At 65.3% G+C, this 56743-nt stretch carries 50 protein-coding genes and 1 tRNA gene; 35 read left to right on the top strand and 16 right to left on the bottom strand.

What is annotated here, in order from left to right:
* Positions 1-132: 132 nt before the first annotated feature.
* From ACSQ22_RS22515 to ACSQ22_RS22440, 16 genes are all read left to right on the top strand, one after another.
* A complete protein-coding gene (locus ACSQ22_RS22515; protein ID WP_436131598.1) occupies positions 133-342 on the top strand; it encodes a twin-arginine translocation signal domain-containing protein in 210 nt (69 codons plus the stop codon).
* A gap of 13 nt (positions 343-355) precedes the next feature.
* The gene (locus ACSQ22_RS22510; RefSeq protein WP_121421028.1) at positions 356-3316 is read left to right on the top strand and encodes a formate dehydrogenase subunit alpha; all 2961 of its coding nucleotides are present in this window, start codon (positions 356-358) and stop codon (positions 3314-3316) included.
* A gap of 23 nt (positions 3317-3339) precedes the next feature.
* Entirely contained in the window at positions 3340-3957 is a 618-nt protein-coding gene (gene fdh3B, locus ACSQ22_RS22505; RefSeq protein WP_108616030.1) for a formate dehydrogenase FDH3 subunit beta, read from the top strand.
* Entirely contained in the window at positions 3957-4199 is a 243-nt protein-coding gene (locus ACSQ22_RS22500; RefSeq protein WP_055402825.1) for a hypothetical protein, read from the top strand. Before fdh3B ends, ACSQ22_RS22500 begins: the two co-directional genes overlap by 1 nt.
* Positions 4200-4207: 8 nt before the next feature.
* Complete coding sequence (locus ACSQ22_RS22495) at positions 4208-5425, top strand: formate dehydrogenase subunit gamma (RefSeq protein WP_436131597.1); 1218 nt, start codon at positions 4208-4210, stop codon at positions 5423-5425.
* Between the two features lie 11 nt (positions 5426-5436).
* Positions 5437-5823, top strand: a complete 387-nt coding sequence (locus tag ACSQ22_RS22490; RefSeq protein ID WP_121422843.1) for a hypothetical protein — start codon at positions 5437-5439, stop codon at positions 5821-5823.
* Between the two features lie 143 nt (positions 5824-5966).
* Positions 5967-6956 (top strand): formate dehydrogenase accessory sulfurtransferase FdhD, encoded by a 990-nt coding sequence (locus ACSQ22_RS22485; protein WP_436131596.1) that lies wholly within the window; start codon positions 5967-5969, stop codon positions 6954-6956.
* Between the two features lie 108 nt (positions 6957-7064).
* The gene (locus tag ACSQ22_RS22480) at positions 7065-8696 is read left to right on the top strand and encodes a C13 family peptidase (protein WP_436131595.1); all 1632 of its coding nucleotides are present in this window, start codon (positions 7065-7067) and stop codon (positions 8694-8696) included.
* A gap of 40 nt (positions 8697-8736) precedes the next feature.
* Positions 8737-11256 (top strand): ABC transporter permease, encoded by a 2520-nt coding sequence (locus ACSQ22_RS22475; protein ID WP_436131594.1) that lies wholly within the window; start codon positions 8737-8739, stop codon positions 11254-11256.
* 94 nt (positions 11257-11350) lie between these two features.
* Entirely contained in the window at positions 11351-11782 is a 432-nt protein-coding gene (locus tag ACSQ22_RS22470; RefSeq protein ID WP_055402812.1) for a group II truncated hemoglobin, read from the top strand.
* A 72-nt stretch (positions 11783-11854) separates the two neighbouring features.
* On the top strand, positions 11855-12337 hold the full coding sequence (locus tag ACSQ22_RS22465; RefSeq protein ID WP_436131593.1) for a RidA family protein: 483 nt from the start codon (positions 11855-11857) through the stop codon (positions 12335-12337).
* A gap of 75 nt (positions 12338-12412) precedes the next feature.
* The gene (locus ACSQ22_RS22460; RefSeq protein ID WP_436131592.1) at positions 12413-12820 is read left to right on the top strand and encodes a GFA family protein; all 408 of its coding nucleotides are present in this window, start codon (positions 12413-12415) and stop codon (positions 12818-12820) included.
* 5 nt (positions 12821-12825) lie between these two features.
* Complete coding sequence (locus ACSQ22_RS22455) at positions 12826-13218, top strand: GNAT family N-acetyltransferase (RefSeq protein WP_228898553.1); 393 nt, start codon at positions 12826-12828, stop codon at positions 13216-13218.
* A gap of 14 nt (positions 13219-13232) precedes the next feature.
* Positions 13233-13451, top strand: coding sequence for a DUF7661 family protein (locus tag ACSQ22_RS22450; protein ID WP_121507315.1), 219 nt, complete (start codon positions 13233-13235; stop codon positions 13449-13451).
* Positions 13452-13576: 125 nt separating this feature from the next.
* A complete protein-coding gene (locus tag ACSQ22_RS22445; RefSeq protein WP_436131591.1) occupies positions 13577-15598 on the top strand; it encodes a bifunctional 2',3'-cyclic-nucleotide 2'-phosphodiesterase/3'-nucleotidase in 2022 nt (673 codons plus the stop codon).
* 121 nt (positions 15599-15719) lie between these two features.
* Positions 15720-16247, top strand: coding sequence for a midcut-by-XrtH protein (locus ACSQ22_RS22440; protein ID WP_436131590.1), 528 nt, complete (start codon positions 15720-15722; stop codon positions 16245-16247).
* Between the two features lie 104 nt (positions 16248-16351).
* Here the strand turns inward: ACSQ22_RS22440 and ACSQ22_RS22435 are convergent, their stop codons facing one another.
* Together ACSQ22_RS22435 and radC are read right to left on the bottom strand one after the other, a co-directional pair.
* A complete protein-coding gene (locus ACSQ22_RS22435) occupies positions 16352-17101 on the bottom strand; it encodes a Smr/MutS family protein (RefSeq protein ID WP_121422842.1) in 750 nt (249 codons plus the stop codon).
* Positions 17102-17286: 185 nt separating this feature from the next.
* Entirely contained in the window at positions 17287-18000 is a 714-nt protein-coding gene (gene radC, locus ACSQ22_RS22430) for a RadC family protein (protein WP_121421017.1), read from the bottom strand.
* A 90-nt stretch (positions 18001-18090) separates the two neighbouring features.
* Here radC and ACSQ22_RS22425 point away from each other — a divergent pair, with 90 nt between their 5' ends.
* Complete coding sequence (locus tag ACSQ22_RS22425) at positions 18091-18555, top strand: FKBP-type peptidyl-prolyl cis-trans isomerase (RefSeq protein WP_121507311.1); 465 nt, start codon at positions 18091-18093, stop codon at positions 18553-18555.
* Positions 18555-19550, top strand: a complete 996-nt coding sequence (gene ispH / locus ACSQ22_RS22420) for a 4-hydroxy-3-methylbut-2-enyl diphosphate reductase (protein WP_436131589.1) — start codon at positions 18555-18557, stop codon at positions 19548-19550. The genes ACSQ22_RS22425 and ispH overlap by 1 nt, the downstream gene beginning before the upstream one ends.
* Positions 19551-19683: 133 nt before the next feature.
* Here ispH and ACSQ22_RS22415 read toward each other — a convergent pair whose 3' ends face one another.
* On the bottom strand, positions 19684-20412 hold the full coding sequence (locus ACSQ22_RS22415) for a CBS domain-containing protein (RefSeq protein ID WP_055402248.1): 729 nt from the start codon (positions 20410-20412) through the stop codon (positions 19684-19686).
* A gap of 168 nt (positions 20413-20580) precedes the next feature.
* Between ACSQ22_RS22415 and ACSQ22_RS22410 the strand changes: the two genes are divergently transcribed.
* The 4 genes from ACSQ22_RS22410 (at position 20581) to mnmH (ending at position 25357) form a co-directional block, all read left to right on the top strand.
* Complete coding sequence (locus ACSQ22_RS22410) at positions 20581-21522, top strand: threonine/serine dehydratase (RefSeq protein WP_055402251.1); 942 nt, start codon at positions 20581-20583, stop codon at positions 21520-21522.
* Positions 21523-21554: 32 nt separating this feature from the next.
* Entirely contained in the window at positions 21555-22874 is a 1320-nt protein-coding gene (gene serS, locus ACSQ22_RS22405) for a serine--tRNA ligase (protein WP_436131588.1), read from the top strand.
* Positions 22875-23171: 297 nt separating this feature from the next.
* On the top strand, positions 23172-24242 hold the full coding sequence (selD, locus tag ACSQ22_RS22400) for a selenide, water dikinase SelD (RefSeq protein WP_436131587.1): 1071 nt from the start codon (positions 23172-23174) through the stop codon (positions 24240-24242).
* 2 nt (positions 24243-24244) lie between these two features.
* Complete coding sequence (mnmH, locus tag ACSQ22_RS22395) at positions 24245-25357, top strand: tRNA 2-selenouridine(34) synthase MnmH (RefSeq protein ID WP_436131586.1); 1113 nt, start codon at positions 24245-24247, stop codon at positions 25355-25357.
* Between the two features lie 293 nt (positions 25358-25650).
* Here the strand turns inward: mnmH and ACSQ22_RS22390 are convergent, their stop codons facing one another.
* On the bottom strand, positions 25651-26577 hold the full coding sequence (locus tag ACSQ22_RS22390; RefSeq protein ID WP_436131585.1) for a LysR family transcriptional regulator: 927 nt from the start codon (positions 26575-26577) through the stop codon (positions 25651-25653).
* A gap of 111 nt (positions 26578-26688) precedes the next feature.
* Here ACSQ22_RS22390 and ACSQ22_RS22385 point away from each other — a divergent pair, with 111 nt between their 5' ends.
* Positions 26689-27894: an alpha-hydroxy acid oxidase gene (locus tag ACSQ22_RS22385; protein ID WP_436131584.1), complete on the top strand. Its 1206-nt coding sequence runs from the start codon at positions 26689-26691 to the stop codon at positions 27892-27894.
* A gap of 107 nt (positions 27895-28001) precedes the next feature.
* Here ACSQ22_RS22385 and ACSQ22_RS22380 read toward each other — a convergent pair.
* Positions 28002-28091: transfer RNA gene (locus ACSQ22_RS22380), tRNA-Ser, on the bottom strand.
* Between the two features lie 232 nt (positions 28092-28323).
* Here ACSQ22_RS22380 and ACSQ22_RS22375 point away from each other — a divergent pair.
* The 7 genes from ACSQ22_RS22375 to ACSQ22_RS22345 all read left to right on the top strand — a co-directional run bounded on the left by ACSQ22_RS22375 (position 28324) and on the right by ACSQ22_RS22345 (position 37968).
* Positions 28324-28944, top strand: coding sequence for a hypothetical protein (locus ACSQ22_RS22375; RefSeq protein WP_436131583.1), 621 nt, complete (start codon positions 28324-28326; stop codon positions 28942-28944).
* Between the two features lie 110 nt (positions 28945-29054).
* On the top strand, positions 29055-29672 hold the full coding sequence (locus ACSQ22_RS22370; protein WP_121421007.1) for a hypothetical protein: 618 nt from the start codon (positions 29055-29057) through the stop codon (positions 29670-29672).
* Between the two features lie 91 nt (positions 29673-29763).
* Positions 29764-32706 (top strand): hypothetical protein, encoded by a 2943-nt coding sequence (locus ACSQ22_RS22365; protein WP_436131642.1) that lies wholly within the window; start codon positions 29764-29766, stop codon positions 32704-32706.
* Entirely contained in the window at positions 32703-33350 is a 648-nt protein-coding gene (locus tag ACSQ22_RS22360) for a tail fiber protein (RefSeq protein ID WP_436131582.1), read from the top strand. The genes ACSQ22_RS22365 and ACSQ22_RS22360 overlap by 4 nt, the downstream gene beginning before the upstream one ends.
* A gap of 42 nt (positions 33351-33392) precedes the next feature.
* Positions 33393-34808 carry a hypothetical protein gene (locus ACSQ22_RS22355; protein ID WP_436131581.1) on the top strand — a complete coding sequence of 472 codons (1416 nt, stop codon included), beginning with the start codon at positions 33393-33395 and terminating at the stop codon, positions 34806-34808.
* Positions 34795-35652 carry an FkbM family methyltransferase gene (locus ACSQ22_RS22350; RefSeq protein WP_436131580.1) on the top strand — a complete coding sequence of 286 codons (858 nt, stop codon included), beginning with the start codon at positions 34795-34797 and terminating at the stop codon, positions 35650-35652. Before ACSQ22_RS22355 ends, ACSQ22_RS22350 begins: the two co-directional genes overlap by 14 nt.
* Positions 35653-37968 (top strand): glycosyltransferase family 2 protein, encoded by a 2316-nt coding sequence (locus ACSQ22_RS22345; protein WP_436131579.1) that lies wholly within the window; start codon positions 35653-35655, stop codon positions 37966-37968. It begins immediately after the preceding gene.
* A 12-nt stretch (positions 37969-37980) separates the two neighbouring features.
* Here the strand turns inward: ACSQ22_RS22345 and ACSQ22_RS22340 are convergent, their stop codons facing one another.
* On the bottom strand, positions 37981-39492 hold the full coding sequence (locus ACSQ22_RS22340; protein WP_436131578.1) for a protein kinase domain-containing protein: 1512 nt from the start codon (positions 39490-39492) through the stop codon (positions 37981-37983).
* A 17-nt stretch (positions 39493-39509) separates the two neighbouring features.
* The gene (locus ACSQ22_RS22335; RefSeq protein ID WP_436131577.1) at positions 39510-40505 is read right to left on the bottom strand and encodes an FHA domain-containing protein; all 996 of its coding nucleotides are present in this window, start codon (positions 40503-40505) and stop codon (positions 39510-39512) included.
* A gap of 521 nt (positions 40506-41026) precedes the next feature.
* On the opposite strand from ACSQ22_RS22335, the gene ACSQ22_RS22330 reads away from it, so the two are divergent.
* Both ACSQ22_RS22330 and ACSQ22_RS22325 read left to right on the top strand, forming a co-directional pair.
* Positions 41027-41695 (top strand): hypothetical protein, encoded by a 669-nt coding sequence (locus tag ACSQ22_RS22330; protein WP_436131576.1) that lies wholly within the window; start codon positions 41027-41029, stop codon positions 41693-41695.
* A gap of 4 nt (positions 41696-41699) precedes the next feature.
* Positions 41700-42338, top strand: coding sequence for a glycoside hydrolase family 25 protein (locus tag ACSQ22_RS22325; protein ID WP_436131575.1), 639 nt, complete (start codon positions 41700-41702; stop codon positions 42336-42338).
* A 16-nt stretch (positions 42339-42354) separates the two neighbouring features.
* Here the strand turns inward: ACSQ22_RS22325 and ACSQ22_RS22320 are convergent, their stop codons facing one another.
* The 7 genes from ACSQ22_RS22320 to ACSQ22_RS22290 all read right to left on the bottom strand — a co-directional run bounded on the left by ACSQ22_RS22320 (position 42355) and on the right by ACSQ22_RS22290 (position 50983).
* Positions 42355-44706 (bottom strand): CHASE2 domain-containing protein, encoded by a 2352-nt coding sequence (locus tag ACSQ22_RS22320; protein WP_436131574.1) that lies wholly within the window; start codon positions 44704-44706, stop codon positions 42355-42357.
* A gap of 42 nt (positions 44707-44748) precedes the next feature.
* Complete coding sequence (locus tag ACSQ22_RS22315; RefSeq protein ID WP_436131573.1) at positions 44749-46512, bottom strand: FecR family protein; 1764 nt, start codon at positions 46510-46512, stop codon at positions 44749-44751.
* A gap of 80 nt (positions 46513-46592) precedes the next feature.
* Entirely contained in the window at positions 46593-47291 is a 699-nt protein-coding gene (locus ACSQ22_RS22310; protein ID WP_121507291.1) for a response regulator transcription factor, read from the bottom strand.
* Between the two features lie 97 nt (positions 47292-47388).
* Positions 47389-48453, bottom strand: coding sequence for a formylglycine-generating enzyme family protein (locus ACSQ22_RS22305; RefSeq protein ID WP_436131572.1), 1065 nt, complete (start codon positions 48451-48453; stop codon positions 47389-47391).
* 8 nt (positions 48454-48461) lie between these two features.
* A complete protein-coding gene (locus tag ACSQ22_RS22300; protein WP_055393485.1) occupies positions 48462-48725 on the bottom strand; it encodes a hypothetical protein in 264 nt (87 codons plus the stop codon).
* A 249-nt stretch (positions 48726-48974) separates the two neighbouring features.
* Complete coding sequence (locus ACSQ22_RS22295) at positions 48975-50279, bottom strand: tryptophan--tRNA ligase (RefSeq protein ID WP_436131571.1); 1305 nt, start codon at positions 50277-50279, stop codon at positions 48975-48977.
* 35 nt (positions 50280-50314) lie between these two features.
* On the bottom strand, positions 50315-50983 hold the full coding sequence (locus tag ACSQ22_RS22290) for a site-2 protease family protein (RefSeq protein ID WP_055393480.1): 669 nt from the start codon (positions 50981-50983) through the stop codon (positions 50315-50317).
* 279 nt (positions 50984-51262) lie between these two features.
* On the opposite strand from ACSQ22_RS22290, the gene ACSQ22_RS22285 reads away from it, so the two are divergent.
* Complete coding sequence (locus ACSQ22_RS22285) at positions 51263-52420, top strand: methyl-accepting chemotaxis protein (protein WP_121420992.1); 1158 nt, start codon at positions 51263-51265, stop codon at positions 52418-52420.
* Between the two features lie 147 nt (positions 52421-52567).
* Here ACSQ22_RS22285 and ACSQ22_RS22280 read toward each other — a convergent pair whose 3' ends face one another.
* Positions 52568-53203, bottom strand: coding sequence for an L-threonylcarbamoyladenylate synthase (locus ACSQ22_RS22280; protein WP_055393476.1), 636 nt, complete (start codon positions 53201-53203; stop codon positions 52568-52570).
* Between the two features lie 18 nt (positions 53204-53221).
* Entirely contained in the window at positions 53222-54091 is an 870-nt protein-coding gene (locus ACSQ22_RS22275) for a 3',5'-nucleoside bisphosphate phosphatase (RefSeq protein ID WP_055393474.1), read from the bottom strand.
* Positions 54092-54367: 276 nt separating this feature from the next.
* Here ACSQ22_RS22275 and ACSQ22_RS22270 point away from each other — a divergent pair, with 276 nt between their 5' ends.
* Both ACSQ22_RS22270 and ACSQ22_RS22265 read left to right on the top strand, forming a co-directional pair.
* A complete protein-coding gene (locus ACSQ22_RS22270; protein WP_055393472.1) occupies positions 54368-56176 on the top strand; it encodes a methyl-accepting chemotaxis protein in 1809 nt (602 codons plus the stop codon).
* Positions 56177-56340: 164 nt separating this feature from the next.
* On the top strand, positions 56341-56565 hold the full coding sequence (locus ACSQ22_RS22265) for a tautomerase family protein (RefSeq protein WP_176888680.1): 225 nt from the start codon (positions 56341-56343) through the stop codon (positions 56563-56565).
* Positions 56566-56743: the final 178 nt, after the last annotated feature.

The raw sequence follows: 56743 nt of genomic DNA, 5'->3' as shown, positions 1-56743 counted from the left end.
AAAAGCCTGCTCAGGTTGCTACAAAAGATGAGTGTCTTAGTGGGAGGTGTAAAGCTCGATTGCAGGCTTTTACACACTGACATAGACTGTATGAATTCCGTTTCATAGCTGCCAGCCATTCTGGAGACAAGCATGCAGAACCGCCAGCCCAATTCCTCACGCCGGAGCTTCTTCTCCGGCGCCGCCACCGTAGGGGCTGCAGCCGCAGCCGTCGTGGCACTCCCCCATGTAGTTCCCTCAGATGCCGTCGTGCCTGAACCCGCTCGGGTGGCGCCAGAAAAAGGCGGTGGCTATCACCTGTCTGCGCACGTGAAGCAGTACTACAAGACCACCCAACTCTGAAGCGGGGCGTGCCATGTTGCTAACCAAGAAGTCCTCCCACGCTGCGCAGGTCGCATCGTCTCCTTTTGTGCACAGCTTGCGCCGTGGCCTGTCGCAGGCGCTGCCCACGATGGACCGCCGCTCGTTCCTGCGCCGCTCCGGCCTGGGAGTGGGCGTAGGTATTGCGGCGTCGCAGCTCACGCTGGTCAAAAAATCCAATGCTGCCGAGGGTGCCAAGGTGGGCATCGGCGACAGCAAGATCGAAGTACGCCGCACCATCTGCACCCACTGCTCGGTGGGTTGTGCGGTGGATGCGGTCGTCGAAAACGGCGTGTGGGTGCGGCAAGAGCCTGTGTTCGATTCGCCCATCAACCTGGGCGCCCACTGCGCCAAGGGTGCGGCACTGCGTGAACACGGCCACGGCGAATACCGCCTGCGCTACCCCATGAAGCTCGTCAACGGCAAGTACGAGCGCATCAGCTGGGACACGGCCCTGAACGAAATCACGGCCAAGATGAAAGAGCTGCGTGCCGCCAGCGGCCCGGATAGCGTGTACTTCGTCGGCTCGTCCAAGCACAACAACGAGCAGGCCTATCTGCTGCGCAAGTTTGTGAGCTTCTGGGGCACCAACAACTGCGACCACCAGGCGCGCATCTGCCACTCGACCACCGTGGCGGGCGTGGCCAACACATGGGGCTATGGCGCCATGACCAACTCGTACAACGACATGCAAAACAGCAAGGTCGCTCTGTACATCGGCTCCAACGCGGCCGAGGCCCACCCGGTGAGCATGCTGCACATGCTGCACGCCAAGGAAACCGGCTGCAAGATGATTGTGGTGGACCCACGCTTCACCCGCACCGCAGCCAAGGCCGACGAGTACGTGCGCATCCGCTCGGGCACCGACATCCCGTTCCTCTTCGGCCTGCTGTACCACATCTTCAAGAACGGCTGGGAAGACAAAAAGTACATCAACGACCGTGTCTATGGCATGGAGAAGGTGCGCGAGGATGTGCTGGCCAAGTGGACACCCGACAAGGTGGAAGAGGCCTGCGGCGTCAAGGAAGACCAGATGTTCAAGGTCGCCAAGATGCTGCACGACAACAACCCTGGCACCATCGTGTGGTGCATGGGCCAGACCCAGCACACCATCGGCAACGCCATGGTGCGTGCCTCGTGCATTTTGCAACTGGCACTGGGCAATGTGGGAAAAACAGGCGGCGGCACCAACATCTTCCGCGGCCACGACAACGTGCAAGGTGCCACCGATGTCGGTCCCAACCCCGATTCGCTGCCCGGCTACTACGGCCTGGCCGAAGGCTCGTGGAAGCACTTCGCCGCAGTCTGGGGGGTTGACTTCGAGTGGATCAAAAAGCAGTACGCATCGCCCGCGATGATGACCAAGAGCGGCATCACCGTATCGCGCTGGATCGATGGTGTGCTGGAGAAGAATGAGCTGATCGACCAGGACTCCAATCTGCGCGGCGTGTTCTTCTGGGGCCATGCGCCCAATTCGCAGACCCGTGGCCTGGAAATGAAGCGGGCCATGGACAAGCTGGATCTGCTCGTGGTGGTGGACCCGTACCCCTCGGCCACCGCCGCCATGGCCGCCATGCCCGGCAAGGCCGAAGACCTGAACCCCAACCGTGCGGTGTACCTGTTGCCAGCCGCCACGCAGTTTGAAACCAGTGGATCGTGCACGGCCTCCAACCGCTCCATCCAGTGGCGCGAGAAGGTGATCGAGCCGCTGTGGGAGAGCCGTTCGGACCACATGATCATGCACCAGTTCGCTGAGAAGCTGGGCTTTGCAGCCGAGCTGTCCAAGAACTACAAGATGCAAAAGGTCAAGGGCATGGACGAGCCCGTGATCGAAGACATCCTGCGCGAAATCAACAAGTCGGTCTGGACCATTGGCTACACGGGCCAGAGCCCCGAGCGCCTGAAGGCCCACATGCGGAACATGCACCTGTTCGATGTGAAAACCCTGAAATCGAAGGGTGGCAAGGACAAGGAAACCGGCTACGACTTTGGGGGTGACTACTTTGGCTTGCCATGGCCCTGCTACGGCACGCCGGAGCTCAAGCACCCTGGCTCGCCCAACCTGTACGACACCTCCAAACACGTGATGGAAGGCGGCGGCAACTTCCGCGCCAACTTCGGCGTCGAGAAGGATGGCGTCAATCTGCTGGCCGAGGACGGCTCGCATTCTGTGGGCAGCGAGATCACCACGGGCTACCCCGAGTTCGACCATGTGCTGCTGAAAAAGCTGGGCTGGTGGGACGACCTGAGTGACGCCGAGAAGGCCAAGGCCGAAGGCAAGAACTGGAAGACCGACCCTACTGGCGCGATCATTCGCGTGGCCATGAAGCATGGCTGCCATCCGTTTGGCAACGCCAAGGCCCGCGCTGTGGTGTGGAACTTCCCCGATGCCATTCCGCAGCACCGCGAACCGCTGTATGGCACCCGGCCCGACCTCATGGCCAAGTACCCCACCCACGACGACAAGAAGGCCTTCTGGCGCCTGCCCACGCTGTACAAGAGCGTCCAGGAGAAAAATGTGGCGGACAAGGTGCACGAGAAGTTCCCGCTCATCCTCAGCTCTGGCCGTCTGGTCGAGTACGAAGGCGGTGGCGAGGAAACCCGCTCCAACCCCTGGCTGGCCGAGCTGCAGCAGGAGTCGTTTGTCGAGATCAACCCCAAGACTGCCGCAGACCGGGGCATCCGCAACGGCGAGCGTGTGTGGCTCAGCTCTCCCACTGGCGCACGGATCAACGTGCAGGCCCTGGTCACCGAGCGCGTGGCGCCCGATACGGTGTGGATGCCGTTCCACTTCTCGGGCCGCTGGCAGGGCGCGGACATGCTGGCTTATTACCCCAAGGGCGCGGCGCCTGTGGTGCGCGGTGAAGCCGTGAACACCGCAACGACGTATGGCTACGACAGCGTGACCATGATGCAAGAAACCAAGACCACGATCTGCAACGTGGAACGCGCCTGATCGCGCCACGCAAGGAGACACACATGGCACGAATGAAATTCATCTGTGACGCAGAGCGCTGCATCGAATGCAACGGCTGCGTGACCGCCTGCAAAAACGAACACGAGGTGCCCTGGGGCGTGAACCGCCGCCGCGTGGTCACGCTCAATGACGGTGTACCGGGCGAAAAATCCATCTCGGTCGCGTGCATGCACTGCAGCGATGCACCCTGCATGGCTGTTTGCCCCGTCAATTGCTTTTATCGCACCGAAGAAGGTGTGGTGCTGCACGACAAGGATGTGTGCATTGGTTGCGGCTATTGCAGCTACGCCTGCCCCTTTGGCGCGCCGCAGTTCCCTTCGTCCGGCACCTTCGGCGTGCGTGGCAAGATGGACAAGTGCACCTTCTGCGCCGGTGGCCCCGAGGCCCACGGCAGCCAGGCCGAGTTTGAAAAATACGGCCGCAACCGCCTGGCCGAGGGCAAGCTGCCCGCCTGCGCAGAAATGTGCTCCACCAAGGCCCTGCTGGCCGGTGATGGCGATGTGGTGGCAGATATCTTCCGCAACCGTGTGGTGCAGCGTGGCAAGGGCGCCGAAGTGTGGGGCTGGGGCACGGCCTATGGGTCACAACAGGCAGGCCAGCCTGCAGGAGGCAAGTCATGATGATGAAGCGTCTTGTTCATTCGGCCCTGGCCGCCGCTGTGGCGCTGGTGGCGCTGACCGCCTGTGGCGAGAAGCCGCAGACCGGCGCGGGCATCCGTAGCGATGCAGCTCCCTATGCAGGTACGGGCAGCAATTTCATGCAGCCCGGCTGGAAGGCCGGAGACAAAGCCGGTTGGGAAGCGCAGTTGAAGGCGCGTCAGCTGTACGGCCAGAACGAATACACCCGCACCCAGTCCAAGTGAGGCCCGCCATGAAACACATCATGTGGTCCCTGGCTTTGGCGGCGGGATGTGCCTGGGGGCCAGCGGGTGCCCAGGCTCCGGCAGCGCCAGATGCCGCCGCGCCTGCGGTCACGGCACCGGCTGCTCCCGCAGCGACCGGCGGCATTCAAAGCCAAAACATTTTCGAGGTCAAGCCAGACGCCAGCGCAGACCCCAAATACGCCGAGCAGACCAATGGCGAACGCGCCAAGGTACAGCCCGGCAACAACGCGCCCATGTGGCGCCAGGTGGGGCAGGGCGTGACGGGCTACAGCAGCCTGCCTAAAAGCCAGGCGCCCGAGGCGGGCAACCTGATCCAGCCGTTCGTGCAGTACCCAGGCTCGCGTTTCACCAACGCAGGCGAGGCATGGCGCCAGGTGCGCAACCACTGGATCATTCCTTACGGTGCGGCCTTGTTTGCCATCGTGTTGTTGGCGTTGGGCATCTTTTACTTTGTCAAAGGTCCGCTGGGGCATGAACACCCTGACGGCACCGGAGCCCGCCGCATCGAACGCTTCACACCTTTCGAGCGTGCTGCGCACTGGTCCAATGCCTTTGCGTTCATCGCGTTGGCCATCTCTGGCATCGTCATGGCGTTTGGCAAGTTCTTCCTGCTGCCCATCATGGGGGCCACGCTGTTTGGCTGGCTTACGTATGCGCTCAAGAACGTACACAACTTCATGGGACCGCTGTTTGCTGTCTCATTGCTGGTGATCATCCTTACCTTCGTCAAGGACAACATCGCCAACCGGGCCGACTTTGTGTGGCTGTCCAAGGGCGGCGGCATGCTGGGGGGTGACCACCAGGTTCCTTCCCACCGCTTCAACGCCGGCGAGAAGGGCCTGTTCTGGTGGGGTATCACCATCCCCGGCATCTTTGTGGTGGCCACCGGCTTGGTGCTCGACAAGCTCATTCCTGGCTTTGGTGACGTGCGCGGCGACATGCAGATCGCCCACATGATCCACGCCACCCTGGCGATCTGGATGATGGCGCTGATCTGCGGCCACATCTATATGGGCACGGTGGGCATGCGCGGCGCCTACAAGGCCATGAGGACGGGGTACGTGAGCGAGGGGTGGGCCAAGGAGCACCACGAGCTTTGGTACGACGACGTGCAAGCGGGCAAGATTCCCCGCCAGCGCAGCGCCAATCCATCCGCAGCCGATGCTGCAGCTACACCATCTGCGGGCCAGCCCGCGCAGGTATGAGGTTTCGCACCATGATGCAATTTTCTCGATCTTCCCTGCTGGCGTTGTGCGCGGCCAGCGTCTGTACCCTGGCATCGGCCAAGCTGCCTGCGCCTTCACCGGAGGCTGCCGCCAAAGCTGCAGAGGCGGCGGCCAAAGCCGCCTGGGCCGGCAAGGTGGACAACTACAAGTTGTGCCTGTCACAAGACCGTGTGGCGGCCCACTACCGCAAAACCACGCCAACAGCCAAGCCTGCAACGGCAGCAGGCGCTGCGTGCACCGACCCCGGCCCCTTCGCCTACACACCGCCCGCTGCCAAGCCCATTGAAGCGGCGGGTGCCCATTCGCCACCGGGCACGGCCAGCAGCCCACCCAGCACGCTGGCACCTGCCGCAGCTGCGTCAGCGCCCAAGTCCTGACGCCAACCACTGTCCCGCCGTCAAAAAGAGCCGCGCCCACTTGGTGGAGCGCGGCTTTTTTGTGGTGGTCGCCGTACGTGCTTTTCCCCGATTCAGATGCCCCATGCCCCGCCTTGGGGAGAGGTACTGCGTATATTCGCCCCATGTCTCTTTCATCACCTTCCGCCTCCCCGGCTGCGCCCGTGCTGCCGCGCCTGACGCAGGCGCATGCGCCCCTTACCCACAGCGTGGAGGTCGTGAACGAACTGGGCGAGCGCGAGCAGGTACAGATCCCCGCCGAGCGGCCGCTCACCATCTATGTCGACAAGCGTGAACTCGTCACCCTCATGACCCTGGGCGCGCAGCCGGAACTGCTGGTGCTGGGCTATTTGCGCAACCAGCGGCTGGTGGAGTCTGTGTTCGACATCGAATCCATCACCGTCGATTGGGAGGTGCACGCCGCCGCCGTGCGCACGCGCCACGGCATCGCCCGCATTGAAGAGCGCACCGCGAGCAAGGTCGTCACCACCGGCTGCGGCCAAGGCAGTGTGTTTGGCGGGCTCATGGACGAGGTGGACCGCATCACCTTGCCTGAGGCACGCCTGACACAGGGCGAGCTGTACGGCATCGTCAACGCCATCCGCCTCAAGGAAACCACCTACAAGTCCGCAGGCTCCGTGCACGGTTGCGCCTTGTTCCGGGGGGAGGCGCTGCTCACCTTTGTGGAAGATGTGGGGCGCCACAACGCCATCGACACCATTGCAGGGTGGATGTGGATGAATACAGATGGCAAGGGACCGGAAAGTGGCGTTTCCTCCACGCTACCCGGCGGCACGCCTGCAGAAAATGCCGCTTCGGAGAGTCTGCACGCGCCCATGTCCGGTGCAGACAAGGTGTTCTACACCACGGGCCGACTCACCAGCGAAATGGTCATCAAATCCGCGCAGATGGGCGTCCCCATCGTGGTGTCCCGCAGCGGCATGACCCAGATGGGACACGCCGTAGCGCAGCAACTGGGCCTGTGCGCCATCGGGCGCGCCACCAATCGCCGGTTTGTCTGCTACAGCGGTACAGATCGGCTGGTGCTGCAGCCGGAGCTGGCGCAAATACCCGTCGTACCGGTGGCCAGGGGCGGAGCTGGAACTGCCTCCTGAGGAGGCGGGGCCGTGTGACGGGGTGTCACGCGATTTCGGGAAACACCGCAGTCCGAACTACCGGCTGGTGGTTGAAAGAATCCGCTCCCGCAATGGCATGATCGCCCCATGAAAGACCTGAACGCCAAGAGCGCCTGGGCCGATACCCTGCCCAGCCAGTGGGGGCCCGAGTCCGCCAAGATCGAAATTCCCTTGGGGGAGCAGCCGCCCGCGCCGTCCACCGGCCCAACATCCATCATCGCCCCGGCTCCCGCCAAGTTGTCCCTGTGGGACTGGATGCGTGAAGGCCTGCGGGCCGCGTTGTTCCTGTCGCCGCGCACTGCTGCTGCAGCGCCTTCACCCTGGCAGGTGCTGGTGCTATCGCTGCTGGGTGGCGCGTTGCTGGTGGGGGCTGCGCGGTTTCAGGTGGCGGGGCCTGTGCAGTTCAATCTGCGGGGCTGGCTGGCGCCGATGTGGAGCAGCCTGGTGCTGATGTGGCTGGCCTGGTGGGCCATGGCCCCGGCTCAGCGTGCGGCGGCACAAGAGCCCTCGGCGGGTGATTCGGGGCCTTCGGGCGGGCTGGCGGCCTGGTATGTGTTGTCGGCGTGGGCTCCGCTGGCGCCTTTGTTGCTGCTGTATGTCTTGATGGGGGCCGTGGCGCACAAGCCAGACCTGTGGGGCGGGGCGGTGGCTGGCAATGTTTTCTGGGTGGCCTATGGCGTGCTCACGCTGTGGGTGCTGGCCACGCTGGTGGTGGTGAGTGCACGCTTCATCCGCTCGCGGCTGCGCACGGCCATCTTTTCGGTGGCGATGGCAGCCGTGATCGGGGTGGGCATGTGGCAGTTCCAGGACCAGCCCTGGGAGCTGGACGCCTTGGCCGCTGCATCTGCCCAGTCGGGCGAGGAGGGACAGGCACAACCGGAGCCCGCGCACCTTGTGCTCTCGCAAGCAGTCTTTGAGAACCAGCAGGTGCTCTGGGATCGGCAAGTGCAGGCCCTGCCTGCTGGCCGCGATGGCGTGGTGGATGTCTATGGGCTCGTGTTCGCCCCCTACGCCAGCGAAAACGTGTTCCGGCGTGAAAGCACCATGGTCAGCACGCTGCTGCAAGAGCGCTTTGACGCCCAGGGCCGTGTGGTTCACCTGCTCAACCACGCAGAAACCGCAGACACCCATGCCTGGGCCACGCCGCAGAACCTGCAGCGTGCCATCGCTGCGCTGGCCCAGCGCATGGACCGTGACAGCGATGTGCTGGTGATCTACATGACCTCGCACGGTGCGCGCAACCATGAGCTGGCGGCCTCGCACTGGCCGCTGGAGGTGCCCCCCGTCACGCCCGAAATGCTGCGCGCCATGCTGGACGAGGCGGGCATCCGCCACCGCGTGATTGCCGTGTCGGCCTGTTTCTCGGGCGGCTGGATCGAGCCCTTGGCCACCGACAGCAGCCTCATCATGACCGCCGCCGATGCCACGCACACGTCATATGGCTGCGGCACGCGCTCCGAGCTGACCTTCTTTGGCCGGGCGGTCTTCCACGAACAGCTGCGCCAGACACATTCGTTCACCGAAGCCTTTGCCAAGGCCGTCCCCGTGATTGCGCAGCGCGAGGTGGAGGCGGGCAAGCAAGACGGCTTCTCCAACCCGCAGATCCATGTGGGCGCGCAGATTGTGCCGGTGCTGCGTGCGCTGGAGCATCGCCTGCAAACGGCAGAGGCAGAAGGCAGCGCGGAGGCCCAGGTGGCCGCAGCGGGCGCAAAGCCCTGAGCTTCGCCAGAGCGTTCCATTTGCGCTAAGGTTCTGCGCCATGAACCTGTCTTTTTTACGCTTGGGCTGGCGCACCCTGGCCCGTGACCTGCGCGCGGGCGAGTTGCGGCTGCTGATCGTGGCCGTTACGCTGGCGGTGGCAGCCCTCACGTCGGTCGGTTTTTTTGCCGACCGCCTGCAAAGTGGCCTGCAGCGCGATGCCTTGCAGCTGCTCGGCGGCGATGCCGTAGTGGCCAGCGACAACCCCACGCCCCCCGCCTTTGTCGAGCAGGCCAAGGCCCTGGGCCTACAGACCGTGACCACGCTGGGCTTTCCGACCATGGGTCGCGCCAGTGACGCCCAGGGCGGCGCCAGCAAGCTGGTGGCGCTCAAAAGCGTGCCCCCGGGCTACCCGCTGCGTGGCAGCCTCAAGGTGGCAGACGCCCCCGGCGCGCTCGACCAGCCCACCCGCGACATCCCGGCGCGCGGCGAGGTGTGGGTGGATGCCCCGCTGCTCGAATCGTTGAACCTGGCCATGGGCGACATGCTGCTGCTGGGCGATTCGCAGCTGCGCATTGCACGCATCATCGTGATCGAGCCCGACCGCGGCGCCGGTTTCATGAGCTTCGCCCCACGGGTGATGGTGAACGAGGCCGACCTGCCCGCCACCGGCCTGGTGCAGCCCGCAAGCCGCCTGACCTACCGCTTCGCCGTCATCGGGTCGGCCCCTGCGGTCAAGGCGTTCAGCGAATGGGCTGTTGCCGAATCGAAAAAGCCCGACGTGCACGGCGTGCGCGTGGAGTCGCTCGAAAGCGGCCGCCCGGAAATGCGCCAGACGCTGGACCGCGCGCAGAAATTCCTGAGCCTGGTGGCCCTGCTGGCAGCGCTGCTGTCGGCCGTGGCCGTGGCCCTGGCCGCGCGCGGCTTTGCGGCCGAGCACCTGGATGCCTCGGCCATGCTGCGGGTGCTGGGCCAGAGCCAGCGCACCATCGCGGGCGCCTACACGGCCGAATTTGCGTTGGTGGGCCTGTTTGCCAGCTCATTGGGCGTGGCGCTGGGCTATCTGGTGCACTACGCCTTTGTGCTGCTGCTGGCGGGCCTGGTCGAGTCGGCCCTGCCGCCGCCCAGCCTGTGGCCTGTGGCGTTTGGGCTGGGCATGGGGCTCACGCTGCTGTTTGCCTTTGGTCTGCCCCCTGTGCTGCAACTGGCCCAGGTACCGCCGCTGCGGGTGATCCGGCGCGACGTGGGCGGGCTCAAGCCTGCCTCGCTGGCGGTGCTGGGCATTGGGGTGGCAGGCTTTGCCGCCTTGCTGCTCACGGTCAGCAGCGACATCACGCTGGGCCTGATTGCCGTGGGTGGCTTTGCCGGGGCGGTGGCCCTCTTTGCCGGGCTGTCGTGGGTGGCGGTGAAGCTGCTGCGTAAAAGTGTGAACGAGGCCACCGCGCCCCGCTGGCTGGTACTGGCCACACGGCAGATTTCTGCGCGACCGGCCTATGCTGTGGTGCAGGTGAGCAGCCTGGCCGTGGGGCTGCTGGCGCTGGTGCTGCTGGTGCTGCTGCGCACCGACCTGGTGGACAGCTGGCGCAAGGCCACCCCGCCCGATGCGCCCAACCGTTTTGTGATCAACGTGATGCCCGACCAGGCCGACGCCTTCCAGCAGACGCTCAAGGACGGTGGCGTGGCCAAGTACGACTGGTACCCCATGATCCGGGGCCGCCTGTTGGCTGTGAACGGCAAACCCGTGGGCCCGGCCGACTACACCGACGACCGTGCCAAGCGCCTGGTGGACCGTGAGTTCAACCTGTCGAACGCCGTGGAGGCACCGCCCCACAACCAGGTGGTGGCCGGTGCCTGGACGCCGGGCGAAGAGGGCGCGATCAGCGTCGAAGAAGGCATTGCCGAAACCCTGGGCCTGAAGATGGGCGACCGCCTGCTGTTCGACATGGGCGGCGTGCAGAACGAGGCACGCATCACCAGCCTGCGCAAGGTGGACTGGGGCTCGATGCGGGCCAACTTCTTCGTGATGTACCCCGTGGCCACAGTCAAGGACGTGCCCGTGACCTACCTGGCGGCGTACCGTGCGCCCGAGACCAACGGCTTTGACAACGGTCTGGTGCGCCAGTTTCCCAACATCACCAACGTGGACATGGGCGCCACCATTGCCCAGGTGCAGCGCGTGCTGGAGCAGGTGATCCGCGCGGTCGAATTCCTGTTCGCCTTCACCCTGGCTGCTGGGCTGGTGGTGCTGTTCGCCGCCGTCACGGCCACGCGCGAAGAGCGTGCTCGCGAATACGCCATCATGCGCGCCGTGGGCGCCCGCGCCAGCCTGCTGCGGCAGGTGCAGCGCGCCGAGCTGATGGGCGTGGGCCTGCTCGCGGGCTTTCTGGCCAGCGCCGTGGCGGTGGGCGTGGGCTGGGCGTTGGCGCGCTTTGTGTTCGACTTCACCTGGACGGCTGCCCCCTGGGTGCCCCTGGCGGGCGCCGTGGCGGGGGCCGTGCTGGCGCTGGCTGCGGGCTGGTGGGGCCTGCGTGAGGTGTTGCTGCGCCCGGTGGTCGATACGCTGCGGCGCTCGGCAGAGTGAGCAGGTGCATGGCCTTGGCCTGTGTTGTAGTTGATTTGCTATATTTTCGATAGCTTTTTGCGCTTTATGGATAAGCGCTAGGGCCTGTTTTGATATGAATTCTGATACCCCCCAAGCTGGTAGCGAAGGCACCGAAGCCGTGGCTGCCGTCATCCCCTTCGAATGGATCGGTGGCGAAAGCCGGGTGCGCGCTCTGGTCGAGCGCTTTTACGACCTGATGGACCTGGAGCCAGGCTATGCGGAGCTGCGGGCCGCCCACGGCAGCGACCTGGGTCAGGCGCGGCAAAAGCTGTTCATGTTCCTCTGCGGCTGGCTTGGCGGCCCCTCGTACTACACCGACCAGTTCGGCCACCCCCGGCTGCGCGCGCGCCACATGCCGTTTTCTATCGGTATCAAGGAGCGCGACCAGTGGGTGGCTTGCATGGACCAGGCCATGGGCGAGACCGGCGTGCCCGCAGACCTGCGCGCGCGCTTGAAGGAGAGCTTCATGGGCACGGCCGACTGGATGCGCAACAAGGGCGTTTGACAACCGCTGGGGTTTGGTGGGCGTGCATCCGCTGTGCTGTGCGCTGTTTTTTGAGAAAAGGAGCTGTTTTTTATGTCCCGCGATGCCCGTTTTCAGGAACAGGCCCAGGCCCTGGGCTACAGCTTCGATGGCGAGATCAAGATCGGCGGCAACTACGTGCCGCTGGTCCGCGATGGGCACCACATCTACCTGAGCGGCCAGATCCCGCGCGTGGGCGACACCGTGGTGGTCACAGGTGCGGCCGGCGCAGATGCGACGCTGGCCCAGGCGCAGACGGCGGCCAAGGTGTGCGTGATGCGCGCGCTGGCCCTGCTGCAGCGCGCGCTGGGCTCGCTCGATGCGCTGCAGGCTATCCTGCGCATCACCGTGTATGTGCAGTCGGCGCCCACATTCACGCAGCAAAGTGAGGTGGCGGACGGCGCTTCCGAAGTCTTGTTCACCGTGCTGGGCGACGCCGGGGCACATACGCGCACGTCGGTGGGCGTGCTGCAACTGCCCAAGAACGCGACGGTCGAGGTGGACCTGATCGCCACCGTGGCACCCGCGGCTCTCTGACCACCCAGCACCAGACGCCAGGGACCAGGCGCTGCGCACGTACCCTGGCAGAAACCGTAGGAGAGCCCGATGACCATGACGGAACCTGTTCACCGTGGAAGCTGCTTGTGCGGCGGCGTGCGCTACGAGACCACCGCACCTTTGCAGGCCGCCTCGCATTGCCACTGTTCGATGTGCCGCAAGGCGCATGGCGCGGCGTTTGGCAGCTATGCCAGCGTGCGGCGTGAGCACCACCGCTTCGTCCAGGGCCAGGCGCTGGTGCGCACCTACCAGTCTTCGGCCCAGGTCACACGCACGTTCTGCTCGGTGTGTGGCTCGCCCCTGCTGTGGCACAGCGAGGGCGCCCACGCCGACTGGGTGGCCGTGCCGCTGGGCACGCTGGACACGCCCTACGACACGCCGCCCCAAAAACACATCTACGTGGACTCCAAAGCCCCCTGGGTGGTGATCGGGGATGGCTATCCGCAAGAGCCGCAGGGGTAGGGGCCATGGCGGTCAGAGACCTTGTTGATCAGGACCTTCCGCAGGTGTATGCCTTGCTGGTTGCGCACGGCTGGTCGCACCGGCTAGGCACCCTGTCGAAGTTCGAGGCGCTGGTGGCTGCGTCGCAGTGCAACCTGGTGGCGCTGCACGGGGACGAGGTGGTGGGCTATGCGCGCGCCATTACTGACGGGCTGAGCAATGGTTATTTGTCCATGCTGGTCGTGGCCCCTGCGTTTCGGGGCCGGGGGCTGGGGCGCGCGTTGGTGCAACAAGCATTGGCCAAGGCGCCCGCAGCCACCTGGGTGTTGCGCGCTGGCCGTCCAGGTGCATCCGAATTTTTTGCGAGAATGGGTTTTGCCCCGTCGGCGATTGCAATGGAGCGCACACGCTCCACCTGACACGCTTGAATCCCATGAACCACCCGCGTTTCCATGTTTTTGGCCGCATCGTCGAGGTGCGGCGCGAAGGTGCGCTGTGGCAGGCCTACCGCGTGGGCGCTGATGGTAAACGCACACCCTCAGGCTTTGTGATCCCCGACTTTGTCGAAGAACATGAACTGGCGCAGTTCCTCGAAGACCTGTTTCACGAAAGTGCTTCCCCGCACAACGGCGACGTGCACCGCATCGACTGACATCCTGACGACGGGGTGCCGCGTCACACCGCTGTCAAACCCCTGCCAGACACTCGGTCCCTTCTTTCACCCAGGGACTGTTCATGTCTGCGCGCACTCCAATCCATTCGCTTCTTTCTTCGCACATGTCGCGCCGCGTTGCCGCGCTAGGCATGGTGGCACTGGCGGCTTCGCTGGCTGCTTGCGGTGGCAGCGACGACAGCAGTAACAATGCGGGCGCCACGGCCACGCTGGCCGTGCTGGAGACCACCGACCTGCACTTCAACGTGCGCAGCTACGACTACTTCAAGCTGGCCGAGGACAAGAGCTATGGCTTTGAGCGCACGGCCACGCTGGTGCGCGCCGCGCGCAAGGAGTTTGCCAATACGCTGCTGGTGGACAACGGCGACACCATCCAGGGCACGGCGCTGGCCGACTACGAAGCCACCATCAACCCCATCCCCTGCACGCAGCAGCTGTCGATGTACAAGGCCATGGGCTCCCTGGGCTTTGACGCGGGCACCCTCGGCAACCACGAATTCAACTACGGCTTGCCCTTTCTGAACCAGGTGCTGGGCGGCGGCCTGGATGTGGACGGCGTGGATGGCTCCAAGAAGTGCGCTGGCGCGGGCTTCCCGGTGGTGCTGGCCAATGTGGTCAGCAACAAGACCAAGAAGCCGCTGGTGCAGCCCTACACGTTGCTGGAGCGCACCCTGGTGGCCAAGAGCGCGGATGGCAAGGACGTGATGCTGCCCATCAAGATCGGCGTGATCGGCTTCACCACGCCGGGCATCATGAACTGGGACAAGCGCTACCTCGAAGGCAAGGTCACTACCGAAGGCGCGGTGGAGGCGGCCAACAAGTACGTGCCCGAACTGCGCGCCAAGGGCGCTGACCTCGTGGTGGCGCTGCTGCACGGCGGGCTGGACGGCGCGGCGTATTCGCCCACCATGGAGAACCCCGGCCTGTACCTGTCGAAGGTGGCTGGCATCGATGCGATGGTGATGGGCCACCAGCACGGCGTGTTCCCCGACACGGCGGCCATCCCCGGCTTCAAGCTGCCGGGGGTGGACCACAAGGCGGGCACCATCAACGGCGTGCCAGCGGTGATGGCCAGCTCCTGGGGCAAGGCCTTGGGTGTGGTGCAGCTCGCGCTGCAGTGGGATGGCACCAAGTGGGTGGTCAACAAATCCGCCAGCAAGAGCGAGTTGCGCAACATCCAGAGCAAGAACGCTGCGGGCACGACGGTGACCGTGGATGCCGACCCTGCCATCGCCCCGCTGATCGAGACGCAGCACCAGGCCGCGATCCAGTACGTGAAGACGCCCATCGGCCAGACCGACTTCCGCATGAGCACGCTGTTTGCCGATGTGGGTGACCCGGGCGCGATTCAGATCGTGAACCAGGCCCAGCAGGCCTATGTGGCGGCCTATGTCAAGGCCAACCTGCCGCAGTATGCGCAGCTGCCCGTGCTGTCGGTGAGTGCGCCGTTCAAGAGCGGCTTCCAGGGCGGCGCCGACTACACCGACGTGGCCGTGGGCCCGCTGGCCATCAACAACGCAGCTGACCTCTACCTGTACCCCAACACGGTGTATGCGGTGAAGGTCAATGGTGGCGACATCAAGAACTGGCTGGAGGCCGCCGCCAAGCGCTTCAACCAGATCGACCCTGCCAAGACCGGCGAGCAGCAGCTCATCAGCACGTTCCCTGGGTACAACTTTGACATGTTCACCACCGCCGACGTGCAGTACGAGATCGACGTGACGCAGCCCGTGGGCAGCCGCATCAAGAACTTGAGCTACCTGGGCAAGCCCATCGACGTGGCGCAGGAGTTTGTGATCGCCACCAACAACTACCGCGCCACCAGCGGCAAGAGCTTTATCGACAAGCTCGATGGCTCGGGCACCATCTGGGCCTCGCCCGACGCCAACCGCGACGTGGTGATCGACTACATCCGCAAGAACCCGGCGGTGACCCGCGTGGCCAACGGCGCGGCCAAGAGCTGGCGCTTTGCCAAGGCCACGGCGGCGGGCCCGGTGGTGTTCAGCTCGGGCGCCAATGCGCTGAGCGTGGCACAGGCGGGCGGGCTGGCCAATGTGTCGCTGCTGGCGGCCGATGATGGATCGGGCAAGGGCACGTCGAAGTACGCGATCGACCTCTCGAAGTAAGTCTGGACGGACACAAATACCGCTCTTGGAGACAAAGTGTTACGTGTTAGAGTGACCGCCATGGTGGAGCAGGCTCCTCTATTGGGGGCTCATTGCCCGCCATTCTCTTTTTGGAGTCACTATGAACCGAACCGCTATCCGCCGCTGGGCCTGTGCTGGCCTGGGGTTGTTTTCCTCTTTGGCAGCGCTGGCGCAGCCGGCTTCCGGCGGAGTCATCAGCTTTGGACTGAGTTCCTCGATCCCCACGTTGTCTGACTTGGGGATGCTGGCTTTGGTGGGTGCCCTGGGATTGCTGGCTTGGAATGCCTTTCGGCGCCAGGGGCAGAGAGGCAGGTTCTACTCGCTGCTGGCGGCAGCCGTGGGGGTGACCCTGGTGCTGGGCGGTGTCTTTGGTGCACGCAATGCGTACTCGAACGGCAGCATTGATGCGGCCAACTACATCGGGTCCTCGTACAACTTCCCCGCCAATATTGATGAGGTGGTCTACAACTCCGGGGATGAAGATGTGTTGATCCTGAGCATCCAGGCAACCCCCGGTTACACCATCGTGACGCCAAATACCTTGCCCCAGTGCCAGGTAGGTATGCGGATCCCTGCCCACAGCGCCATCCCCTTCTGCTACGTCCGGGTGCAGGGTGCTCCGGTTTGACCGGAAGCTTACGGCCAAATTCTGGAAGCGTGCCGTGCGGGTGATGCTGTAGTACTTGCTATGAAATAGATAGCTACCAGTGCTTTTCTGTAAAGCGCTAGGCCCTATTTCCGCAGCATCTTCTGCGCCGAGCGTAGCAGGACCACCAACGCACCTGCTCCACCTTCATCCCCCCGGGCTTGCACAAAGGCCAGGACTTCGTTCTTCTGCACCAGCCAACTGTGCACCCGGCCTTTGAGGACCGGGCTCTTTCCCGGTGAGCCCAGGCCCTTGCCGTGCACCACGCGCACACAGCGCAGGCCGGTCTTGTGGGCGTGGCGGATGAAGTCGCCCAGCGCCTCGCGTGCCTCGTCCACGCGCAGGCCGTGCAGGTCCAGCTGGCGCTGGATGCTCCAATGGCCCGCGCGCAGGCGGCTCGTCACCTCCACGCCGATGCCGGGGCGGCGGAAGCTCAACTGGTCGTCCGTGTCCAGCAGCGTGGTCACGTCAAAGTCGTCGCTGATGGATTCGCGCAGCACGCGCTCTTCATCCAACCAGTGCTGCACGGGCAGCGGCGGGGGCTGGTGCTTGCGCAACCGCGCCACGTTGGGGTTGCGCAGTGGCGTGACGGGGCCCACGCTGCGGCTGAAGAGGTGGCGCTCGGCCTCGGCCCGGGCTGCTGCTTCACGCCGGGCTTTGTCTTCGGCCTCGCGGCGCTCCTGGTCTTCGCGCAGGCGGCGGGCCACGGTGGCCAGGTCCTGCAACTGGGTGATGCGTTCGCCTGCCCGGCGAGGGGCAGGTGGTGCACGGCGTCGGGGCGGTGCCGGGTTGTCGCCGATGGAGGGTGGCGCGGGGGCATGACGGACAGGCCGCATCGCCGCCTTGGCCGCAGCCTTCTTGTCGGCCAAACCTGCGCGCCGGGCGGACCGGGGCACGGCGGTGGTGGTGGGGGCAGGGGCAGGCTGGGCGGCGCCCATAGGGCCTTCGGAGCCGCGCGCAGCGCGTGCCAGCGCGGCGTGTAATGCCGTCGTCGGGTGGGCCGGTGCGGGCGCAGGCGCAGTCACACCAGGCCCTTTTCTGCCATCGACAACGCCTGGCCCGGCGCCACGATCACGTGGTCGAGCACGCGCACATCCACCAGCGCCAGCGTGGTCTTCAGGGTCATGGTCAGCGCCTCGTCGGCCCGGCTGGGTTCCACGCTGCCGCTTGGGTGGTTGTGGGCCAGCACCACGGCGGCCGCCTGGTGGTGCAGGGCGCGCAGCACCACCTCGCGCGGGTACACGCTGGTCTGCGTGAGCGTGCCGCGAAACAGCTCCTCCAGCGCCAGCAGGCGGTTTTGCGCATCGAGAAACAGCACCGCAAACACCTCGTGCCCCTTGGCCGCCAGGTGCAGTTGCAGGTAGTGCTTGACGGTGTCGGGCGAGTCGAACACCTCGCGTTCGCGCAGCTGCTGGGCCAGGGCGCGGCGGGCCAGCTCCAGCACCGCCACCAGCTCGGCGCGCTTGGCGGGGCCCAGGCCCTTGATGCGCTCCAGGTCGGCCGCGCTGGTGTGCAGCAGGCCGGCAATGCCGCCAAAGCCGCCGGTGATGGCGCCCGTGTCCGGGTCGATGCCGGGCGGGTCCAGCAGCTCCTGCGCCATCTGCAGCACGCCCTTGCCCACGATCCCCGTGCGCAGCAGGATGGCCAGCAGCTCGGCATCGGCCAGGGCGGCGGGGCCTCGCGCCAGCAGTTTTTCGCGGGGCTGGGCGTCGGCGGGCAGGTCTTTGAGGGGCATGGCGCGAGGGTCTTTGACGCCTGTCAGGGAGTGACGGGCGTAGGGCTTTGCCCGGTTTTCTACAATGCAGGCCAGTTTATCGGGACTTTCATGACCTCTATCGATGCCTCCGTTCCCACCGTCCAGCCGGGCTCTTTCCTCACCTTGCATTACCGTCTGGCGGGCCCTGCAGGCGATGTGATCAACACCTTTGCCGACAAACCCGCCACCCTGTCGCTGGGCACGGGCGAGTTGTCGCCCGCCATGGAGCAGCGCCTGCTGGGCCTGGCCGAGGGCACGCGCACCACGTTCGAGCTGCCTGCGGGCGAGGCCTTTGGTGAGCGCAACCCCGACATGCAGCAGTGGGTGGCGCGCAAGCTGATGAACGAGCTGGGCGACCCCGACGAAAAGTACAACGTGGGCGACGTGGTGCAGTTCCCCACGCCCGACGGCCAGGGCAGCTACGCGGGGGCCGTGATGCAGGTGCGTGACGACGGCGCGGTGCTGTTCGACTTCAATCACCCTCTGGCGGGCCAGCCGGTGACCTTTGAAGTGCAGCTGATCGGGATCCTGTGATGCAGGCGCCGCAAGAGATCCTGCTGGCCGAGCCGCGCGGGTTTTGCGCAGGGGTGGACCGCGCCATCGAGATCGTGGAGCGCGCCATCCAGAAGTTTGGCGCCCCCATCTACGTGCGCCACGAGATCGTGCACAACACCTACGTGGTCAACGACCTCAAGGCCAAGGGCGCGATCTTCATCGAAGAGCTGTCGGACGTGCCGCCCGGCGCCACGCTGGTCTTCAGCGCCCATGGCGTGAGCAAGGCCGTGCAGCAAGAGGCCGTGGCGCGTGGCTTCAGCATTTTTGACGCCACCTGCCCGCTGGTGACCAAGGTGCACGTCGAAGTGGCCAAGCTCGCCAAAGAGGGCTACGAGTTCATCATGATCGGCCACAAGGGCCACCCCGAGGTCGAGGGCACCATGGGCCAGCTCGACCATGGCATCCACCTGGTGGAAGACGTGGAAGACGTGGCCCGGGTGCAGCCGCGGCAGACCGAGAAGCTGGCCGTGGTCACGCAGACCACGCTGAGCGTGGACGATGCGGCCGAAATCTCTGCCGCCGTGCGCGCGCGCTTTCCCAGCGTGCGCGAGCCCAAGCAGCAGGACATCTGCTACGCCACCCAGAACCGGCAGGACGCCGTCAAGGTGCTGAGTCCGCAGGTGGATGTGGTGATCGTGGTGGGGAGCCCCACCAGCTCCAACAGCAACCGCCTGCGCGAGCTGGCCGCCAAGCTGGGCACCACCGCCTACATGGTGGACAGCGCCGAAGAGCTGAAAGGCGAATGGTTTGATGGCCTCGCCCGCGTGGGGCTGACCGCCGGAGCCTCGGCGCCGGAAATTCTGGTGCAGCAGGTCATCGACCGCATCAAGGCGCTGGGTGCTGTGTCGGTACGCACCATGGCGGGCATCGAGGAAACCATCAAGTTCCCGCTGCCCAAGGGGCTCAAGATCGATGCGACCACCGGCTTGAGCATCACCGAACGCACGCCAGAGACCGGGCCTGCGGGGCATTGATTTGGGGCAGCGGGCGCCTCATGGGAAGGTGTTTGTTGGTTTTTGCTTCTTAATTGATAGCTGCTAGCGCTTGATAGATAAGCGCTAGGGCCTGATTTGAATCCTATTTTGTCGCCGTGCAGGATGGGTTGCGCTACAGCGCCATCGCAGGCCCGCTCCACAAATCCAGAGGTGGGTCCGCCGCCACCGCGCGCAGGATGTCGGTGCGGGAGATAAAACCCGACAGCACGCCCGCCTCGTCCGTCACCGGCAGGCCGGGCAGGCCCGTGTCCAGCAGCACGGCGGCCACGCGGCGCAGCTCGGTGTCGGGCGACACGGTGGGCACGGGGCTCACCATCACTTCGGATACCGGGCGGCGCGCCAGGTCGATGGCCTGCTTGACGGCACCGGGCTCGGGCAGCAGGTCCAGCGGCGCCATGTCGGCCCGCAGCAGCAGGCCAATCACGCGGCCCAGCGCATCCACCACCGGCGCCTGCGCCACCTTGTGCTCGGCCAGGGTCTGCCAGGCATCGTTCACGCGCACACCGGGCGCCACACTCACGCCACCGGTGGTCATCACGTCGCTCACCTTGGTCAGCGGCTGGCGGGCGGTGGCCTGGGGGCCTTGTTCGGTTTGCGCATAGGCGCTCACGGCGTCGTGCATGCGCAGGTTGACGATGGCGGCAGGTGCGGCCGCGCTGGCATCGGCCGCAGTGGGACGGGGCGAGGCCGTGAAGATGGGCCCCGGCTGGCCATCTTGCGCGTCCATGGCCCGCGTGCGCAGGGCCTGCGGGCGCTGCACGCTGCGCACCGCAGAAATACGCGCCAGGTTTTCGGGGCCACCCCGGTACATCTGGCCCGACGGGCCGAACACAAAGAACATGCTTTTTCTCCTGCGCGCAGGCCGACCACCGCGTTGGGGTGGGGGCTGCTCTGCCCATGTTATCGGCAGTTGTGCGGCGCGCGTGCAGTCAGCGTTGTGTCTGCATGTTGCGGGCAACCCCTACACTGCCCCTTCTTCTGACCCCACCAGCTTCACCGGAGCCCCCGCATGATCGACCGCGCCGCCATCGCCGCCGCCCGCCACCAACTGGCCACCCAGCCTGATTTTTTGCGCACCACGCCGCTGATGCGCGTTTCTGGCAAGTCCCTGGGCGTGGATTGCGCCGAGGTCTGGCTCAAGCTGGAGCACCTGCAGGTGGGCGGCAGCTTCAAGGCGCGCGGCATGTTGTACCGCCTCCTGGCCAACCCGGTGCCCGAGAGTGGTGTGATCATTGCCTCAGGCGGCAACGCCGGAATTGCCGTCGCTGCTGCCGCCAAGGCGCTGGGTGTGCGCTGCGAGGTGTTTGTGCCCGAGGTGTCGCCCGAGGCCAAGCGCGCCCGGCTGCGCGCGCTGGGCGCCGAGGTGGTCGTCACCGGCGCTGCCTATTCACAAGCCTTCGAGGCCTGCGTGGCCCGCCAGAAGGCCACCGGCGCGCTGCAGGCCCACGCCTACGACCAGCCCGAGGTGGTGGCCGGTGCAGGCACCTTGGCACTGGAGATGGAAGAGCAGGGTGGCCGTCTGCCCGACACGGTGCTGGTCAGTGTGGGCGGCGGTGGCCTCATCGGCGGCGTGGCCGCGTGGGTGGAGAGCCGCGCCCATGTTGTTGCGTTGGAGCCAGAACTTGCGCCCACCCTGCACGCGGCGCGCGCCGCAGGCCAGCCGGTAGATGTGGATGTGGGTGGCGTGGCCGCTGATTCCCTCGGCGCGCGCCGCATCGGCGCCATTGGCTGGGAGGTCAGCCAGCGCCATGTGCACGATGCCCTGCTGCTGCCCGACGACGCCATCCGCGCCGCCCAGCTGTGGCTGTGGAAAGAGTTGAAACTGGCCGTGGAGCCCGCGGCCGCGCTGGGTTTGGCGGCGTTGCAGATCGGTGCCTACAAGCCCCAGCCGCAGGAAACGGTGGCCCTCATTCTCTGCGGCGCCAACTTCGACCCGGCAATCCTTGCCTGAGCCCAGTCCGACCACCCCTTTAAAATCCAGCCATGCTTGACATTCTTCTCCTCCGCAAAGACCTCGACACCGCCATCGCGCGGCTGGAAACCCGCAAAAAGCCCCAGGCCTTCCTGGACGTCTCCGCATTCCAGGCCCTGGAGTCCGAACGCAAGACGCTGCAGACCCGCACCGAAGAGCTGCAGGCCCAGCGCAACCAGCTGTCCAAGCAGGTCGGCATGCTGATGAGCCGGGGTGACAAGGACGGCGCCGAAGCCGTCAAAGCCCAGGTGGCTGCAGGCAAGGTAGAGCTGGAGCAATCCGCCGCGCGCCTGGAGCAGATCCAGTCCGAGCTGCTGGCCATGTTGGTGGCCGTGCCCAACTTGCCGCACGAGTCCGTACCGGTGGGCAGCGACGAAGCTGGCAACGTGGAAGTGCGCCGCTGGGGCGCGCCTGCCAAATTCGATTTCGAAGTGAAAGACCACGTTGACGTAGGTACCCCGCTGGGGCTCGATTTCGACATGGGCGTCAAGCTCTCGGGCTCGCGCTTCACCGTGATGAAGGGGCCCATTGCCCGCCTGCACCGTGCCCTCAGCCAGTTCATGCTGGACGTTCAGACCCAGGAGCATGGCTACACCGAGTGCTATGTGCCCTACGCGGTGAACGCCGATTCCCTCAAGGGCACCGGCCAGCTGCCCAAGTTTGAAGGCGATCTGTTTGCCGCCAAGAAGGGCGGCCAGGACGGAGAGCCTGTGCCGGACAACGCTGCGCTGTACCTGATCCCCACCAGCGAAGTACCGCTGACCAACTTTGTGCGCGACGTGGTGGTGGCCGAGTCCGACCTGCCCATCAAGCTCACGGCCCACACGCCGTGCTTCCGTTCTGAGGCTGGCAGCTACGGCCGCGACACGCGCGGCATGATCCGCCAGCACCAGTTCGACAAGGTCGAGATGGTGCAGATCGTCCACCCCGACAAGAGCTACGAAGCGCTGGAAGAAATGACCCGCCACGCCGAAGCCGTGTTGCAGAAGCTGGGCCTGCCCTACCGCGTGATGAGCCTGTGCACCGGCGACATGGGCTTTGGCGCAGCCAAGACCTACGACCTGGAAGTGTGGCTGCCCGCGCAAAACACCTACCGCGAAATCAGCTCGGTGAGCAACTGCGAAGCCTTCCAGGCACGCCGTCTGCAGGCCCGTTTCAAGAATGCCCAAGGCAAGAACGAGTTGCTGCACACGCTGAACGGTTCAGGCCTGGCCGTGGGCCGCACGCTGGTGGCGGTGCTGGAAAACTATCAGCGTGCGGACGGAACCGTCGAGGTTCCGGCCGTTCTCCGCCCCTACATGGGCGGAGTGTCGGAGCTTGCTCCGACCTGAGCGGATAGTTTCTGTGTAGGCTCACTTTCGCAACGCGAAAGTTAAGCGAAGCGTGCCGGAACTACAACTACCAGCGCGCGGACGGCTCCGTAGAGGTGCCAGAGGTACTGCGCCCCTACATGGGCGGAGTGTCGGAGCTGACACCCGCGGCCTGACCGGCCACGTGTTGCGCCCCGGATCGGCTCTGGCCGGGCGCACCCCGCAGGGCCTGCCCACGCAAATCAAATGCGCGGGCAGGCCCTGGTGTTTTTGCGGCCCCGCAATGGTTGTGGGGCGCCGATTCGGGACAATGCGGCCATGACTTCTCCCGACACCCCTCCTGGCATCGCCTCCCCCAGCACCCCCATCCGTCTCACCCAATACAGCCACGGTGCAGGCTGTGGCTGCAAGATCAGCCCCAAGGTGCTCGACGTGATCCTGGCGGGCAGCGGCGCCCAGAACCTGGACCCCCGCCTGTGGGTGGGCAATGCGTCGCGGGACGACGCTGCCGTGTACGCGCTGGACGACGAACGCGGTGTGGTGTCCACCACCGACTTTTTCATGCCCATCGTGGACGACCCGTTCGACTTCGGGCGTATTGCTGCCACCAATGCCATCAGCGACATCTATGCCATGGGTGCAGACCCCCTGATGGCCATTGCCATCCTGGGTTGGCCGGTGAATGTGCTGCCGCCCGAGGTGGCACGCGAGGTGGTACGCGGCGGACGCGCGGTGTGCGACGCTGCAGGCATTCCGCTGGCCGGCGGGCATTCGATAGATGCGCCGGAGCCCATCTTCGGGCTGGCCGTGACGGGCGTGGTGGAAAAACGCCACCTCAAGCGCAACGACACCGCCACGGCGGGCTGCCGCCTGTACCTGACCAAGCCGCTGGGGATCGGCATCCTCACCACCGCAGAGAAAAAGGCCAAGCTGCTGCCCGAGGACGTAGGCCGCGCGCGCGACCTGATGTGCACCCTCAACCAGCCCGGCAGCCGTTTTGGCAAGTTGCCGGGCGTCATGGCCATGACCGATGTCACGGGCTTTGGCTTGCTGGGCCACCTGGTCGAGATGGCCGATGGCAGTGGCCTGACGGCGGTCCTTGACTATGCCGCCGTACCGCGCCTGAGCGGCGTGGAGTACTACCTGGCCGAAGGCTGCGTGCCCGGCGGCACCCAGCGCAACTTCGACAGCTATGGCGCCAGGATTGCGCCGCTGGACGACATGCAGAAGCAACTGTTGTGCGACCCACAGACCAGCGGCGGCTTGTTGGTTGCCGTGGCACCCGAAGGCGAGAGCGATTTTCTGCAAGTGGCAGCCGGGTGTGGCTTGGAGCTCGCGCCCATCGGCCACTTGACCGCGCGACAGGCCTTCGCTGTCGTTTTAGGCTGACCATGGAGAACCTGGCCGACTACCGGCACATCTTTCTGAACGATGTGCCCATGATGGATGTGCGTGCACCCGTGGAGTTTGCCCAGGGGGCTTTCCCTGCAGTGGTCAACCTACCCTTGATGGACGATGCCGAGCGCCAGCAGGTGGGCACCTGCTACAAGCAGCGGGGCCAGCACGCGGCCATTGCGCTGGGGCACACGCTGGTGTCCGGCGACATCAAGCGGGCGCGCATCCAGGCCTGGGCCGAGTTTGCACGGGCCCATCCGCAGGGCGTGCTCTATTGTTTTCGCGGCGGCTTGCGCTCCCAGATCGTCCAGCAGTGGTTGCAGAGCGAAGCGGGCATCGACTACCCCCGCGTGATCGGTGGTTACAAGGCCATGCGCACCTTCCTGCTGCAGACCACGCAGGTTGCTGCCCAGGAATGCCGGTTTGTGGTGCTTGGCGGGCTCACGGGCACCGGCAAGACCGAGTTGATTGAACAGCTGGCCAGCGGACTTGACCTGGAGCGGCACGCGAACCACCGGGGCTCCAGCTTTGGCCAGCGTGTGAGTGGCCAGCCCGCGCAGATTGATTTTGAGAACCAGCTGGCCATCGACATCCTCAAGAAGCGTGCGGCAGGGCAGCGGCTGTTCGTCGTCGAGGACGAGGGCCGGCATGTGGGGCGCTGCGCTGTGCCGCTGGAGCTGAGGCTGTGCCTGGAGCAGGCCCCGATGGTGTATGTCGAGGAGCCCTTTGAAGCCAGGGTCGAGCGCATCCTGCGGGACTACGTGGTCGCGCAGTGCGCCGAGTTTTGTGCTGCGCAGGGCGAGGTGCAGGGGTTTGACGCCTTCTCTGCCCGCCTGCTGGAAAGCCTGGACAAACTGCACAAGCGTCTGGGGGGAGATCGTCACCAGCTGCTGCGGGCGACGATGCTCCGCGCCCTGGTCCAGCAGAAGGCGCAGGGCGATGCTGCGCAGCACCGCGACTGGATCACGGCGCTGCTGCGGTGTTACTACGACCCCATGTACGCCTACCAGCGCGAAAGCCGGGCTGACCGCATTGAGTTTCAAGGGGCATACGGTGAAGTCCTGGCGTATTTGCGGGAACGCGCCGGGCCCTCAAGCTGCCAGTCGTAGGGACCCTCTGCACGAATCACCGCGCCGTGTGCATCTGCGGCCTCGGGCGGTCTGTGGCGTTGCAAATACTCGCGCTAGCTACGGCTATTGCTGCGTTTTTGCGCCTTGCAGCCCATCCCGCTCCGCAGCGCCCACTTGCCGTTCAATTCGTGCAGAGGATCCCTGGGGATGTCCTGCATAACTCCCTGCGGTCTGTGATAGTGCGGTCTCGGGCAGTCCGCTGCGTTGCTTTTCTTGCCAATAGCCCGGCTATTGGCTGCCAAAAGACGCCTTGCGGCCCCACCCGATCCGCACTACCACCGACTCGCGAGGGTTATGCAGGACATCCCTAGCGCAGGCGACACCGAAAAGTCCACCTCTGCCTGCGCCAGGCGTTGCATGGCGGGGATCAGTGCCCGCGCATCACCCCGGCGCCACTGGAAGCTGTACTGCAGCGGCGCTAGTGGCGTGCGTGCGCCCGGGGTGTGCAAACCCAGCGGGCCCACCCACCCCGAGGGCAGAAACCCCACACCCACTCCTGCGCGTAGCATGCCCGCCACGGCCCCCAGGCTGTTGCACAGGATGTGCTCGCGGACGGTGACACCTTGCGCCAGCAACCAGTCGTCCAGCAGCCGCGTGGTGCCAGCGCTTGGCGGCAGCGTGACGAGGGGATGCTGCTGCAGCAACGCTTTGATGCCCAGGCGGCTGGCGCCCGCCAGGCTGGGTGACAGGGCCCAGGCGAAGCGCGCGGCGCCCACGGGCTGAGATAGCAGTGTGCTGCGCGACGAGCGTCCTGCGATCACGGCAAAGTCCAGTTCGCCGTCGTCCAGGCGGCGCTCCAGCACCCCGCCCACATCCACGCAAGGTTCCAGAGCCAGGCGTGGGTGCGTTCGCCGCACTGCCGCCACAAAGGTGGGCAGCCACGTGAGCGCAGAGAGGTCGCCCACGCCAAAACGGCAGCGGCCCGCAAGCTCCTCGCGGGAGCCTAGCGTATGGCCCAGCGCCGCCATGGCGTTGAGTACTTCCAGTGCGGCCGGCAGCAGACGCTCACCCGCCTCGGTGAGCACGGCACGGTGCCCGCTGCGGTCGAACAGCGACTGGCCCAGCGTGGACTCCAGTTCGCTGATGCGTTTGGACAGCGACGAGACCGACAGGTGCACCCGCTCCGCTGCCGTGGCGAAGTTGGCGCAGGTGGCCGCCCACCAGAAGGCTTCAAGTTGTTTGACCGAGGGATGGGGCATGTGCAGAGATATTGGCAAAAAGCGAACAAAGTCATTCTAAATATTCCGCTTTTATTCACTGATGCGGAAATCTACAGTGGCGCTGATCCCTCAACGCAATGACCATCTGCCATGCCCGTCTCCACTGCTACGCCGTCTACCACCGCGCCGCGCTCGCCTGCTGTATTGCGCCGCATGCTGTCGCTGCACGACTTTGAGGACACCGCGCGCAGGCGTCTGCCCCAGCCCATCTTCGGGTACATCGCCGGTGCGGCGGAGAACAACGCCTCGCTGCGCGACAACCGCGCGGCGTTTGGAGACTTTGCCTTCGTGACGCGGGTCCTGCGAGATGTATCGCAACGGTCGCAATCCGTCGAGCTCTTTGGCGAACGCTACAGCAGCCCTTTCGGGATAGCGCCCATGGGCATCAATGCGCTGTCCACCTACCGGGGCGATCTTGTGCTGGCGCGTGCTGCACGGCGCATGGGCATTGCGTCTGTGATGAGCGGTACGTCGCTGATTCCGATGGAAGACGTGGCCCGCGACAGCCCGGGCACCTGGTTCCAGGCCTACCTACCTGGCGATCAGGCACGCATTGATGCGCTCATCGACCGCGTGGAGCGTGCAGGTTTTCGCACCCTCGTCGTCACGGTGGATATCCCCATCTCCGCCAACCGTGAGAACAACATCCGCACGGGTTTCTCCACACCCTTGCGCCCCAGCCTGCGTCTGGCATGGGATGGTCTCGTTCGGCCGCGTTGGGTGGCGGGAACCTTTTTGCGCACGTTGCTGCGCCACGGCATGCCGCACTTTGAAAATTCGTTCGCCACGCGCGGTGCGCCCATTGTTTCTTCCACGGTCCTGCGCGACTTCTCGGCGCGCGACCATTTGAGCTGGCGCCACATTGAGGCCATTCGCCGCCGCTGGAAGGGGCCCTTGGTCGTGAAGGGCCTGCTCAGCGTGGAGGACGCGTTGCAGGCGCAGCATGCCGGGGCCGATGGCGTCGTGCTGTCCAACCACGGGGGGCGCCAGCTCGACGGGGCCATATCGCCCATGCGCGTGCTGGAAGACGTGGTCGCGGCCGTGGGCCCGAGTTACCCGGTGCTGGTGGATGGGGGCTTTCGGCGCGGCTCCGACGTGCTCAAGGCCATTGCGCTGGGCGCGCGCCTGGTTCTGGTGGGCCGACCCTTCAACTATGCAGCCGCCGTTGCCGGTGAAGCGGGGGTTCTCCACGCAATCACCCTGCTGCGCGACGAGGTCGATCGCAACCTCGCCATGCTCGGCGCCACGGGTTGCAGCGAACTGGGGCCCCAGCACATCGCGCGCCAGAGAAGCTGAGGGATGGATTGCAAGGAACGGCGCAGTGGAGCCACCCTTGTCCGTTCACGATGCCCCCAAAGAAAAAGCCCTGCGCTATCGATTAAATAGCATCAGGGCTTTGTCAGTGGCGGAGAGGGTGGGATTCGAACCCACGGTAGTGTTGCCACTACGCCTGATTTCGAGTCAGGTACATTCGACCACTCTGCCACCTCTCCTGTGTGTCGAAGCCTGCGAGTATAGCAAGTTTTTCAGGGACACCAGCGCCTCTCCCTATCTGCCACGCCAAATGCGGTCGCCTGCCGTGGGGCCAGCGCGCTCCGTCTGGTGGAGCTCCTGCCTGTAATTGCCTGTAATCGCTTTGCTTTGCGGGCCTGCCTACAGTCGCATCACTGCTTCAAAAACGCAGTGCCAAGCAACCCAGCGACAGGACATCAGGTAGGAGTCCCCATGGATATCAAGCTGCGATTTGTGAACCAGTCCCGCGACGGCAATAAGTCGGAGGTGGTGATGTATCAGAAGAACCAGCTCACCAGCATGGCCTCGCTGGCGATGGCCTGGAAGGTGATCCGGTTCTGCGGACGTGACTGCTATCACCCCTTTGCTTTTCCGGCAGGTTTCGAAGTGGGCGTTGCCGATGAGTACGGCAATTTTTCACCCCGCATGGCCGCAGAAAACGGCCAGATGCTCAGGCTGGAGTCCACCGCTTCGGGGGGGCGGCGCCTGCGGCGTGCGGGGCTGGCCAGTGCCTCCAATGAGCTCGATGTGCTCAACGACCTGGGCCAGGGCGCGGTCAATATCTGCGTCTTCAGGGATGGCCGGATGGTGGGCATGAAGACTGCCGTCACACCTGGCCAGAAGGCCGTGTTCCAGTACCAGCCGGTGCTGTGGATTGGCGTTGCATCCCAGGTTGCGCAGGGCGTGGCGATCAGCTCTGCCGTCATGAGCAATGCGAACACCGAACTGTCGCTGTTGGGCATCGCCAGCGCAGACATCGTGATGTCGGGCGGTGGGCCAGGCGAGGGCTCCACCCCCTACGAATTCAATCTTGAAAACATCGTGCAGATCTGACCATCCGGGCAGGTCTGCATCCACAGAGTTCGCTTTTCGGGCTTCAAGGCCGGGGGGCAAACGGGCAACGCATGGCGTGTTGCCACCACTTTCACCAACAGGAGAAACTCATGGGCGTTCAACTCAACTTCATCAACAACTCCAACGACACGAACAACTCGGAGGTCGTGATATTCCAGAAGAATGTCGCCACCAATTTCGACGAGCTGTCGGTGGCCTGGCAGGTCATCAAGTACTGTGGCCAGGGCGACAACCATCCGTTCACGTTTCCCATGGGCATGCAGGTGGGGGCCAGTGACAGCTACGGCAACTACACGCCACAGCTGGATGCCCAGAACGGCGAGCTGTTCCAGATGTCCTTGACCACGTCTGGCGACCGGCTCGTGCGCGCAGGCAGCGGCACCAGTTCCAAGGAAGTGCAGGTGCTCAACGCGCTGCCCAAGGGGGCGATCAACGCCAGCTGCTACAAGGATGGGAAGCTCCTGGCCATCAAGACCTCGATCGCGCCCCAGCAAAAAGCGGTGTTTGAGTTCAAACCCACCATCTGGATTGGTGTGGCCTCCCAGGTCGTGCAGGGCCAGGTCATGAATTCGGCCATCATCTCCAACATCAACACCGAGCTGTCCCTCCTGGGCATTGCCAGCGCGGACATTGTGATGACGGGTGGCGGCCCTGGCGCCAACTCGACGCCGTTCGCGTTCAACCTCGAAAACATTGTGATGTGCTGAAGCGGTGCGTCGGTGCGGGGGGCTGTTGAGCGCCCCTGCGCCGATGCTTCGCAGCCCTCGCCGTCCACCCAGGAAGCATGCCGTGAACGAAATGGTCCAAAGAAGATGGAGCGCCATGGATGGCTGCCTGATCTTCGACATCACCATCAACCGTGCACCCCACGACGATGTCCCTTCCTGTGTCAGCGTGTCCTGCAGTTCGGGGGAGTCGGAGCGCCAGCGGGTCACCGTCACCAGACACTGGCCCGCACAGCCGTTTGAATTCAGATTCTCCTCGGGCTGCTATGTGTCGGGCTACCTGCAGCAAAAGACGCCGGTGCACATCGACGGCGTCCCCAATACGGCCATCTTTGCCGACATCCACTATGGCATGCGGGGGCAGGCGGATGACCACCACTTTGAAGGCCTCATGGCAGCGTGCCCCATGCGTGGGCCCCTTCCGCCCCCTCAGCCTCCTAGTCCATTGCCGCCTGTTCCCACGCCGGTGCCGCCAGCCCCGCCGGTCGATCCCGTCGAGCCGCTGCCTGTCCTCAACAGCCATCCGGAGGAGCTGTTTCCTTACGTGTACGTGCGCCGGTGGCCCAAGATCTCGGCCTCGGATCTTTTGTATGGCTTTGTCCAGTACGCCAGTGCCAGCCCTCCTTGCTGCAGTTTCTTTGAGGACCTGGTAGCGGCACGCGCCCAAGGCCGCGAAGCCGTGCAGTCACTGGCGCTGCGGTTCATTGACGGAGATGCCCCTTACCAGGGGCTCTTCATCGGAGACCTGGACTGCCTTCCCGGGCCCGTGGGCCAGTTTGCGTCCTTGCTGGCGCAACTGCCCGCGCCTCATGACAAGCCGCTTGAGTGGCTGGCGACCGCCCACGCGGAAGTCACGCAGTTGCTGCAGCGGTACGCCCTGACCTGGAGCTATTTGGAGTCTGGAAACTACCTGCAGACCTTGGACAGGGTCTGGCAGAGTTACTTCGCCCTGGTCATCACCCTGGGGTATGACGCTGCCTTGCTGGATGGGTTGACCCGCACCTTGCAGATGGCCCATCTGATCGCGGTGGCATTGCAGCCCAAAGCCCAGGGCATGGCGGCAGTCGGCGCCGCATCAGAGACGCCAGCGCCCCTGCAGCCGGCCCCCATCAGTTCCGCCCAGATTGCATTGCTGCGCGAGGCCACCGTGGTGCTGCCGGCCCAGGTGTTTCCTTTGCCACCGGCCCGCTCGGCAGACAGATCTCCGCCCGTGGCCCCCGACGGTTGGATCGAGCCCTATGCCATTGGCGACTTGCAGATGGTGCGCCAGCGCCTTCTGCGCTACCAAAGCGGAGAGATCGCACGCATAGAAAACGTGATGCGCGGTGAGCGCCGGGAGGTCACGCATAAACGCACCCACCGGCAAAAGGAGGAGCAAAAGCAGACCCTGGCCGAGATGCAGGTCCTGCAGAACGATGCTGCGGACGAACGCAGCAATCTGCAGGAAGAGTCGCGCAAGACCGTGGCCGAGGCGACCGAGACCCACCAGTACAACAAATTCACCAGCAGCTACGGCCCTCCCACGCAGGCCACCCTGGATGGCTCCTGGACCAAGGCTGTGCAGCAAGGCGCCAACCCGGGGCTGGACGACACCACCCGCTTTGCACGCGATATTCTGAACAAGACGGTCAACCGCATCAGCCGCAGTGTCAGCCACACGCGCTCCAGCAGCACGATGAGCCAGACCGAAGACGCGGTGGTCAGCCTGATCGACAACACCTCGGGCGCCCAGAACATGCGCGCCGTGTTCCGCTGGGTGAACAAGGTGTACGAGGCGTGCGTTGTGAACTACGGCCAGCGGTTGATGATGGAGTTCATGGTGTGCCAGCCCGCAGCGGGCTTCATTGCGCAGGAGCAGGCGCTGGCGGGGCAGGACTTCGCCAAGCCGCTGTCACCGCTGCAAATGGGAGTGGCCACCTTCGAGGACATCAGGGTGGGCGGCCCGCGCAACTACGCACAGCTCGGGGCCTACTACGGCGTGCTGGATCTGGATCCGCCCCCGCTGGCAGAGCGCTTCGCCTCGGCCACCTTGCGCAACGGTGAAGAAAAGCAGATTGCTGTTCCCGCAGGGTATGGCGCTACCCAGGCCTTTGTCAGCTGGGTGGGCGCGTCCCCTGGCCAACCGGCGCCTGTCGTGCTGGTGGGGCGACAAGCCGTGACCCCTGGCGCTGCGGCCAGTCCCGTGGCGCTTCACGGAGAGGACGAAACCGTGCCGGTGTCCGTGATGGACTATCCACCCGGCTTCTCGCCACCCGGCGACCAACCGTTGCAGGTCAATGTGGAGATCGGCTGCGCGCCTTCCGGTCGATGCATGGACCAGTGGCGCATCCGTACCTACGCCAGCATCGTGCGTGGCTATCAGGAGCGGATGGCGGCATACCATGGCCGCGCCCAAGGCGGCGCGCCATCGTCTCCCGCACCGGCCTGTTCGCCGCTGGCCCGTCGGCAGATCGAGCAGCGTGAGTTGAAGAATGCCTGTCTGCGCCTGTTGCTGGAACGCCTGCTGACCCTGACTGGCATGTCCGCAGGTGCCGCGTGGGGGTCTCCGCCATCGCAATTCATGGTCAATGAGCCCCGCTATCTGCAGTTCTTCGACGAAGTGCTGGAGTGGAATGAAATGGCCTACAGCTTCTATGCCAGCCCTGGCCTGGGCGCTGCGGGCGGGGTGCCGGAGCTGGGGAGCCTTGCGGCCGACGACGATGCCTTGTTCGCCAGTTTCTTGCAGGCTGGTCAGGCGCGCGTGCTGCTGCCCGTGCAGCCAGCGCATGTCCTGGCCTTTCTGTATTTTTATTCGGCGGGCATGCTCTGGAGCGCCCCGGATCGGCTTGCCCCCGTCAATCCGGACGACATCGCACTGGTCAACGACCTCAAGCATGCAGGGCCCCGGCAACAGAGTCCTGCGCATCGCCTGGGGCCGTGCTGGCAGGTGGTGGTGCCTACCTCCATGCAGGTGCTGGATGCGCCGGGCGACGAGGGGGGGGCGGACCTGCCCGCCCTTGGGGGGGCTGCACCATGATCGTGGTACCGGGGGCTGCCAGCCCCTTCTTCCGTCGGCCAGCTCTTGGCGACCTCCCCGTGGGTTCGGTGACGGCGTTTGCTGGCACGTTGGGGCCGCCCGACAGCGCGAGCCCTGCTGCTGCGGTGAGCCCAGCCGCATACACCACCAACCCCCTGGAGGCGTGGGGATGGATGGTTTGCGATGGCCGATCGTTGCCCTGTGTGGACTACCCCGAACTGTTTGCCGTGCTGGGCTACGTGTATGGCGGTGCTGACGACAACTTCAACATCCCCGACTACCGTGGTTACTTTCTTCGCGGTATTGGCACGGGCACCCGCAACGATCCGGACATCGACCAACGCAGCCAGCCGCCTGGCGGCCAGGGTGCGAGCGATGGTGTGGGTTCCATCCAGCCGTTTGCCGTACAGACGCATGAGCACACCTACAGCAGCGCACCAGCCCCTTCGGCCACCTCCCCCAGTGGAACAGCAGCAGGCGCGCCCAGCGTCGCCAGCACGCTGACCACGGGTGGTCCGGTTGCGGGCGCGGGCCAGGCGCAGGCGCAGGCGGTGCAGGTGAGCCCGAACGAGACGCGCCCCCTCAATGTGTACGTCAACTACCTCATCAAGTTCACCTACGGACTGCTCCCGCTTTTGAGATGACCGCGCACGTGTCCCCAGAACCCTTTCCAAGGAGAAAATTGCATGGCATACACCAACGTCCAATTCATCGGCTACGTGCTCGACACGGCGCCCCAGGTGAACCCCGATGGATCCAAGACCTATCTGGGGCTGAGCGATCCCAAGCTCGACATTGAAGCGCGCTGCGATGTGATGTTGCGCGCCATGCAAACGGCCCGGGATGCGTTGCCGCAGGCGTCTCCACCGACACCCGAGGGGGAAACCCTGAAGGTCTTCATGGCCCCCGAGTTCTTTTTTCGAGGTGCCTCGGGTGCTTACCAGATGGACGATGTCCAACGCGCCATTACCTCCTTGCAGCGCATGGCGGCCGATGACCAGTGGGTGGACTGGGTGTTTGTGTTCGGCACCATTTTGGGCGCGTCGTCGGCCTCCCAGCAGACGCCGCCGTACGACATCGACCCACTCGCGAGCACCGAGATCTACAACTTTGCGCTGGTGCAGCAAGGGGGCGTGGCGGCGCAGGGCGATGCGGGGGCGCGGATGGTGATGAAGGAGTTGATGTCGGGGGTTGATTTCATCGCCACTGCCGTGAATCCGGGCGGCCTGTTGCTGGGCGACGTGGAATACTGGCCTGCATCGACCGGCGGTGGGCTGGGACGTGAGCAGCAAGAGGTCAACTATGACGGTGCCGGCGTGTTCGAGTTGGCAGGCATCACCTGGGGGCTGGAGGTCTGCCTGGACCACAGCGGCACGGTGCGCCGACTACAGAGGTCGCCGCAATTGCCGGGCCAGAAGCTGATTCAGCTGCAGGTGGTGCCATCGTGTGGCATGGGCATCCAGGCGCCGAGCGTGATCACGCAGGCGGGCGGCTATGTCTTCCATTGCGATGGCTCGGGCGCGGCAAGCCACTCCAACCTGGTGCAGCAGGTGCCACCGTTGGCCAATGTGCCCATGCTTTGCAGTGCGCCGGTCAGTGATGCCGATGTCGCGCTGCAAAGCACCTCGCCGGTGGAGGATGTTGCTCTCAGTGCCCTCTACGCCAGGGGGCCGGGCGTGGTCAATATCTATCCGGCACTGGCCTTGCCTGCACAGCAGGTGGTGGTGGGCAACACCGTATGCCTCGACTGGCCCGCCAGCCCCGACTACCGTTTCATCTTCCAGCTGGTCTACAACAGCAGTGGCAGCTTCGTGACGCTGGTGTGCGAGATACGCAGCAAGAAGGCCAACTTCTACGGAAACAACTATTTCCTCCCGCTTTCGCTGCAGACGCAGGACTCCTGGAAACAGGATGTGCGCATCCAGATGACCTTGGCGGCGGGCAGCAGCCCCTATGCTGGTGCCGTGTGGTGCAAGATCAACGTGCCCGGATTCATCTTTGAAGGCAATGCCTTTGAGTTCAGTGCCACGTATGACGGCCCCGCGCCGTTCACCATCTGGCAGTCCACGGACACGGATGGCCTGGCCAATGACAACCTGTGACCCTGGCGCCGAGAGCGCACTGCAAGCACTGAGCGTTTCGGTGGGCCCGCAGGCCTTCCTGGTGCGTGCCAATGCGGCCCGGTGCGCGTTCTGGCACCGGGTGCAGGCCGGCGCGTGGGAGCCGCAAACCTTCGAGGTCTTCCGGCGTTTTCTGCAACCGGACCGCTCCTACATTGACCTGGGTGCCTGGATCGGCCCTACGGTGCTCTATGGCGCGACGCTGTCGCGCAGCGTGCATGCCCTGGAGCCTGACCCGGTCGCCTTTGCAGAGCTGGACCGCAACGTGCAAGCCAACCCTGGGCTGTGCAAAAAAATCCATCTGCACCCCTTCGGCATTGGCCCCGAATCTGGCCCGCTGCAACTCTATGCCGGTGGCCTTTACTACGCAGGGCACAGCGAGTTCGGGGACAGTATGTCGGGCATGTTGGCCGCGCCGGATGTGCCTGGCCAGCCTTGCCACGAGGCGCGTGGTGTGGACATGGAGCGCTTTCTGGACATGTATGCCGGGAAGGACTGCAACTTCATCAAGATGGACATAGAGGGTGGTGAATACGCTGTGATCCCCGGCCTCTGGCGCCGCCTGTGGCGTTGGGGCCCGCCCACCCTTTGTGTGTCTTTCCATGCTCCGGAAATCGCCCGGCGCGAGTCCTTGGTGCGGGCCTGCATCGAAGAGCTGCTGCTGTGTTACCCGCGCTTTTATGCGGCTGCCGACACCAAGGCCGTTGCGCTCGAAGAACTGACGGACGCGGTGCATGACTGGGCCGACGAAGCTCCTGGCAGCCCCTGGCGCAAGCTGGAAGCGCTGCTCGGAGCCGGTTTGGTGGCAACCCGTGAGGAGTGGTGAATGACTGCTGCACCAGATCGCCAGATCCTGATTGGGGTGCATGTGACAGGGGCGGGCGAAGGCCTGGCCGCCACGCTGTCCAGTGTTTTCGAGAACACGCCGCTGCCCTTCGGGCTGCGGATATTGCCGGACAGTGCCGCCGTAGCCCAGGACCCGGATTTGCTGCAGTTGCGGCTTGCCCCTGCGTCTATGGTGCAGCGGCCCAGCCCGGCGCCGCCGGGGGCTGCTGCCTGTTTCAACCAACTGGTGAGCGAGCCTGCCGACATCTATGTGTTTCTGGAAAACGGCGTGCGGGTCTGCCCCGGCTGGCTGGAGCTGCTCTTGGCCGCGCTGGACAGCGACGCTAGCCATGGCTTGGCGGGCCCGTCCACCAACCGGGGATGGAACGAACAGGCCGTGGCACCAGGCTGTGGCAGCACTCAGGAAGCGCTGTGGGACCAGGCGGACACCTTGCTGGCGCGCTATGGCGATGCCTGCGTACCTCTGGCGCCTCTGCACAGCCTGGCGGACTTCTGCTACGTGGTGAAGAACGAGGTGGTGGCCGCCATTGGCGCAGCGGACACGGCGTATATGCAGGGTCCTTGCTGGGAGATGGACTACAACGTGCGCGCCGCCCGCGCCGGCTTCCTGGGTGTTTGGGTGCAGGGCGCCTTTGTGCACCGTGCGCCCCGCTGCGCGGTGCTGGCGCCTGTCCACGATGGACTGCTGGAGGCGAACAAACGGCTGTACCAGGACCGGTTCTGTGCCTGGCGCCGCGAGAGCCACCCGCAGGCGCCGCCCTACCACGGCCACTGCGTGGGAGACGATTGCCGCTACTTTGCCGTGCCCGAGCAGATGCGTATCTTCGTGCCACTGCCTGGCAATGTGGAACCCGCACCACTGGTGCCTGCGGCCACCGCATTACCTTTGCTGAGCTGTGTCATGCCCACGCGGGGGCGGGCGGCCTTTGTTGCGCAGTCGATCCGCTACTTCCAGCGGCAAGACTATCCCGCGCTGGAACTCATCATCGTCTACGAGGATGAGTCCGACCTCCCTGCTGGCATTGATGACCCGCGCATCCGCTGCATCCGAATGCCGGCCCGCACCAGCATCGGCGCCAAGCGCAATGAAGCGGTGCGCGTGGCGTGGGGCGAACTGATCGCGCATTGGGACGATGACGACTGGTATGGCGCGCAGCGCCTGAGCCGCCAGGCCGCGCCCATTTTGCACAACCTGGCGGATGTCACCGGGCTCAACGACATGCTGTTTATGGCCCGGCCGCTGGCCGAGTTCTGGGCCAGCAGCCGGGCACTGTTTCGCCGGTTGTTTGTAGAAAACGTGAGCGGCGGCACTTTGGTTTTCAGGCGCAGCCTGTGGGAGCATCATGGGCGGTATCCCGATACCTCGCTGCGGGAGGATGCGGATTTCCTGCTGAAGACCCTGCGGGGCGGTGCGCGGCTGTGCCGCATCTCGGGGCGTTCGCTGTGCATCTATGTGCGCCACGATGGCAACACCTGGAAGTTCAAGGAAGGCCATTACCTGCAGCAGGCCGCCTGGACCCTGGTGCCTGCACCAGAATGCCTGTCGGACGATGATCGCGATTTCTACTTTCCTGCCGCCCCCGGTGGCACAGGCGACACCGGGGGCGCTGTTGGCGCTGTTGGCACAGAGGGCTCGCCGACGCCCGCGATGCCGCTGGTGTCGTGCATCATGCCCACCGCAGACCGGCGTGAGTTTGTGCCCCAGGCCATTCGGAACTTTCTGGCGCAGGACTATGAGCCCCGCGAACTGATCGTGCTGGACGACGGGCGCGACAGCGTCGCCGATCTGATCCCATCGCACGGCAGCATCCGATACCTGCGCCTGGACCGCAAATCCACCCTTGGTGCCAAGCGCAACATGGCTTGTGAGTTGGCGCGCGGCGAGGTGATTGCACACTGGGACGACGACGACTGGATGGCGCCCACCTGGCTCAGTTCGCAGGTCAAGGCCTTGCGCGGCCAGGGGGCCGACATCTGCGGCCTGGACAAGGTGTTCTTCTATGCGCCAGACGCGCGCCGGGCCTGGCAGTATGTGTATGACGGGCGCACACCCTGGGTGTGTGGGGGCACGCTGTGTTACCTGCGCGAGTTCTGGCGCAGTGCGCCGTTCGCCGATATCGATGTGGGGGAGGACAACGCTTTTGTCTGGTCGGTGCGGGACAAGCGCATTGCCACCAACCCGGACCAGCACCTGTATGTGGCCCGCGTCCACGACCGCAACACCAGCCTCAAAGACACCTGGAACCGGCGCTGGCACAGTTACCCGGTGGAGCATGTCGAGAGGCTCATTCGCTGACTCTGTTCAGGCCTACTGGAGGGTGACGGGTGCCAGCCGGTACACCGGCTCGGGTTCCGGCGGGTGGGCCTTGCTGGTGCTGGCGTAGGCCTCCATTTTCACGCTGCCAGCCAGCTCGTGGTGCGCGCGGTGGCTCAGCAGAACGGTTCCGGGGCCTGCCAGGCTGTTCAGGTGCAGCGTCACGTTGGCCGCGTGGTGGCTGTCCAACGGCTCACCGTGGGCTTGCAGGGTGGCCGTGTGCATGCTCCCTGATATTTCCAGGCGCACGCCATGCTGCACCTCCAGCATGCGGCTTCTTCGTTGCACCCGGATGCACAGGTCCTGTGCCAAGGCTGCTGCCTGCTGCAGGTTCTGTGCGCTGCTGGGGCCCTGCTCGAAGTGGAACAGCATGCAGTCTCCCAGCGTCCCCGCGCCATGGCCCTGGCCCGACTGCACGGCGTTGGCGCACCAGCGCAGCTGCTGCTCGCGAATCTCCTGCAGGTCGGACAGGGCCAGGGAAGCATCGCGGGCGGGGTACAGGCGCAGGGTCAGGCACAGGATGGCGCGCGAAGGAGCATCGACGTTCTGCGACCTGGGACGTTCCAGCGAATCCATGGTGGCCTGCTGCGCCTGGCCGGATGTGGACGGATCTGCAGGGCTTGGCCCTGCCGCATGGCTGGGTGGGCGAAGCTGGCGCACCTGCGCCGCGCACTGGGCAAGGTCACCGTACAGTTGCGCGGCATCGGCGGTACGCCGGCGCACGTCCTTTTGCAAGGCCCGCTGAAGCAGCGCGGCCAGCGGACTGCCCTCTAATTCCTCTGGCAAGGCGACGATATCTGTGCTTAGCTGGCGCTGCAGCACCTCTGTCAGGCTGGCGCCCTGGATGCTCGGTCGTGCGCTCAGGCACTCCACGAACATCAAGGCCCAGGCATAGATGTCGGTGGCGGGCCCGCACACCTCGCCGCGCAGCTGTTCGGGTGCGCAGTAGGCGGGCGTGCCCTCGGCTCCCGCGGTGAACTGGGGTTCTCCGTGGTGGCTGGCAAGCCCAAAGTCCAGCACCTTGGCGTGCAAGGTGGTGCCGCTGGAGATCACCATCACGTTCTCTGGCTTCAGGTCGCGGTGCACGATATGGTGGGCATGCAGGAAAGCCAGGGCATCGAGCAGCTGCGCCATCAGCCCCACCGTGTCCGGCAATGAGAGCCGGCCCTGGCGCTGCAGGAATTCGCGCAGCGTTTCGCCAGTCACGTACTCCAGCACGGCAAACGGCACGCCCTCCTGGGCCAGGCCTTTGTCGATGAGCCGGACCACATGGATGTGGTGCAACAAAGACAGCACCCGGGTTTCCTGGTGCAGCCGCTGGTGCACACGCCGCCGGTTGGCGGGATCGCGCGCGGCTGGGGTGCTCGGAATCTTGATGGCCACGAACTGGCCGGTGCTGCGCTGCCGGGCCTTGAAAACCTGGCCCGATGCGCCCTGGCCCAGCAAACCCAACGATTGATAGCCCGGCACACCCACGGGAAAACCGTGCGTGGGCACTCGTGTCATTGCGATGGGGGGCAGGCTCAGGCCGCAAGCGACTCTTCAGCGTGGATGGGGCTGTTCAGGGCCAAGGGGTCGAAATCGGCTTCCCGCTGGGTACCCCGTGTGATGCTGAAACGCAGGCAACCAAAGCGCAAGGAGCCACGGCGCCTTTCGATCAGCTCGGGGACATGGGAGTCGCCGGGCATGGCCAGTGCAAGTTGCTTGCGCATGCGGAAGATCTGGATGTTGAGGTGCCCGGGCTCCACACCCAGCATCTTCGCCAAGCGCTCCAGCTCGACCCAGCCATGGGCCTGGCTGTCCCGGTGGCGCTGCGCATCGGCCCATCGCAAACGTGCCAGCGTCAGCAGTGCGTAGTGGTGGGTGCGCTCGCCCAGGTCGAACTGCCGGTCTCCCTCCTGCACTTGCAGGCGCACATGTTCCTCATCCAGGCTGACGTTGAAATGCAGGCTCGTGCGTGGACGAATACACGGCGCTGCGCCAACCATGGACTCCATGGTCGATGTGACCTCCTGCGCCGCAAGGAAGCACCAGGCCTGGTTGGAAAATCGGACCTCGTCGCCGTCTTCCAGCACCCAGCTGCCCTGGGGCGTGGTGCATATCCACCGGCCTTGCTCGGCGCAGTGGATGGACACTTCGGCATGCTGGCCCTGGGGCAGCAGGTTGGACCGCTCCAGTGGCACGGGAGCGCTGTCGTGCCCCAGCGGCCAGAGCAGATTGGCGGGGGCTGCAAGGTCTTCCACAACCCAGCCAGAGCCGTCGTCACGCCCGAAGCCGATGGTGCTTCCCACGCGGAGTGCAAAGGCTCCGCTATGGGACAGCAGCTCGCCATCGAGCAGGGTTCCGTTGCGGCTGTGGTCGTGCAGTTCCCAGGTGCTGCCTGTCCAGCGGATCGATGCATGCAGTTGCGAGGCATCCGGGTTTTCCAGCAAGGTGTCCGAGGAACGGCCTCGCCCAAACACGTGAAGTGTTCGCAAATGGATCTTGCGCTGTGTTGCGCGGTTTTTCAGGATTGCCATCAGTCAGTCCCTCATTTTTTCTTCGTCACACCTTGCGGCGCGGTTTCCTTTGGCCCCGCGCATGGCTGAATGTGATGCCTCGCAGCCCGTGGCATGCCGCTGTGCAGCGGACGCGGGTTTCCTGTCCGGGCGTTCGCCAAGAATTCCCGATGCAGCCCAATGAGTGTGTTGGCGCTGTCCTCCCCACGCAACTACCAAATCTGGTAGTTAACGTTCTGCTTGCAATTGCGCGGGATATCAACGGCGTGACGCCCCCGTTGCAAGGCATCGCGCAGCCCAGCCGTTCAACTGATTTTTGACCCCGCTGTTTGCAGGGCCAGGTAGTTTTGGGATTGACTGCAGCGGCACGACGGTGCAAAGAATCTGCTCCCCAGGCCGGCTGCAGACTGGTGTGCAGAGCGGTGGGTCAGTACCTGTGATGGCGTGTAATGGGCTGTAATCGCCAAGCGAGAAAAGGGTCTCCACAATGTATCGAGCGAGATGCGCTTGCCATCCGCACCGATCCATTGACGGAGAAAACCATGCCTTACCTGTCTGACACTCAACGCAATTTGCTGGCTCCTGCGGGCCAGCCACATCCTCGCAACGGTGCCACGGTGCCAACCTCGCAGCAGGCGCCCTTTGTGAACGCCGCCTGTTGGGGTTGGGCGTTGAATGGTGAATACGTGAATGCCGATGACCCTTACGCAGCCACCACCATCTATACCTCGGACAACGGCGCCTTCGTGTTCAATGCCGAGCGTGTACCCACCGGTCTGAATGCGGCGTTCTTTGAGATCACTGACATGGTCTTCCCGCAGACGGTGCAGTACCACGCCACACTGGCCGCCAATTTCGCCAATGCGCTGGGCGGCAATGTGGCCGCGCAGGACGCCTGCCGTTTTGCCCTGATGAAGCTCACGGCAGAAGTCAATGGGCACACGGTGTTGCCCGACGACGGCTCTGCGGTCTACACCATGGTCATGAAGTCGCCGAGCTGGTACGGCTGGTGCCATTGGGGCATTGGCATTCAGGGGGCGGGCGGTGGGGACACGACCTACCAGCAAAAGGTCAACGGCAGCATCCTGAACCCCAACACCCTGCAATACAACTGCGGCGTTATGTGGGATGAAGGCCAGCCGCTGACCACGACGATCCGCATTGATGGTCTGTTGCAGACCCAGGTCGACATGCTCAACCGCGTGGTGTGACGCCATGACAGTCCAAACCCGTGGCATCGACGTCAGTCACTACCAAGGCAACGTCAACTGGCCCAGCGTGGCTGGCAGCAACGTGGCCTTTTCCTTCATCAAGGCCACCGAAGGCATTGCCTATGTGGACCCGCTTTTCCGCGCCAACTGGACGGGCAGCGCGGCCGCAGGATTGCGCCGCGGCGCCTACCACTTCGGCCATGCTGGCAGCGATGCCGTCGCCCAGGCACAGTTTTTCTACAACACGGTCAGCGCCGATGGGACGGTGGGGCCTGCGGATCTGCCACCGGTGCTGGATCTGGAAACCCTGAATGGGCAAAACCCCTCCGAAGTCCTGCAGTGGGCCCTGGCATTCCTGTCCGAGGCCGATGCGCTATTCGGGCGCCAGACCATGGTCTACACCGACACGGGCTTCTGGCAGGCGCTTCAGACGCTTCCTGGTTGCCAGGTGCTGGCCTCTCGCCCGCTGTGGCTGGCTGCGTACTCGGCCTACCCGCACGTGCCGCCGCCTTGGTCGTCCTGGACGTTCTGGCAGTACAGCGATGGCTCCTCCAATGGCGGCAGCCCGGTGGCCGGTGTGGTGGGTGCCGTGGACCAGAACTGGTTTGCAGGCTCAGTGGCGCAGCTTGGCCAGCTGGGCTAGCAAGTTCTTTTCTGGGTCAACTGCCCAGAGGCAATACCAGCCTGAACTCCGCCCCCCGTCCCACATCGCTGTCCACTTCCAGCGTTCCGCCGTGCCGGTGGATCACGGTGTGCACCAGGGCCAGCCCCAGGCCGACACCGCCGATGGCGGGGTGGCTGCGGTCGTGCAGTCGCTGGAACGGTGCGAACAGCTGGCCCTGCAGTTCCGGTGCGATGCCGGGGCCTTCGTCGCGCACTGACACGATCCAGTGTGCCCCCCGTTGCACGATGGAGCACTGCACCGTGCCTTCTTCGGGGCTGAACTTGACGGCGTTGTTCAGCACGTTGGCCAGCGCGCGGGACAGCAGGGCGCGGTCTCCCACGGTAGGGGCGGTTTCCGGCGCGGTGGCGATGGTTACCTCCACGCCCCGGTCGCGGGCCAGGGCCCAGATGTCGTCCACGGTTTCGGCCAGCACGGCCACCAGGTCCAGGGGGGCCATGCGGTATTCCTGCGACTCAGCGCTGGCGAGCTTGACGAAGTTTTCGGCCATGCCCAGGGACGCGCGTGCATAGCGCTCGATGCGCAGCATCAGCTCGTCATCCGGCATGCGGCCAGGGTAGGCGCGCTGCATCTCCAGCAGCGTGAGGATGGAGGCATTGGGCGCACGGATGTCGTGCGAGATGAAGTTCATCGCCTGGTCGCGCTGCAGCTGGGCGCGGCGCATGTCTGTCAGGTCCACCAGGGTCAGCAGCCAGCCGGCCTTGGCCAAGTCGGTGAAGGGCTTGCACAGCACCAGCAGGTTGCGGCCCTGGGCATCGCGGCCTTCGCTCTGTTCGGGCATGTGGTGGTTGTGCAGTTTGTCCTGCGTGACCAGGGGCTGGCCGGTGCCGGTGTGCACCAGGTCGTGCAGCAGGTCGACCACGGACTGGCCCTGCAGCGGCACCTGAGGGTCTCCGCCCACGTGCCGGCGCGCCGCCATGTTGGTGAGCAGGATGCGCCCCTGTGGGTCACAGACGATGGTGGGGGAAGGCAGCTGCTGCAGGCTTTCGCTCACGAAGTGGTGCAGATCGCGCAACTGGCGCGACGCGCGTTCCACAGCATTGATGCGTTTTTCCAGAAAGTCACCGGAATCGCCGGGGCGGTGCTGCAGTCGCATCGACAGGCCGTCGCGTTGCAGGCGCTCCATCTCCAGTCGCAGGAAGTGTGCGGCTGCGCTCAGGCGCCGCCAGCTCCACAGCGGATAGGCCAGCACCAGCCCGGTCAGAGCCGCAGCGGGTGCGAACTGCAGGCCTATCCACGAAGGTAGGGCCACGCTGAGCAGCAGGGTGACCACGCCCAGCGCTGCGCTGGTGAGCAAGGCCACGAAGGGGCCCAGCAACAGCAGAGCCAGCAGCGCGCACACCACGGGCGCCAGGTTGAACAGGGTGTTGAGGGCGGTGGCGGCAGGCTCGATCCGCACGCCCGCCAGGCGGCCGTCCAGCACCTGGGCCACCACCTCCACGCCGGGCATCAGCCGCGATTGCTCGCTCACGGGGGTGGCAAACATGTCGCCCAGGCCCGAGGCCGCAGCGCCCACGATCACGTACTTGCCGCGAAACGCATCTGCCGGCACCTGGCCGCGCAGCACATCGATATACGAGTACGTGGTGAAGTGACCAGGGCCGCCGGCATAGGCAATCAGCGTGCGGTCAGCGCGTTGCCAGGGGCCACTGCCTGGACGCTCTGTGGCTGCAGCGCCATCGGCCACCGGTGCGGCGTGCGCTGCATTGCACTGGGGCGAATTGTGTGATGCGGATGTGGAAGCGGCCACGCACTGCAGCGCCATGCTGAAGTGCTGCCAGGGCGCGGCGGCGGGCCCTTCCTGCAGGTAGAGGCTGCGCACCACGCCGTCGTTGTCGGGCGCCACATGCACATGGCCCAGGCCGGCTGCGGCGTCTGCGAATGCGGGCCAGGGCAGGTCGGCCATGTTAGCCGACGGGCCGTGACCACGTCGCAGCACCGGAAGCACCACCCGCCCACTGCGTCGCATGGCGTCGGCCAGCAGCACATCGTCCTCGGGGTAGTCCAGGTCTTCTTCGTTGAACAGGACGTCCATGCCGATGGCGCGGGGCTGCTGTGCCGATACGCGCGCGATCAGCTCTGCGTGCAGCGCCCGGCGCCAGGGCCAGCGGCCAATGGCCGCGATGCTGGGGTCGTCGATGGCAACGATGACGATGTCGGGGTGCGCGGGGCGCGAAAGCAGGCGCAGGCCAGCGTCCTGCACCAGGTGGTTCATCCGGCTCAGGCTGTCGGCGGTGCTGAGCCAGGCCACCAGCCCCAGCAAGGCGGCGGCCAGAAGGCTCCATTCCAGGCGCCGCTGCTGGCCCCGGGTGCGTCCGGCGGTCATCATGGGCTCAGAACCCTTGGGCCCAGGGCAAACGGCGTGCGCGGCTCAAGGGCGTGCCACGGGCTGGCCGTTCGAGGTGGAGACCGGCAGACCCGAACCCGTGCTGATGCCCGAGCCGACCCGGATCTGGCGCGGCGGCGAAAAGTCGCTCTGCAGCCCCGTGGGATCCAGCACCTGGATGCGCACGAGGTAGTCGCCTGCAGGCAGGTTGCTGGCGGTCCATGCAGGGGTGTCGAGCTGGGTGTCGAGCACGACCTTGTCAAACGCCAGGTCGTTGGCTGGGGCCAGTTGCAGGCGGAACCGCTGGCCAGGCTGCGCGGGCCAGTGCACCCGCACCGTGGTGTCGCCATCCTGCGCTTGCAATGACTGGGGCGACAGCGTGGCGGGGCGGTCTGCCACCGAGAAGGGCTGGGGCGGGGCAAACGGACCTTGGTCGGCCTGACTGCTCGGACTGTTTGGCAGCTGCAGCAGGCTGGCCGCACGCCAGAAATAGTTGCCTACCGGCAGCGTGTTCAGCGGCAGGCGGCATTCGGTGAGGCGTTGCTCGTCCAGCACGGGCTGGGTGAACTGCGCATCGCGGGCCACCTGCAGGCGGTACCAGGCCACACCGGGCACCTGCGTGCATCGCAGCTCGCCCGTGCCGCTGGCCAGCACCGCGCCGGGCGCAGGTTGCTGGTACAGCGGGGCCACGGGACGCGTCTTGACCACAAAAGGCTGCACGGCAGGCACACCGGGGATGCCCGCGTCGTCCAGGGCGCGCACCGACAGGTAGTAGCGCCCGTCTTCCACGGCTTTCCAGCGCAGCTGACCATCGGCAAAACTGCCGTGGCGCAGCACCTGGGTGAAGTCGGCGTCCTGCGCCACCTGGGCCTGGTAGCGCGCGGCGCCCGGCAGTGGTGGCACGTTGATGGCCAGAATGCTCGCATCGCTGAGCATGGCAGGGACGCCCGATGTGTCGGGCGCCACCAGCAGCGGGCGGGGTGCGCCCACGCTGCCATCGGCCGCCACTGCCAGCCCTTGCCCCGGAGCCAGCATCGAGGCCGCTGCCGCAGACGAATTGGATGGGCCAGTGGTTTCTTGCTGGCGGGACTGTACGGCCACCGAGCCGCTAAGCACCGATGCGGTGGTCTGGCCCGATTCGCCCATCGCAACGCCAAAGTGGGTGCCGCGCACACTGGTCACGGCCAGGGGCGTGCGCAGTTCAAAGCGGCGAAAAGCCTCGGCATTGGGTGGCACGCTGGATTCCACCGCACCGCTGCGCATCTCCAGCACCGACTGCAGGCTGCCCGCACGCCCCCGGCGGCGCAGCTGCCGCAGCAACAGCTCGGACTGCGCCTGCACTCGCACCACCGTGCCATCGGCCAGCTTGACGGAGACAAAAGCATCCGGCCCCACCTGCAGCGCGGTACCCTCTTCAAGCTTGCCGCCCTGGGTGACGGGCGCCGGGGCGTCGCCCGCGCGGGCCTGCGCGGTGACCGTGCCGTGCACGAACTCCACCGTGGCCGACTCGGCGGGTTGCAGGCGCACCGGAATCCACACCACCGAACCCGGCACCAGGCGCCTGGGGTTGGCCACCTTGTTGCGGGCTTGCAGCAGCGGCCACTGCCGGGGCGCGGCCAGATAGGCCTTGGCCAGGCCTTCGAGCGTGTCACCCTCCTGCACGGTGTGGGCAATTTCATCGCCCTGCGGCGTGGTGGCTGCAGGGGGAGCCGTCTGGGCGCTGGTGCCCGCCACGCTACCGAGGAAACCCAGGGTGAGTGCCGCGCTGGCGCGCAGGGCCCAGCAGGGGCGGCCGGTGTTCGTTGCCACGTGAAATCTCCTTCGTGCCGCTCGGTGCTGGCGGGCTGGCGATGGCATGCCGTGAGGATGCCGCCGTTGATAGTTGGGGGTCAGGCCCTTCGCTGGGCCTCAACAGCTTCAAAACGGTAACCCACACCGTAGACCGCCGAGACGATGAAGCCGTTGGCGGGCCGCAGGTCCAGCAGGGTGCGCAGGCGCGAGATGTGGGTGTCCAGCGAACGCGACATGACATCCGCCACCTGGCCCCAGACGATGTCCTTGAGGTGGTCACGCGACAACAGTCGGCCCATGTTCTGAAACAGAAACAGGGCGAGATCGTACTCGCGGTTCTTGAGCTCCACGGGCACGCCGTCAATTTCGATGGACCGGGTTTCGGACAGGAAGCGGTAGCGCCCGAACTCCACCACGCCCCCCACATTGGCTGGGTAGGCCCGCCGCAGCAGGGCCGAGACGCGGGCATTGAGCTCGCCAATGCGCACCGGCTTGACCATGAAGTCGTCGGCGCCACTGCCCAGGCCTTCGACGATGTCGCGCTCTTCCTGGCGGTGCGTGACGAACAGGATGGGCAACTGGGTGCCCACATTTTTGCGTACCCAGCGCACCACTTCAGGCCCCGTCGTGTCTGGCAGGTGCCAGTCCACGATCAACAGGTCAAAGGTCTCGCGGCGCATCTCGCGCAGGAAGTCGGCACCGTTGAGGTGGGTGTGGCAGACGTGGCCCATTGCCTCCGTGGCCTGTTTGATCAGATCCAGCTGGAGCGCATCGTCGTCCAACGCGGCTATGCGCATGGTTTTCTCCCCTGTCGAAAATGCAATTGCGGATTATTCGCGATAACCGCCGTCTGCGCTGCTGCGCACCGGCCTACCGCCCGGCAGTTGACATTTGTTAACGCTCTCTCGTTCGCCGCGACCGGGGAAGGGGCTGGGGAGAGATTTCGCGCACCAGCCGCATGCCGACCAGGGTGTACCGGGTTTGCGGGCTGTTCCAGTTGCGGTAGCCGCAGCGGGCATAAAACGACCAAGTGTGCCACGAGCCCCCCCGGCGCACGCGCACCGTGCCGTCTGCGGGGCCTTGCGGATCATTGCGCGGGGAGTGCGCATAGTAGGTGTCCCCGTGCCAGTCCGACACCCACTCCCAGGCATTGCCCAGCATGTCGTGCAGGCCAAAGGCATTGGGCGCATAGCTGCCCACCGGGGCGGTGAAAACATGGCCGTCGCTGCCCGCCAAGGCGTGCTGCTGCCAGCGGGGCCACAGGGGGGCGACCTCCTGGTCAAAGGTGTTGGCGGTGTGCAGCAGGCCCTGCGGGTCGTCGCCATGCGGATAGCGGGTGCGGGTGCCAGCGCGGCAGGCGTATTCCCATTCGGCTTCGGTGGGCAGGCGGTAGTGGTGGCCTTCGGTGCGGCTCAGCCATTGGGCCAAGGCCTGGGCGTCGTTCCAGGTGACGTTCACGACGGGATGGTCTTGCCCCTGTGCAAAACCTGGGTTGCGCCACGAATAGCGAGGGTCCCGGCCCTCAAAGGCATCGCTGCGCTGGGTGGTGGCGGGGTCGTACTGCGCGTTGTAGCCGTAGCCGCCCGTGCCATCGGCTTCCGATTCGGGCTGGTAGCCCGAGGCCTCCAGAAAGCGCTGGAACTGCCCCACGGTGACCTCGTGCCGACCCAGGTAGAACGCCCGCCGGATGTGCACCGTGTGCGCGGGGCCTTCATCGGTCAACTCGGTAAAGCGCCTGGCCTCCAGCGCCGGGTACGCGCGTGCCAGGGTATCGGGCGGCTCCACGCCTCCCATCGTGAAGCGGCCTGCCGGGACCTGCTGGAAGACCATGCCCAGGCTGTTGGTCCAGGTGGCGGGTGCGGTGGTTTGCGCAGGCCCCGCATGGGCGCAGGCGCAGACCAGCGCGGCTGTCAGGGCCACGCCATGCGCCCTGAGGGGGCGCCGCAGAAACCAGACCATGGCAGGGATCAGGGTTGGCGGTCGGGGGCTTCGCTCACGCATTCAAAAATCAGGCGCGAGCCATCGTTGCGCAGCAGCTTGGGGAACAGCGCCAGCCGCTGGCATTCGCGCGTGGCCGCTGCATAGGCGGGCGACGTGTCGGTGCCGTACACGGGCACGCTGAAGGTGCGGTCACGGCCCGATGCCATGGGCCCCGAGGGGTGGTGGGGGCTGGTAGCGTTGCAGCCCGCCAGCACGGCGAGCACGGAGAGGGTGGCAACTGGCAGTTTCATGGGAGTCTCCAAGAACAGAACGGACAGTTTACGCACAAGGCCCACGCCGACAGCGTAGGCGCATTGCGCACACACCACCATCTTCTGTCGCAGCCAGGCGGGCATTCTGCGGATTCACCCTGGAGGTGAATATTTGAATGATTTTGGCCGCTAGCGCTTATTGGTAAAGCGCGAGCAGCTATCAAAAAGTGACCGCTTCCCCCAGCGCATTCCGACCTCGGATCCCGCGTTGGACAGGGACAGAGCGGTTTACGCGGCGGCTGCAGCCTCTGCCAACGCCTGCAGCGCGGCGGCCACATCGTCGGCGCTCACGCCCTCCACCGGTGCCAGGCGCGGTGCCAGTGTCTGCAGTGCGTCCGGGTCTTTTTGCAACTGGGCAATGGCCTGGCCTGCTTCCTTGGGCGCGTCAAAACCGGTGCTTTGCAGCAGCAGGCGGCCATCGGCATCCACCAGCTTGAAGTAGAACTTGCCGTCGGCTTCGCGGTATTGCTTGAACGAAGGCAGCGCTGTCTTCGCGGCCTTGACGGGCTTGGGCGCCGCAGTGGCCTGGGCCAGACTGCGCAGGCCCACCGCGGCGCGCAGCTCGCGGATGAACGGCGTGGCCAGCGCACGGGCGCGTTCGGCACCGGCCAGCAGAGTCTGCTCGATGCGGGCGGGGTTGTGGATGAGTTCTTCGTACTGCGCACGCATGGGTGCGATCACCTGGTCCACACGTTCGAACAGGGTGTTCTTGGCATCACCCCAGGCGATGCCATCGGCGTAGGCCTGGCGCAGGGCGGCGGTTTCGTCGGGCGTGGCAAACGCCTGGTAGATCTGGAACAGCGCCGATCCCTCGGTGTCCTTGGGCTCGCCGGGTGCGCGCGAATCGGTCAGGATGCCGCCGATCAGCTTCTTGAGCTGATCGCGCGAGCTGAACAGCGGGATGGTGTTGTCGTAGCTCTTGCTCATCTTGCGCCCGTCCAGGCCGGGCAGCGTGGCCACATGGTCGTCAATGGCGGCCTCGGGCAGCACAAAGTGTTCGCCATACAGGTGGTTGAAGCTCGCAGCCATGTCACGCGCCATTTCGATGTGCTGGATCTGGTCGCGGCCCACGGGCACCTTGTGCGCCTTGAACATCAGGATGTCGGCGCCCATCAGCACGGGGTACATGAACAGGCCGGCCGTCACGCCGTCGTCGGCATCGCGGTCGGCGGCAGTGTTCTTGTCCACGCTCGCCTTGTAGGCGTGGGCGCGGTTGAGCACGCCCTTGCCCGTCACGCAGGTCAGCAGCCAGGTCAGTTCGGGGATCTCGGGGATGTCGGACTGGCGGTAGAACGTGACCTTCTCGGGGTTCAGCCCTGCGGCCAGCCAGCTGGCGGCGATCTCCAGCGTGGAGCGCTGGATGCGCACCGGGTCTTCGCACTTGATGAGCGCGTGGTAGTCGGCCAGAAAGTAAAAGCTCTGCACGCCGGGCGTGAGGCTGGCGGCCACCGAGGGGCGGATGGAGCCCACGAAGTTGCCCAGGTGGGGTGTGCCCGTGGTGGTAATGCCGGTGAGAAAACGCGTGATGCTCATGGGAAGGATGTCAGCAAGAAACGGGGGGAGAAGAATTAACGCAACAGTGCTGTGAGCGGGGTGAGCAGAAACTGGATGACGCCGTAGCCCAGCGACATCAGCGGGCGTAGCCACAGCGTGCCCACCACCCCAGCGATCACCAGGCCCATCACAATGAAAAAGCCCCAGGGCTCGATGCGAGAGACCATGTGCGCCTGTTTCCAGGGCAGCAGGCCCACCAGGATGCGCCCGCCATCCAGCGGCGGCAGCGGAAACAGGTTGAACGCCCACATCACGAGGTTGACCAGCACGCCAGCGCGGGCCATCTCGATGAAAAAGCGCTCCTCCACGCCAGAGCCCACCAGTGCCACCAGCAGCACGGCCCAGCCAATGGCCTGGATGAAGTTGGACGCCGGGCCCGCCAGCGCCACCCAGACCATGTGTTTCTTGGGATTGCGCAGGTTGCCGAAATTGACCGGCACCGGCTTCGCATAGCCAAACAGGAAGGCCCCCGAGGTCGCAAAGTACAGCAGCAGCGGCATCAGGATGGTGCCCACCGGGTCGATGTGTTTGATCGGGTTGAGGGTGATCCGGCCCATCATGTACGCGGTGTTGTCGCCAAAGTGGCGCGCGGCGTAGCCGTGGGCTGCCTCGTGCACGGTGATGGCAAACAGCACCGGCAGGGCGTAGATCAGAACGGTTTGGATGAGATTGGAGATGTCCACCCGGTGATTGTCTCAGACGCCCGCCACCCCAGCCGTTGCCGGGGCGACCCACACGGAGTACACGGCATGCCGGTGGTGGGATGACTGGCGCACAACAGGACTCGGGCAAGTGGCTCACCCCCAGGCAAGGCGGTTGTTGCATCCCGATTCGCGCAAGTTCCATGTGGGATGTACGTATGCCGAGGGCGCCCGCAGCGCCGTGATCATTGCTAGCATCTGCCAGTTGCCCCCGGGGCGACCCAAAAAACCAAAACAACAGCCCTGGAGAGGCATAACATCATGTGGAACAACCTGAAAATTGGAACGCGTCTGGCCCTGGCGTTTGGCGGTATGGCACTGCTGGTGCTGCTGTTAATGGTCATGGCGCTGGCTGGCATCGGCGGGGCCGAGCAGGCACTGCAGGGCGCGCCTGTGACGGCGCCCCAGGCCCAGGCAGCACAGGCGCACTTGCAAAGCGCCCGGGCATGGATCATCGGCTGCAGCTGTGTGGCGTTTGTGCTGGCGCTGCTGGCTGTGTTCAGCCTGCGCATGAGCATCGTGGCGCCGCTCAACCAGGCCATCCTGATTGCAGAAACCGTGGCTTCGGGCGACCTGAGCCAGGAATTCAGCTCCGATCTGCAGGGCGACTTTGGCCGGCTCCTGAACGCCCTGGGCACCATGGAGGACACGCTGACCGACCTGGTGTCGCGCATCAAGCAGGACGCCGATGCCATCAGCGCCTCTGCCGCAGACATCGACCATGGCAACACCGACCTTTCTCGCCATGCGGAAGACCAGGTCTCTTCACTCACCGAAACTGCTGCCAGCATGGAGCAGCTGACCGCCACCGTGCGCCAGAACGCCGAGCGCGCCCATTCCGCCAGCGACCTCGCGGTGAAGGCCTCGGGCATTGCAGAGCAAGGGGGCGCGGTGGTGGGCGATGTGGTGTTGACCATGCAGGCCATCAGCGGCAGCTCGCGCAAGATTGTGGACATCATCCAGGTCATCGAAGGCATTGCCTTCCAGACCAACATCCTGGCGCTCAACGCGGCGGTTGAAGCCGCCCGTGCGGGCGAGCAGGGCCGTGGCTTTGCCGTGGTGGCCAGCGAGGTGCGTAATCTGGCCCAGCGCAGCGCCGTGGCCGCCCGCGAGATCAAGGCGCTGATCAGCGCGTCGGTCGAGCAGGTGGAAAACGGTGCTGGCCAGGTGGGCAAGGCGGGCAAGACCATGCAGGAGATCGTGGCGGCCGTCGGGCAGGTCAGTGCACTGCTTGGCGAAATCTCCCACGCCCTGCGCGAGCAGAGCGATGCCATCAGCCATGTGAACGGCGCCGTGTCGCACATGGACGGCACCACCCAGGAAACGGCTGCGCTGGTTCAGAACGCGGTTTCCACCGCCACCTCGCTCACAGCCCAGGCGCGCGATCTGGAGCAGGCTGTGGGTGCGTTCAAGTTATAGCCCCCTGAGCGGCTGCGCCGCTTCCCCCCTCAGGGGGACGCCACCGGTGGCCTGGCAAAGCCAGTTCCACGGTGGCACTGGCATGGGGCCGCGCCAGTTGTGGAGGCCCCGGGCAAGCGCTATGGCAGTCGAGGTGAGGAGCTGCGGCTACAACCCCAGCGCCTGCAGGCTGCCCCGGCCTTCGCGCACCACTTCGGGCTCGCCACCATTGCCCATGGGGGTCAGGTCCACCACAGTGGTGGGCTCCAGCGGGCAGGCGCCTGCGTCCACGATGGCGTCCACCAGCTTTTCGTAGCGTTCGCGGATTTCCTGCGGGTCGTTCAGGGGCTCGGTCTCGCCGGCCGGGATCAGCGTGGTGGCCAGCAGCGGGGCGCCGTGCAGCTCCAGCAGCAGCTGCAGGCCCTTGCGGTCGGGCACGCGCAGACCGATAGTCTTGCGCGAAGGGTGGCTCACGCGGCGCGGCACTTCCTTGGTCGCTTCGAGGATAAAGGTGTAGGGCCCGGGCGTGCCCAGCTTGAGCAGGCGGTACTGGCGGTTGTCCACGCGGGCATAGTTGGCCAGTTCCGACAGGTCACGGCACAACAGGGTGAGGTGGTGCTTATCGTCCACCTGGCGGATGCGGCGCATGCGATCGACGGCATCCTTGTCGTCCAGGTGGCAGACCAGCGCATAGCTGGAATCGGTGGGCACGGCCAGAATGCCGCCCTTTTGCAGCAGCATGGCGCCCTGCTTGAGCAGGCGCGGCTGGGGGTTGTCGGGGTGGACTTCGAAATACTGGGCCATGAAATGGTGCGTCTCGTCTCAAACGGCAGCGGGGTGCCGGATGCGTTCAGCCAGCAGTTCCCAGACCGGGGTGAGCTGGCCGGGTAGCAGCGGCAAGGTCCCCAGGTCGGTGTGGGACTCGTCCGGGCTGTGGAAGTCGCTGCCGCGCGAGGCGGCCAGCCCAAACTCCTTCGCCATCGCGGCGTAGGTGACATACTCGGCTGCGCTGTGGCTTCCGGTGACGACTTCCACCCCGCGCCCGCCGTGGGCCTTGAATTCGGAAAACAGCGCAAATTCTTCGTTGGCACTGAACTTGTAGCGCGCCGGGTGGGCAATGATGGCCATGCCGCCTGCCTCGGTGATCCAGCGCACGGCGTTGCCCAGCGACGCCCAACGGTGCGGCACATAACCAGGCTTGCCTTCGATGAGGTATTTGCGAAATACCTCGGAGGTGTCCTTGCAGACCCCGGTCTCCACCAGAAAGCGGGCGAAATGGGTGCGTGAAATCAATGCCGGGTTGCCTACGAACTGCAGCGCGCCCTCGTAAGCGCCCGGAATACCCGCCTGGGCCAGTTGTTCGGCCATGTCCTTGGCGCGTTCGCCGCGCCCACCGCGCGTAGCGGCCAGGCCCTCGGCCAGTCGGGTGTCGTTGGGGTCGAAACCCAGGCCGACGATGTGGACGGTGGTGTCGGCAAAGGTGACCGAGATTTCGACGCCCGTGAGGTAGGCCATGCCCTGCGCATGGGCAGCGGCGGCGGCGCGGTGCTGGCCGCCGATTTCGTCATGGTCGGTGAGCGCCCACAGCTCGACACCGTTGGCTTTCGCGCGGGCGGCCAGATCCTCCGGGGTCAGGGTTCCGTCGGATACCACGGAATGGCAATGCAGGTCGGCGTTCAGTATGGATGTCACCGTGCCATTTTAGGGCTTGTACCGATATCGCGCGCCACCGCGCAACCCCTGTGCCGTCGTGGACGGGTTCTCCGGAGTCCTGCCAGGTGCCGCTGACCCCCGGGTGGGCCGTCCTGTCACCTTCAGCACCCTGGGTGCGGGTTTTTCCCGGGAAAAAGAGGGCAGGGCAGTGCCTGGGCTGGCGTAGGCTTGTGGCCTGCTGTTGACGCAATCGGATGTTGCGTGCCGCGCGTTGGCCGCACACTTACATTTCCAGGTCCACGAGGAAAAAGAACCATGCAAATCGACAATATCCGCGTTTCGCGCAAGCTGTGGGGAGCATTCATCCTGCTGATGCTGGCCATGCTGTTGATCTCCGGCTTCCAGCAGTACCGGGCCAACAGCTCCATGTCGGCTGCGATGGACCAGGTGGTCGAGATCGAAGAGCGCATCTCGGCGGCCATACGCTGGCGGGGTGCCACAGAAACCGCCGTCAATATGGTGATGGGAGGAGCCGTCACCACCGACGCGGTGCTTGCCCAGCAGTACGACGCCAAGGTCAAGGAAATCATTGGCGGCATCAACAAGATTCAAGAGGGGATCGTTGCCGGTGCCACGGCGCCCGAGGAAAAGGCGGCGCTCGACAAGGTGCTGGCCGAACGCAAGCTGGTGCTGGCCGCCACCGCCAAGACCTGGGAGCTCAAGGGCGCGGGCGATGGCGTGGCCACCCAGCAGTTTGCCGACAATGAACTCACCCCCATGGTGGCGCGCTACCTCAAGGCGCAGGACGACTTTGTCGCTGTCCTGCAAAAGCGCCGCGAGGAGATACGGGCCGAGACCACGCAACGGCGGGTTGCCTACGCCATCCAGGGCCTGGTGGTGTCGGCCGTGCTGGTTGTGGTGGTGCTGCTGCTGGCCTGGAAGCTGGTGCGCTCCATCACCGTGCCATTGGACGAGGCGGTGGAAACCATCGACGCCATCGCCGCTGGCGACCTCACGCGCGAGCTGCAATCCACCCGCAAGGACGAGTTCGGCCACATGCTGAGGTCCCTGTCGGCCATGTCCACCCGCTTGCGGGGGGTGGTGAGCGAGGTGCGGGTGGGGGTGGATTCCGTCTCGTCGGCCTCGATCCAGATCGCCAACGGCAACCACGACCTGTCAGCCCGCACCGAGCAGACTGCCTCGAACCTGGAAGAAACCGCCGCCAGCATGGAAGAACTTACGGCCACGGTGAGCCAGTCGGCCGACACCGCGCGCCAGGCCAACCAGCTCGCGGGCACGGCGGCCCAGGCGGCGGCGCGCGGCGGCGAAGTGGTGGGCCAGGTGGTCACCAGCATGCAGCAGATCACCGACAGCAGCCGCAAGATCAGCGACATCATCGGCGTGATCGACGGTATTGCCTTCCAGACCAACATCCTGGCGCTCAACGCTGCTGTGGAAGCCGCCCGCGCGGGCGAGCAGGGCCGGGGCTTTGCGGTGGTGGCCAGCGAAGTGCGCAGCCTGGCTGGGCGCAGCGCCGAGGCCGCCAAGGAGATCAAGAACCTGATCAGTGCCTCGGTGGAAAACGTCGAGTCGGGCTCTGCCCAGGTGGCCCAGGCGGGCCAGACCATGGGCGAGATCGTGGCCAGCGTGCAGCGCGTGAGCGACCTGATCGGAGAAATCACGGCATCCTCCTCCGAGCAGCGCGACGGGATCGCCCAGGTCAACCAGGCCGTGACGCACCTCGACCAGATGACGCAACAGAACGCGGCGCTGGTGGAGGAGTCCACCGCCGCCGCAGCCTCGATGCGCGACCAGGCCCAGCGCCTGGCTGAGGTGGTGGCGGTGTTCAATGTGGGCGCGATGGCGGTTCGCGCACCGGCAGCGCCCCGCCCGGCTCCGTCTGCGGCGCCCCGGCCAGCGCCTGCGGCCAGAACCGCCCTCGGCAACCAACCCGCAGCACCCAAGGCAACCAAGCCGACCAAGGCACCCGCCGCCGCTCGCTTGGCACCACCGGCCCCCGCCGCTGCACGCCCCGCTGCCACCCCTGGCCCATCGGCCGCGCCCGCTGCACCTGCGCCCCGGGCTGCAGCCAAAGGCGGGGATGACGACTGGGAAAGCTTCTAAAGGCCGCTGGGTGTGGTGGTTTTTGCTATTCAAATGATAGCTATCTGCGCTTTTTTATCAAGCGCTGGCGGCCAAAAAGGCCCTTAAGTTTTTGCACCGCACCCCCGAGGCAGCCCCGGCTGCCTTTGTCTTTGTTTTTTTGCGATGGACGAAAGGATCTGCCCATGCCCCTGGTCAACATCCGCCTCGCGCGGCGCGAACTGCCCACCACCGCGGCCCAAAAGGCAGCCCTGATCGCCGGTGTCACCCAACTCATGCAGCAGGTGCTGGACAAGCGCCCTGAAAGTGTCACCGTCATCATCGACGAGGTGGACCCTGAGAACTGGGGCCAGGGCGGCGAGCCGGTGACGGTGATCCGCCAGCGCAGCAAGGGCCCTGTACAGGCCTGAGCGGGGTGGGGCCTTGCCCTAGGAGTCCGTCGAACTTGGAAATCGTCGGCTGCAAATTGACCTCAGCGGTCCATTTTCCACCGTCTTTTTGCCCCATAGCTCGGCTATGGGGCTGCAAATCCGGCAAAAACTGTCCTCGCTGGGGCCAATTTTCGCTTCGACGCTCCAAGTCCGACAG

Source organism: Acidovorax sp. LjRoot38, assembly GCF_964252975.1.
Taxonomy (GTDB): domain Bacteria; phylum Pseudomonadota; class Gammaproteobacteria; order Burkholderiales; family Burkholderiaceae_C; genus Acidovorax; species Acidovorax facilis.
This window is presented reverse-complemented; position numbering and strand designations above follow the sequence as displayed.

Coding starts and splice junctions, on each gene's coding strand:
- ACSQ22_RS22515 (WP_436131598.1), top strand. CDS start 133: ATGCAGAACCGCCAGCCCAATTCCTCACGCCGGAGCTTCTTCTCCGGC.
- ACSQ22_RS22510 (WP_121421028.1), top strand. CDS start 356: ATGTTGCTAACCAAGAAGTCCTCCCACGCTGCGCAGGTCGCATCGTCT.
- fdh3B (WP_108616030.1), top strand. CDS start 3,340: ATGGCACGAATGAAATTCATCTGTGACGCAGAGCGCTGCATCGAATGC.
- ACSQ22_RS22500 (WP_055402825.1), top strand. CDS start 3,957: ATGATGAAGCGTCTTGTTCATTCGGCCCTGGCCGCCGCTGTGGCGCTG.
- ACSQ22_RS22495 (WP_436131597.1), top strand. CDS start 4,208: ATGAAACACATCATGTGGTCCCTGGCTTTGGCGGCGGGATGTGCCTGG.
- ACSQ22_RS22490 (WP_121422843.1), top strand. CDS start 5,437: ATGATGCAATTTTCTCGATCTTCCCTGCTGGCGTTGTGCGCGGCCAGC.
- ACSQ22_RS22485 (WP_436131596.1), top strand. CDS start 5,967: ATGTCTCTTTCATCACCTTCCGCCTCCCCGGCTGCGCCCGTGCTGCCG.
- ACSQ22_RS22480 (WP_436131595.1), top strand. CDS start 7,065: ATGAAAGACCTGAACGCCAAGAGCGCCTGGGCCGATACCCTGCCCAGC.
- ACSQ22_RS22475 (WP_436131594.1), top strand. CDS start 8,737: ATGAACCTGTCTTTTTTACGCTTGGGCTGGCGCACCCTGGCCCGTGAC.
- ACSQ22_RS22470 (WP_055402812.1), top strand. CDS start 11,351: ATGAATTCTGATACCCCCCAAGCTGGTAGCGAAGGCACCGAAGCCGTG.
- ACSQ22_RS22465 (WP_436131593.1), top strand. CDS start 11,855: ATGTCCCGCGATGCCCGTTTTCAGGAACAGGCCCAGGCCCTGGGCTAC.
- ACSQ22_RS22460 (WP_436131592.1), top strand. CDS start 12,413: ATGACGGAACCTGTTCACCGTGGAAGCTGCTTGTGCGGCGGCGTGCGC.
- ACSQ22_RS22455 (WP_228898553.1), top strand. CDS start 12,826: ATGGCGGTCAGAGACCTTGTTGATCAGGACCTTCCGCAGGTGTATGCC.
- ACSQ22_RS22450 (WP_121507315.1), top strand. CDS start 13,233: ATGAACCACCCGCGTTTCCATGTTTTTGGCCGCATCGTCGAGGTGCGG.
- ACSQ22_RS22445 (WP_436131591.1), top strand. CDS start 13,577: ATGTCGCGCCGCGTTGCCGCGCTAGGCATGGTGGCACTGGCGGCTTCG.
- ACSQ22_RS22440 (WP_436131590.1), top strand. CDS start 15,720: ATGAACCGAACCGCTATCCGCCGCTGGGCCTGTGCTGGCCTGGGGTTG.
- ACSQ22_RS22435 (WP_121422842.1), bottom strand. CDS start 17,101: ATGCGGCCTGTCCGTCATGCCCCCGCGCCACCCTCCATCGGCGACAAC.
- radC (WP_121421017.1), bottom strand. CDS start 18,000: ATGCCCCTCAAAGACCTGCCCGCCGACGCCCAGCCCCGCGAAAAACTG.
- ACSQ22_RS22425 (WP_121507311.1), top strand. CDS start 18,091: ATGACCTCTATCGATGCCTCCGTTCCCACCGTCCAGCCGGGCTCTTTC.
- ispH (WP_436131589.1), top strand. CDS start 18,555: ATGCAGGCGCCGCAAGAGATCCTGCTGGCCGAGCCGCGCGGGTTTTGC.
- ACSQ22_RS22415 (WP_055402248.1), bottom strand. CDS start 20,412: ATGTTCTTTGTGTTCGGCCCGTCGGGCCAGATGTACCGGGGTGGCCCC.
- ACSQ22_RS22410 (WP_055402251.1), top strand. CDS start 20,581: ATGATCGACCGCGCCGCCATCGCCGCCGCCCGCCACCAACTGGCCACC.
- serS (WP_436131588.1), top strand. CDS start 21,555: ATGCTTGACATTCTTCTCCTCCGCAAAGACCTCGACACCGCCATCGCG.
- selD (WP_436131587.1), top strand. CDS start 23,172: ATGACTTCTCCCGACACCCCTCCTGGCATCGCCTCCCCCAGCACCCCC.
- mnmH (WP_436131586.1), top strand. CDS start 24,245: ATGGAGAACCTGGCCGACTACCGGCACATCTTTCTGAACGATGTGCCC.
- ACSQ22_RS22390 (WP_436131585.1), bottom strand. CDS start 26,577: ATGCCCCATCCCTCGGTCAAACAACTTGAAGCCTTCTGGTGGGCGGCC.
- ACSQ22_RS22385 (WP_436131584.1), top strand. CDS start 26,689: ATGCCCGTCTCCACTGCTACGCCGTCTACCACCGCGCCGCGCTCGCCT.
- ACSQ22_RS22375 (WP_436131583.1), top strand. CDS start 28,324: ATGGATATCAAGCTGCGATTTGTGAACCAGTCCCGCGACGGCAATAAG.
- ACSQ22_RS22370 (WP_121421007.1), top strand. CDS start 29,055: ATGGGCGTTCAACTCAACTTCATCAACAACTCCAACGACACGAACAAC.
- ACSQ22_RS22365 (WP_436131642.1), top strand. CDS start 29,764: ATGGTCCAAAGAAGATGGAGCGCCATGGATGGCTGCCTGATCTTCGAC.
- ACSQ22_RS22360 (WP_436131582.1), top strand. CDS start 32,703: ATGATCGTGGTACCGGGGGCTGCCAGCCCCTTCTTCCGTCGGCCAGCT.
- ACSQ22_RS22355 (WP_436131581.1), top strand. CDS start 33,393: ATGGCATACACCAACGTCCAATTCATCGGCTACGTGCTCGACACGGCG.
- ACSQ22_RS22350 (WP_436131580.1), top strand. CDS start 34,795: ATGACAACCTGTGACCCTGGCGCCGAGAGCGCACTGCAAGCACTGAGC.
- ACSQ22_RS22345 (WP_436131579.1), top strand. CDS start 35,653: ATGACTGCTGCACCAGATCGCCAGATCCTGATTGGGGTGCATGTGACA.
- ACSQ22_RS22340 (WP_436131578.1), bottom strand. CDS start 39,492: ATGACACGAGTGCCCACGCACGGTTTTCCCGTGGGTGTGCCGGGCTAT.
- ACSQ22_RS22335 (WP_436131577.1), bottom strand. CDS start 40,505: ATGGCAATCCTGAAAAACCGCGCAACACAGCGCAAGATCCATTTGCGA.
- ACSQ22_RS22330 (WP_436131576.1), top strand. CDS start 41,027: ATGCCTTACCTGTCTGACACTCAACGCAATTTGCTGGCTCCTGCGGGC.
- ACSQ22_RS22325 (WP_436131575.1), top strand. CDS start 41,700: ATGACAGTCCAAACCCGTGGCATCGACGTCAGTCACTACCAAGGCAAC.
- ACSQ22_RS22320 (WP_436131574.1), bottom strand. CDS start 44,706: ATGATGACCGCCGGACGCACCCGGGGCCAGCAGCGGCGCCTGGAATGG.
- ACSQ22_RS22310 (WP_121507291.1), bottom strand. CDS start 47,291: ATGCGCATAGCCGCGTTGGACGACGATGCGCTCCAGCTGGATCTGATC.
- ACSQ22_RS22305 (WP_436131572.1), bottom strand. CDS start 48,453: ATGGTCTGGTTTCTGCGGCGCCCCCTCAGGGCGCATGGCGTGGCCCTG.
- ACSQ22_RS22300 (WP_055393485.1), bottom strand. CDS start 48,725: ATGAAACTGCCAGTTGCCACCCTCTCCGTGCTCGCCGTGCTGGCGGGC.
- ACSQ22_RS22295 (WP_436131571.1), bottom strand. CDS start 50,279: ATGAGCATCACGCGTTTTCTCACCGGCATTACCACCACGGGCACACCC.
- ACSQ22_RS22285 (WP_121420992.1), top strand. CDS start 51,263: ATGTGGAACAACCTGAAAATTGGAACGCGTCTGGCCCTGGCGTTTGGC.
- ACSQ22_RS22280 (WP_055393476.1), bottom strand. CDS start 53,203: ATGGCCCAGTATTTCGAAGTCCACCCCGACAACCCCCAGCCGCGCCTG.
- ACSQ22_RS22270 (WP_055393472.1), top strand. CDS start 54,368: ATGCAAATCGACAATATCCGCGTTTCGCGCAAGCTGTGGGGAGCATTC.
- ACSQ22_RS22265 (WP_176888680.1), top strand. CDS start 56,341: ATGCCCCTGGTCAACATCCGCCTCGCGCGGCGCGAACTGCCCACCACC.